This is a genomic window from Blastococcus brunescens (assembly GCF_035320885.1).
Lineage (GTDB): Bacteria > Actinomycetota > Actinomycetes > Mycobacteriales > Geodermatophilaceae > Blastococcus_B > Blastococcus_B brunescens.
This window is the reverse complement of record NZ_CP141261.1, coordinates 4526722-4580265: the sequence shown is the minus strand read 5'-3', so window position 1 is coordinate 4580265 and position 53544 is coordinate 4526722. Positions and strand designations below refer to the sequence as shown.

At 74.0% G+C, this 53544-nt stretch carries 63 protein-coding genes, 14 pseudogenes and 1 riboswitch; of the genes and pseudogenes, 29 read left to right on the top strand and 48 right to left on the bottom strand.

Translation table 11 applies throughout. The features are described 5' to 3' along the window. Window positions 1–84: 84 nt before the first annotated feature. The 6 genes and pseudogenes from U6N30_RS30790 to U6N30_RS34985 form a co-directional block, all read right to left on the bottom strand. Window positions 85–387 carry a hypothetical protein gene (locus tag U6N30_RS30790; protein ID WP_324275271.1) on the bottom strand — a complete coding sequence of 101 codons (303 nt, stop codon included), beginning with the start codon at window positions 385–387 and terminating at the stop codon, window positions 85–87. After that, window positions 366–1019, bottom strand: coding sequence for a hypothetical protein (locus U6N30_RS30785; RefSeq protein ID WP_324275270.1), 654 nt, complete (start codon window positions 1017–1019; stop codon window positions 366–368). Before U6N30_RS30785 ends, U6N30_RS30790 begins: the two co-directional genes overlap by 22 nt. Then, on the bottom strand, window positions 1016–1483 hold the full coding sequence (locus tag U6N30_RS30780; RefSeq protein WP_324275269.1) for a hypothetical protein: 468 nt from the start codon (window positions 1481–1483) through the stop codon (window positions 1016–1018). Before U6N30_RS30780 ends, U6N30_RS30785 begins: the two co-directional genes overlap by 4 nt. Next, complete coding sequence (locus U6N30_RS30775; RefSeq protein WP_324275268.1) at window positions 1480–1809, bottom strand: hypothetical protein; 330 nt, start codon at window positions 1807–1809, stop codon at window positions 1480–1482. Before U6N30_RS30775 ends, U6N30_RS30780 begins: the two co-directional genes overlap by 4 nt. A gap of 108 nt (window positions 1810–1917) precedes the next feature. Beyond that, the gene (locus tag U6N30_RS30770; protein WP_324275267.1) at window positions 1918–2229 is read right to left on the bottom strand and encodes a hypothetical protein; all 312 of its coding nucleotides are present in this window, start codon (window positions 2227–2229) and stop codon (window positions 1918–1920) included. A 14-nt stretch (window positions 2230–2243) separates the two neighbouring features. After that, window positions 2244–2381, bottom strand: a pseudogene (locus tag U6N30_RS34985) (DnaJ family domain-containing protein); the annotation flags it as partial. A 62-nt stretch (window positions 2382–2443) separates the two neighbouring features. Here U6N30_RS34985 and U6N30_RS30765 point away from each other — a divergent pair. Further along, window positions 2444–2968: an NUDIX hydrolase gene (locus tag U6N30_RS30765; RefSeq protein WP_324275266.1), complete on the top strand. Its 525-nt coding sequence runs from the start codon at window positions 2444–2446 to the stop codon at window positions 2966–2968. On the opposite strand, the gene U6N30_RS30760 is transcribed toward U6N30_RS30765, so the two are convergent. After that, a complete protein-coding gene (locus U6N30_RS30760; RefSeq protein WP_324275265.1) occupies window positions 2941–3765 on the bottom strand; it encodes a type 1 glutamine amidotransferase in 825 nt (274 codons plus the stop codon). The genes U6N30_RS30765 and U6N30_RS30760 overlap by 28 nt on opposite strands. A gap of 63 nt (window positions 3766–3828) precedes the next feature. Next, entirely contained in the window at window positions 3829–4983 is a 1155-nt protein-coding gene (locus U6N30_RS30755) for a hypothetical protein (RefSeq protein ID WP_324275264.1), read from the bottom strand. A 214-nt stretch (window positions 4984–5197) separates the two neighbouring features. On the opposite strand from U6N30_RS30755, the gene U6N30_RS30750 reads away from it, so the two are divergent. The 3 genes from U6N30_RS30750 (at window position 5198) to U6N30_RS30740 (ending at window position 8114) form a co-directional block, all read left to right on the top strand. After that, complete coding sequence (locus U6N30_RS30750; RefSeq protein ID WP_324275263.1) at window positions 5198–6208, top strand: ATP-dependent DNA ligase; 1011 nt, start codon at window positions 5198–5200, stop codon at window positions 6206–6208. Window positions 6209–6627: 419 nt separating this feature from the next. Further along, window positions 6628–7566, top strand: a complete 939-nt coding sequence (locus U6N30_RS30745) for a PAS domain-containing protein (RefSeq protein ID WP_324275262.1) — start codon at window positions 6628–6630, stop codon at window positions 7564–7566. Next, entirely contained in the window at window positions 7515–8114 is a 600-nt protein-coding gene (locus U6N30_RS30740; RefSeq protein WP_324275261.1) for a GGDEF domain-containing protein, read from the top strand. Before U6N30_RS30745 ends, U6N30_RS30740 begins: the two co-directional genes overlap by 52 nt. Window positions 8115–8117: 3 nt before the next feature. Here U6N30_RS30740 and U6N30_RS30735 read toward each other — a convergent pair whose 3' ends face one another. The 12 genes and pseudogenes from U6N30_RS30735 to U6N30_RS30695 form a co-directional block, all read right to left on the bottom strand. Then, window positions 8118–8684: a MarR family winged helix-turn-helix transcriptional regulator gene (locus U6N30_RS30735; protein WP_324275260.1), complete on the bottom strand. Its 567-nt coding sequence runs from the start codon at window positions 8682–8684 to the stop codon at window positions 8118–8120. Then, complete coding sequence (locus U6N30_RS30730) at window positions 8681–9022, bottom strand: Rossmann-fold NAD(P)-binding domain-containing protein (RefSeq protein ID WP_324275259.1); 342 nt, start codon at window positions 9020–9022, stop codon at window positions 8681–8683. Before U6N30_RS30730 ends, U6N30_RS30735 begins: the two co-directional genes overlap by 4 nt. Beyond that, on the bottom strand, window positions 8995–9537 hold the full coding sequence (locus U6N30_RS30725; protein WP_324275258.1) for an SDR family oxidoreductase: 543 nt from the start codon (window positions 9535–9537) through the stop codon (window positions 8995–8997). The genes U6N30_RS30730 and U6N30_RS30725 overlap by 28 nt, the downstream gene beginning before the upstream one ends. Before the next feature lie 54 nt (window positions 9538–9591). Then, a complete protein-coding gene (locus U6N30_RS34980; protein ID WP_422678001.1) occupies window positions 9592–9798 on the bottom strand; it encodes an ATP-binding protein in 207 nt (68 codons plus the stop codon). A gap of 290 nt (window positions 9799–10088) precedes the next feature. Continuing rightward, a pseudogene (locus U6N30_RS34975) lies at window positions 10089–10646 on the bottom strand (MEDS domain-containing protein); the annotation flags it as partial. 43 nt (window positions 10647–10689) lie between these two features. Then, entirely contained in the window at window positions 10690–10797 is a 108-nt protein-coding gene (locus U6N30_RS34970; protein ID WP_422678000.1) for a DUF5701 family protein, read from the bottom strand. Beyond that, complete coding sequence (locus U6N30_RS30715) at window positions 10794–11336, bottom strand: DUF5701 family protein (protein WP_324275256.1); 543 nt, start codon at window positions 11334–11336, stop codon at window positions 10794–10796. The genes U6N30_RS34970 and U6N30_RS30715 overlap by 4 nt, the downstream gene beginning before the upstream one ends. A gap of 287 nt (window positions 11337–11623) precedes the next feature. Continuing rightward, window positions 11624–12082: pseudogene (locus U6N30_RS30710) on the bottom strand (DUF6986 family protein); the annotation flags it as partial. A 14-nt stretch (window positions 12083–12096) separates the two neighbouring features. Beyond that, window positions 12097–12375 carry a DUF6986 family protein gene (locus U6N30_RS30705; RefSeq protein WP_324275254.1) on the bottom strand — a complete coding sequence of 93 codons (279 nt, stop codon included), beginning with the start codon at window positions 12373–12375 and terminating at the stop codon, window positions 12097–12099. A gap of 62 nt (window positions 12376–12437) precedes the next feature. Beyond that, window positions 12438–12623, bottom strand: a pseudogene (locus tag U6N30_RS34965) (DUF6986 family protein); the annotation flags it as partial. Then, window positions 12623–13983: pseudogene (locus U6N30_RS30700) on the bottom strand (malate synthase). The pseudogenes U6N30_RS30700 and U6N30_RS34965, both read right to left, overlap by 1 nt. 77 nt (window positions 13984–14060) lie before the next feature. Then, a pseudogene (locus tag U6N30_RS30695) lies at window positions 14061–14192 on the bottom strand (hypothetical protein); the annotation flags it as partial. Window positions 14193–14236: 44 nt separating this feature from the next. Between U6N30_RS30695 and uraD the strand changes: the two are divergent. From uraD to U6N30_RS30675, 4 genes are read left to right on the top strand one after another with little or no spacing between them, the layout of a single operon-like run. Continuing rightward, window positions 14237–14734, top strand: coding sequence for a 2-oxo-4-hydroxy-4-carboxy-5-ureidoimidazoline decarboxylase (gene uraD / locus U6N30_RS30690; RefSeq protein WP_324275253.1), 498 nt, complete (start codon window positions 14237–14239; stop codon window positions 14732–14734). Further along, complete coding sequence (gene uraH / locus U6N30_RS30685; protein WP_324275252.1) at window positions 14731–15048, top strand: hydroxyisourate hydrolase; 318 nt, start codon at window positions 14731–14733, stop codon at window positions 15046–15048. Before uraD ends, uraH begins: the two co-directional genes overlap by 4 nt. A gap of 56 nt (window positions 15049–15104) precedes the next feature. Continuing rightward, on the top strand, window positions 15105–15644 hold the full coding sequence (pucL, locus tag U6N30_RS30680) for a factor-independent urate hydroxylase (protein ID WP_324275251.1): 540 nt from the start codon (window positions 15105–15107) through the stop codon (window positions 15642–15644). Further along, window positions 15605–16018, top strand: coding sequence for a hypothetical protein (locus tag U6N30_RS30675; protein ID WP_324278551.1), 414 nt, complete (start codon window positions 15605–15607; stop codon window positions 16016–16018). The genes pucL and U6N30_RS30675 overlap by 40 nt, the downstream gene beginning before the upstream one ends. Before the next feature lie 2 nt (window positions 16019–16020). Here the strand turns inward: U6N30_RS30675 and U6N30_RS30670 are convergent, their stop codons facing one another. The 10 genes and pseudogenes from U6N30_RS30670 to msrA all read right to left on the bottom strand — a co-directional run bounded on the left by U6N30_RS30670 (window position 16021) and on the right by msrA (window position 22461). Continuing rightward, entirely contained in the window at window positions 16021–16494 is a 474-nt protein-coding gene (locus tag U6N30_RS30670) for a hypothetical protein (protein WP_324275250.1), read from the bottom strand. A gap of 167 nt (window positions 16495–16661) precedes the next feature. Then, the gene (locus U6N30_RS30665; RefSeq protein ID WP_324275249.1) at window positions 16662–16841 is read right to left on the bottom strand and encodes a hypothetical protein; all 180 of its coding nucleotides are present in this window, start codon (window positions 16839–16841) and stop codon (window positions 16662–16664) included. Between the two features lie 62 nt (window positions 16842–16903). Then, window positions 16904–17146, bottom strand: coding sequence for a methyl-accepting chemotaxis protein (locus U6N30_RS30660; protein WP_324275248.1), 243 nt, complete (start codon window positions 17144–17146; stop codon window positions 16904–16906). Continuing rightward, window positions 17134–18369 carry a methyl-accepting chemotaxis protein gene (locus U6N30_RS30655; protein ID WP_324275247.1) on the bottom strand — a complete coding sequence of 412 codons (1236 nt, stop codon included), beginning with the start codon at window positions 18367–18369 and terminating at the stop codon, window positions 17134–17136. Before U6N30_RS30655 ends, U6N30_RS30660 begins: the two co-directional genes overlap by 13 nt. Before the next feature lie 9 nt (window positions 18370–18378). Further along, window positions 18379–19170: a class I SAM-dependent methyltransferase gene (locus tag U6N30_RS30650; protein ID WP_324275246.1), complete on the bottom strand. Its 792-nt coding sequence runs from the start codon at window positions 19168–19170 to the stop codon at window positions 18379–18381. After that, window positions 19056–19451, bottom strand: coding sequence for a hypothetical protein (locus U6N30_RS30645; RefSeq protein WP_324275245.1), 396 nt, complete (start codon window positions 19449–19451; stop codon window positions 19056–19058). The genes U6N30_RS30650 and U6N30_RS30645 overlap by 115 nt, the downstream gene beginning before the upstream one ends. Window positions 19452–19574: 123 nt before the next feature. Beyond that, the gene (locus U6N30_RS30640; protein WP_324275244.1) at window positions 19575–20360 is read right to left on the bottom strand and encodes a class I SAM-dependent methyltransferase; all 786 of its coding nucleotides are present in this window, start codon (window positions 20358–20360) and stop codon (window positions 19575–19577) included. Continuing rightward, on the bottom strand, window positions 20261–20698 hold the full coding sequence (locus tag U6N30_RS30635) for a hypothetical protein (protein ID WP_324275243.1): 438 nt from the start codon (window positions 20696–20698) through the stop codon (window positions 20261–20263). Before U6N30_RS30635 ends, U6N30_RS30640 begins: the two co-directional genes overlap by 100 nt. Beyond that, window positions 20695–21597 carry a haloalkane dehalogenase gene (locus U6N30_RS30630; protein WP_324275242.1) on the bottom strand — a complete coding sequence of 301 codons (903 nt, stop codon included), beginning with the start codon at window positions 21595–21597 and terminating at the stop codon, window positions 20695–20697. Before U6N30_RS30630 ends, U6N30_RS30635 begins: the two co-directional genes overlap by 4 nt. 103 nt (window positions 21598–21700) lie before the next feature. Continuing rightward, window positions 21701–22461, bottom strand: a pseudogene (gene msrA, locus U6N30_RS30625) (peptide-methionine (S)-S-oxide reductase MsrA). A 111-nt stretch (window positions 22462–22572) separates the two neighbouring features. Between msrA and U6N30_RS35895 the strand changes: the two are divergent. The 7 genes from U6N30_RS35895 (at window position 22573) to U6N30_RS30600 (ending at window position 25204) form a co-directional block, all read left to right on the top strand. Beyond that, window positions 22573–22950, top strand: a complete 378-nt coding sequence (locus U6N30_RS35895) for a hypothetical protein (RefSeq protein ID WP_479690566.1) — start codon at window positions 22573–22575, stop codon at window positions 22948–22950. Beyond that, window positions 22938–23354, top strand: coding sequence for a zinc-binding dehydrogenase (locus U6N30_RS35890; protein WP_479690631.1), 417 nt, complete (start codon window positions 22938–22940; stop codon window positions 23352–23354). Before U6N30_RS35895 ends, U6N30_RS35890 begins: the two co-directional genes overlap by 13 nt. Continuing rightward, entirely contained in the window at window positions 23345–23563 is a 219-nt protein-coding gene (locus U6N30_RS35885; protein ID WP_479690565.1) for a hypothetical protein, read from the top strand. The genes U6N30_RS35890 and U6N30_RS35885 overlap by 10 nt, the downstream gene beginning before the upstream one ends. 40 nt (window positions 23564–23603) lie before the next feature. Beyond that, complete coding sequence (locus tag U6N30_RS30615) at window positions 23604–23804, top strand: hypothetical protein (RefSeq protein ID WP_324275241.1); 201 nt, start codon at window positions 23604–23606, stop codon at window positions 23802–23804. A 375-nt stretch (window positions 23805–24179) separates the two neighbouring features. Beyond that, window positions 24180–24488 carry a hypothetical protein gene (locus U6N30_RS30610; protein WP_324275240.1) on the top strand — a complete coding sequence of 103 codons (309 nt, stop codon included), beginning with the start codon at window positions 24180–24182 and terminating at the stop codon, window positions 24486–24488. A 36-nt stretch (window positions 24489–24524) separates the two neighbouring features. After that, complete coding sequence (locus tag U6N30_RS30605; RefSeq protein WP_324275239.1) at window positions 24525–24917, top strand: DUF1622 domain-containing protein; 393 nt, start codon at window positions 24525–24527, stop codon at window positions 24915–24917. Beyond that, complete coding sequence (locus tag U6N30_RS30600) at window positions 24914–25204, top strand: hypothetical protein (RefSeq protein ID WP_324275238.1); 291 nt, start codon at window positions 24914–24916, stop codon at window positions 25202–25204. The genes U6N30_RS30605 and U6N30_RS30600 overlap by 4 nt, the downstream gene beginning before the upstream one ends. A 4-nt stretch (window positions 25205–25208) precedes the next feature. Here U6N30_RS30600 and U6N30_RS30595 read toward each other — a convergent pair whose 3' ends face one another. Together U6N30_RS30595 and U6N30_RS30590 are read right to left on the bottom strand one after the other, a co-directional pair. After that, a complete protein-coding gene (locus U6N30_RS30595; RefSeq protein WP_324275237.1) occupies window positions 25209–25496 on the bottom strand; it encodes a hypothetical protein in 288 nt (95 codons plus the stop codon). Between the two features lie 94 nt (window positions 25497–25590). Beyond that, window positions 25591–26394 carry an SDR family NAD(P)-dependent oxidoreductase gene (locus U6N30_RS30590; protein ID WP_324275236.1) on the bottom strand — a complete coding sequence of 268 codons (804 nt, stop codon included), beginning with the start codon at window positions 26392–26394 and terminating at the stop codon, window positions 25591–25593. Between the two features lie 141 nt (window positions 26395–26535). Here U6N30_RS30590 and U6N30_RS30585 point away from each other — a divergent pair, with 141 nt between their 5' ends. Genes U6N30_RS30585 through U6N30_RS30570 form a run of 4 tightly spaced genes read left to right on the top strand, consistent with a single transcriptional unit; the run spans window position 26536 to window position 29478 of the window. Beyond that, the gene (locus U6N30_RS30585; RefSeq protein ID WP_324275235.1) at window positions 26536–27315 is read left to right on the top strand and encodes a molybdopterin-dependent oxidoreductase; all 780 of its coding nucleotides are present in this window, start codon (window positions 26536–26538) and stop codon (window positions 27313–27315) included. A gap of 5 nt (window positions 27316–27320) precedes the next feature. Continuing rightward, complete coding sequence (locus U6N30_RS30580) at window positions 27321–27572, top strand: hypothetical protein (protein WP_324275234.1); 252 nt, start codon at window positions 27321–27323, stop codon at window positions 27570–27572. Beyond that, a complete protein-coding gene (locus U6N30_RS30575) occupies window positions 27524–28999 on the top strand; it encodes a molybdopterin oxidoreductase family protein (protein WP_324278550.1) in 1476 nt (491 codons plus the stop codon). The genes U6N30_RS30580 and U6N30_RS30575 overlap by 49 nt, the downstream gene beginning before the upstream one ends. Continuing rightward, on the top strand, window positions 28996–29478 hold the full coding sequence (locus U6N30_RS30570; protein WP_324275233.1) for a hypothetical protein: 483 nt from the start codon (window positions 28996–28998) through the stop codon (window positions 29476–29478). The genes U6N30_RS30575 and U6N30_RS30570 overlap by 4 nt, the downstream gene beginning before the upstream one ends. Before the next feature lie 115 nt (window positions 29479–29593). Here U6N30_RS30570 and U6N30_RS30565 read toward each other — a convergent pair whose 3' ends face one another. After that, window positions 29594–30106: a VOC family protein gene (locus tag U6N30_RS30565; RefSeq protein ID WP_324275232.1), complete on the bottom strand. Its 513-nt coding sequence runs from the start codon at window positions 30104–30106 to the stop codon at window positions 29594–29596. 125 nt (window positions 30107–30231) lie between these two features. After that, window positions 30232–30335, top strand: a riboswitch (TPP riboswitch). Between U6N30_RS30565 and U6N30_RS30560 the strand changes: the two are divergent. From U6N30_RS30560 to U6N30_RS30535, 6 genes and pseudogenes are all read left to right on the top strand, one after another. Then, window positions 30334–31464, top strand: a pseudogene (locus U6N30_RS30560) (ECF transporter S component); the annotation flags it as partial. It overlaps the preceding riboswitch by 2 nt. Before the next feature lie 391 nt (window positions 31465–31855). After that, on the top strand, window positions 31856–32425 hold the full coding sequence (locus tag U6N30_RS30555; protein WP_324275231.1) for an ABC transporter ATP-binding protein: 570 nt from the start codon (window positions 31856–31858) through the stop codon (window positions 32423–32425). A gap of 229 nt (window positions 32426–32654) precedes the next feature. Then, a complete protein-coding gene (locus tag U6N30_RS30550) occupies window positions 32655–33182 on the top strand; it encodes an energy-coupling factor transporter transmembrane component T family protein (RefSeq protein ID WP_324275230.1) in 528 nt (175 codons plus the stop codon). A gap of 95 nt (window positions 33183–33277) precedes the next feature. After that, window positions 33278–33519, top strand: a pseudogene (locus tag U6N30_RS34955) (DUF1697 domain-containing protein); the annotation flags it as partial. A 38-nt stretch (window positions 33520–33557) separates the two neighbouring features. Further along, window positions 33558–33773 (top strand): hypothetical protein, encoded by a 216-nt coding sequence (locus U6N30_RS30540; RefSeq protein WP_324275228.1) that lies wholly within the window; start codon window positions 33558–33560, stop codon window positions 33771–33773. A gap of 196 nt (window positions 33774–33969) precedes the next feature. Beyond that, complete coding sequence (locus U6N30_RS30535) at window positions 33970–34323, top strand: ATP-binding protein (protein ID WP_324275227.1); 354 nt, start codon at window positions 33970–33972, stop codon at window positions 34321–34323. 3 nt (window positions 34324–34326) lie between these two features. On the opposite strand, the pseudogene U6N30_RS30530 reads toward U6N30_RS30535, so the two are convergent. The 3 genes and pseudogenes from U6N30_RS30530 to U6N30_RS30520 form a co-directional block, all read right to left on the bottom strand. Then, window positions 34327–35999, bottom strand: a pseudogene (locus U6N30_RS30530) (SpoIIE family protein phosphatase). Further along, window positions 35996–36850 (bottom strand): PAS domain-containing protein, encoded by an 855-nt coding sequence (locus tag U6N30_RS30525; RefSeq protein ID WP_324275226.1) that lies wholly within the window; start codon window positions 36848–36850, stop codon window positions 35996–35998. The pseudogene U6N30_RS30530 and the gene U6N30_RS30525 overlap by 4 nt, the downstream one beginning before the upstream one ends. A gap of 1070 nt (window positions 36851–37920) precedes the next feature. Beyond that, window positions 37921–38631, bottom strand: a complete 711-nt coding sequence (locus U6N30_RS30520) for a hypothetical protein (RefSeq protein ID WP_324275225.1) — start codon at window positions 38629–38631, stop codon at window positions 37921–37923. 726 nt (window positions 38632–39357) lie between these two features. Between U6N30_RS30520 and U6N30_RS30515 the strand changes: the two genes are divergently transcribed. Both U6N30_RS30515 and U6N30_RS30510 read left to right on the top strand, forming a co-directional pair. Further along, window positions 39358–39696: a nucleoside hydrolase gene (locus U6N30_RS30515; protein ID WP_324278549.1), complete on the top strand. Its 339-nt coding sequence runs from the start codon at window positions 39358–39360 to the stop codon at window positions 39694–39696. Further along, window positions 39609–40298 (top strand): nucleoside hydrolase, encoded by a 690-nt coding sequence (locus U6N30_RS30510; protein WP_324278548.1) that lies wholly within the window; start codon window positions 39609–39611, stop codon window positions 40296–40298. The genes U6N30_RS30515 and U6N30_RS30510 overlap by 88 nt, the downstream gene beginning before the upstream one ends. Here the strand turns inward: U6N30_RS30510 and U6N30_RS30505 are convergent. Beyond that, the gene (locus U6N30_RS30505) at window positions 40295–40975 is read right to left on the bottom strand and encodes a GAF and ANTAR domain-containing protein (RefSeq protein ID WP_324275224.1); all 681 of its coding nucleotides are present in this window, start codon (window positions 40973–40975) and stop codon (window positions 40295–40297) included. The genes U6N30_RS30510 and U6N30_RS30505 overlap by 4 nt on opposite strands. Before the next feature lie 135 nt (window positions 40976–41110). Between U6N30_RS30505 and U6N30_RS30500 the strand changes: the two genes are divergently transcribed. Beyond that, on the top strand, window positions 41111–42721 hold the full coding sequence (locus U6N30_RS30500; protein ID WP_324278547.1) for an ATP-binding protein: 1611 nt from the start codon (window positions 41111–41113) through the stop codon (window positions 42719–42721). A gap of 77 nt (window positions 42722–42798) precedes the next feature. On the opposite strand, the pseudogene U6N30_RS35880 reads toward U6N30_RS30500, so the two are convergent. Together U6N30_RS35880 and U6N30_RS30495 are read right to left on the bottom strand one after the other, a co-directional pair. Beyond that, a pseudogene (locus U6N30_RS35880) lies at window positions 42799–43080 on the bottom strand (P-loop NTPase family protein); the annotation flags it as partial. A 306-nt stretch (window positions 43081–43386) separates the two neighbouring features. Further along, window positions 43387–45780, bottom strand: coding sequence for a PilZ domain-containing protein (locus U6N30_RS30495; RefSeq protein WP_324275223.1), 2394 nt, complete (start codon window positions 45778–45780; stop codon window positions 43387–43389). A 239-nt stretch (window positions 45781–46019) separates the two neighbouring features. Here U6N30_RS30495 and U6N30_RS30490 point away from each other — a divergent pair, with 239 nt between their 5' ends. Further along, window positions 46020–46448 carry a YdeI/OmpD-associated family protein gene (locus tag U6N30_RS30490; protein ID WP_324275222.1) on the top strand — a complete coding sequence of 143 codons (429 nt, stop codon included), beginning with the start codon at window positions 46020–46022 and terminating at the stop codon, window positions 46446–46448. Window positions 46449–46525: 77 nt separating this feature from the next. Here U6N30_RS30490 and U6N30_RS30485 read toward each other — a convergent pair whose 3' ends face one another. The 9 genes and pseudogenes from U6N30_RS30485 to U6N30_RS30445 form a co-directional block, all read right to left on the bottom strand. After that, a complete protein-coding gene (locus U6N30_RS30485; protein WP_324275221.1) occupies window positions 46526–47260 on the bottom strand; it encodes an NYN domain-containing protein in 735 nt (244 codons plus the stop codon). A gap of 295 nt (window positions 47261–47555) precedes the next feature. Beyond that, window positions 47556–48757, bottom strand: a pseudogene (locus tag U6N30_RS30480) (putative bifunctional diguanylate cyclase/phosphodiesterase); the annotation flags it as partial. 158 nt (window positions 48758–48915) lie between these two features. After that, the gene (locus U6N30_RS30475) at window positions 48916–49452 is read right to left on the bottom strand and encodes a PAS domain-containing protein (protein ID WP_324275220.1); all 537 of its coding nucleotides are present in this window, start codon (window positions 49450–49452) and stop codon (window positions 48916–48918) included. 170 nt (window positions 49453–49622) lie between these two features. Further along, a pseudogene (locus U6N30_RS30470) lies at window positions 49623–50362 on the bottom strand (acyl-CoA dehydrogenase family protein). Further along, window positions 50359–50628: pseudogene (locus U6N30_RS30465) on the bottom strand (acyl-CoA dehydrogenase family protein); the annotation flags it as partial. The pseudogenes U6N30_RS30465 and U6N30_RS30470, both read right to left, overlap by 4 nt. Beyond that, window positions 50619–51260: a hypothetical protein gene (locus U6N30_RS30460; RefSeq protein ID WP_324275219.1), complete on the bottom strand. Its 642-nt coding sequence runs from the start codon at window positions 51258–51260 to the stop codon at window positions 50619–50621. The gene U6N30_RS30460 and the pseudogene U6N30_RS30465, both read right to left, overlap by 10 nt. Before the next feature lie 52 nt (window positions 51261–51312). Beyond that, entirely contained in the window at window positions 51313–51681 is a 369-nt protein-coding gene (locus U6N30_RS30455; RefSeq protein ID WP_324275218.1) for a type II toxin-antitoxin system death-on-curing family toxin, read from the bottom strand. Then, a complete protein-coding gene (locus tag U6N30_RS30450) occupies window positions 51669–51806 on the bottom strand; it encodes a hypothetical protein (protein ID WP_324275217.1) in 138 nt (45 codons plus the stop codon). The genes U6N30_RS30455 and U6N30_RS30450 overlap by 13 nt, the downstream gene beginning before the upstream one ends. A gap of 120 nt (window positions 51807–51926) precedes the next feature. Further along, window positions 51927–52808, bottom strand: a complete 882-nt coding sequence (locus U6N30_RS30445) for a hypothetical protein (RefSeq protein ID WP_324275216.1) — start codon at window positions 52806–52808, stop codon at window positions 51927–51929. Window positions 52809–53544 lie beyond the last annotated feature (736 nt).

Sequence of the window (53544 nt, the reverse complement as noted above, 5' to 3'; positions counted from 1 at the left end):
GGGTTTCCTCGTCCGCGTGCCGGCCGCCGCCTGAGGAGGTACCCGGGGGCGGGAGCCGGGGGACACGGATCCCACGGCTCCCGCTCAGCACGCGGGGCGCGGCTCACCGGGTGGGCCGAACTCCAGCCGGACGGTCGTGCTGCGCGGGATGAGGACGGCGGTGCCATCGGCCCGGTCCCAGGTCGCCGGCAGCAGCAGGTACTGGTTGCCCGCCTGCCGGACCAGCCGCAGGCCGTCGTAGCGGAAGCGGTAGGCGGCGTCCGGATCGGCGCAGCGGACCTCGGTCACGCCGTCGACAGCCAGGCTCAGGCTCTCGGCGCTGTACAGCACGGCCTCGGGCTGCGCCGGCAGCGCCCGGTGCAGCGTCACCGCTCCGCCCCACCCCACGCCGAACGCGTAGCCCTGGGCAGCCCAGAACAGCCCGATGCTGACGAGCAGGAAGGCCGCACCCCACTCCGCCAGTCCGGTGGCGGCGGAGCGCCGTCGCCCTCCGGCGGCGCCGGCAGCGAGTGGCGGATCAACCGCACGGCGTAGACGAGGAGCACCACGCCCAGCGCCAGGAAGACACCGCCGGTCGCCGAATTCGCGCCGAAGAGCCGTCCTTCGCCGAACAGGTCGAGGAACGCCAGGGTCAGCAGCACCACGCCGGCGGCGCCCGCCACCGGCCCCAGCACCCGAACCGCACGCTCGCGGGCCCCGCCCGGCACGCGGGTCAGCAGGAGCCGGTGGAGCCACAGGGCGACCAGGGCGAGCAGGCACGTGACGGAGACGGGCACGAACAGCCCGTCGACGCCGCCGAACAGGTAGTCGTTGGTCGTCAGGTCCAGGACCGTCGAGTTGACGCGGAAGTAGCGGTAGTAGCCAGAGCTGCGGCTGCGCCCGAAGTAGAAGAGCAGCCCGGTCAGCAGCGACGTCGGCGCCACGATGCCGCCGACGACCTTGAGCAGCCGGGGCAGCGCATCACCGGCCTCGAGGTCCTCGTGCCCGGCTGCGGCGCCGGGGCTCTCCCCGCTGGTCACCCCTGCGACTGGTCGGCGCCGTCGCCGTCCGTGCCCTCGCCGTCCGTGCCCTCGCCGTCCGTGCCCTCGCCGTCCGTGCCCTCGCCGTCCGTGCCCTCGCCGTCCGTGCCCTCGCCGTCGGTGCCCTCGGTCCCGTCGTCCGGGGAGTCCTCCGTCCCGTCGCCGGTGGAGTCGTCGGTCCCGTGATCGTCGGGATTCGTTTCGCCGGTGTCCGTGCCGTCGGACTCCTCGGCATCCGGGTCGGTGCAGTCCACGTGCGCCGTCACCGTGGCGCCCTCCGGGAACACGCCACCGCGGGCCGGCGGGTCGTAGCGGATGTCGGACTGCTCCCGGATGAGGCACTCGTCCACGCCGCCGAGGTCGTCGGGGTCGCCGGCGGTGACCACCGGGTCCGCGAGCGTGCACAGGCCCTGCTCCACGCAGACGGACTGGGCGCTGCCGTTCCGCAGCGTCCCGAACGTCACGCCGGCCTCCTCGAAGACGGCCACGTCACCGGGCCCTCCGGGGTTGCCCTGGCCCTGGACATCCCCGTCGTTGCCGTCGGGATCGCTGCCCGGTCCGCCGGGGAACCGTCGTCCTGGTCGCCGCCGTCCTGGTCGCCGCCGTCCTGGTCGCCGCCGTCCTGGTCGGTTCCTCCGGAGGTCGCCGACCCGTCGTCGGTCTCCTGCTCCACGGAGACCCCGGCCCCGGTGGCCCTCTCGTCGACGCCGACGTCACCACCTCCGCACGCCGGAAGGAGCCCCGCCGCGAGCACGGCGATCAGGAGACGAGCGGACGGGTGGCGGGTCATGGCGACCTCCTGCGGCCCTGGGCCGAGAGCGCTCACGGTTCTCGTGACCGGCCGCATGGTCAAGAGACCCGTGAGCGCCGCCCGGATACGACCTCACGCCATCAGGGGTCACGTCCTCCGGCGGAACGCTCCGAACAGTCGACGACGCGGTTGTGCCGGAGGCAGCGCCTCGACGGTCGGCGGTACGGGCGGGCGGGCCTGACGCCAGCCGGCCACGAGCGCCTCGACGTCGGCCAGGCCGGGAACCGGGGACCAGCGGCTCTCCTGCGGACGCCGCCAGAACGCCCGCACCCGGTCGTTGAAGTCCTCGGCCAGCGCACGCACCTGCTCCTCCGTGGCCAGCCGAGCCACCCGCGCGGGCAACTCGTCGCGCTCGCGGCGCAGCCCGAGCCCCGGTGGGAGCATCGCCGCGGTCTCCACCCCTCGCGCCGGGCCTTGGCCACCGCCCAGTCGTAGGCGGTCTCGTCGCGCTCCAGACCTCGGAGCGGCTTGCCGGCTCCGGCCAGGTGGTCGAACTCTCCCCGGGCGATGCTCTGCGAGATCTGGTGGTCGACCCAGGTCTCGAACGACATCCCGGGCGGCTTGCGCTCGGTCATCGCCGTCCATGGTGCCAGCCGTCTGCCAGGCTCGCGGCATGCGGACCACGAGCAGCCGAGAGGTCTACCGGAACCCCTGGACGCGCGTCCGCGAGGACGAGATCGAGCTCCCCGACGGATCGACCAGCGTGTACGGCGTGGTCGAGCGGCCGGACTTCGCCCTCGTCCTGCCCGCGGACCGGGACGGCTTCTGGCTGGTCGAGCAGTACCGGCACCCGATAGGCAGGCGCAGCTGGGAGTTCCCGCAGGGCACCTGGAGCCACGGCGCCGACGGCAGCCCGGAGGCCCTGGCCCGCGCAGAGCTCGCGGAGGAGACCGGCCTCCGCGCCGGCCGGCTGGACCACCTCGGCCGGCTCGACCTGGCTCCCGGCCTGATGACCCAGCGGTTCGACGTCTGGCTGGCCGAGGATCTCACGCCCGGGCCCACCGCACGCGAGGCCTCGGAGGCCGACATGCGCACGGCGCACGTGCCGGAGACCGAGCTCCGCGGAATGATCGCCGCGGGCCGGTTCACCGACGCCCCGTCCCTGGCGGCCTACAGCCTGCTCCTCCTGGCCGGGTGACCGGGGACGTCGCGCCGGCGTCCCCCGTCGAGCACGCCCTCAGGACCGCCGGCCCGGCCCTCACCGCTGGCCAGGAACCGCCGGACCGGAGTGACGATCAGGTCCTGGACGGGCGCCGTGCTCCAGTCGGCGGCCCGCTGCCGCACCCGGCCGCGCACGTCGTCGGGTCGCAGCCCGAACTCGTCCAGCAGCCCGGCGTTGTGGTCGACCAGCCGATCGACGTCGTCGACGGTGAGCTCCGGATGGAACTGCATGGCCAGCACGTGCCCGCCGACGGTGAAGGCCTGCACCCCCGAGTGGTCCCCGGTGAGCACGAGCTCGGCGTCCGGACGCCGGGCCACGGACTCCGCCAGGATCTCGTAGTAGTGGAACTGCGGGACGGCCGCGTAGGACGCCCAGCCCGGGCCGGTGGAGAAGACCGGTCCGAGACCGACCTCCAGCCCCCGGGGCGACGGCGCGGTGGCCCCGGGCCCGAACAGCCTCTCGGCCAGCAGCTGCGAGCCGAGACAGACCCCGATCACGAGGGCATCGCCCTGCGCGGCCAGGCGCAGGGGCTCCTCGAGGGCGTTCCGTACCGCGGTCAGCCAGGGGACGCCGCTCGTGGCGAGCGTGGTGCCGCCGGAGAGCACGTGCACCGGCGCGGACAGCTCGGCGTCGCTCGGCGGGCGCTCGTCCTGGACGACCTGCTCCACGCGCAGCCCCGCCTCGGCGAGTCGCTCGACGAGCCGGGTGCCGTAGTCGATGCCCTCGTGGGGCCGGCCGTCGAGCGTCCACACCACCACGTCCGGCGTGTTCACCGGCGCACCCCTTCACGGCGTAGACCATCAGGCCGCAGAACACCACGGCGACCACTGACAGGGTCACCCATGCCTCGGCGAGGACGAGGGAGCGGGCCTCCCCGCGACGCTGAGGATCGACATGGAGGCGACCGCGAACAGGAGGATCTCCAGTCTGCGGGCGACCGTGGCGCTCTGTTCCCGGTCCAGCCTGCCCACCCGGCTGTCGAGCAGCCCCAGCAGGGTGCGCGAGCGACCGGACAGGCGGTCGACCTGCCAGGCCTGCAGCAGCTCCTCGCGCATCACCAGGAACTCGTGCCGGTAGACGAAGCTCGGTGAGCGCAGGTCCTCGTACTCGACCTGCACCGCCTCCTGCAGCCGCAGCAACGCCTGCCGGTCGCAGGTCACCGCCGCATCGCGCAGATTGGCGTCGACCGCGTCGCACACCCGCTCGAAGCGCCGGAACATGGTCGAGCACAGGGAGACCAGGACGGAGATCTCCCACAACCGCCCGGCACCGGCACCGGAGGAGACGACGAGCGAGAAGCCGTAGCCGAGGAAGGCGAACTCGCCGCTCTTCGGGGAGTGGTTGGGCAGGACGCCCGCGTCCGGCGGGTAGACGAGCGCGCGCAGCACGTCGTCGCGACCGGTATCGGCCACGCCGGCGTGCGCCGTGCCGCCGTACATGAGGTGGAAGTACGGCACGTCCAGCGAGTCGTCGGGTGCGCAGTCCAGGCAGGCCTCGTGGAGCTCGCGGATCAGCGGCAGCAGGGCCCGCCGGATCGCGTCGCAGGTGCTGTCGCGCACGGTCGCCCCGAAGGCGGCGAGCACGTCGCCGGTGTCCCAGCCCCGTTCCACCTCCAGGATCACGCGCAGGCTCGCCTGACCCGCGGCCAGCACGATCGCCTCGCAGGACAGCACCCGGAAGCCGCCCGGGTCCACCGTGGAGGGCAGAGCTCCGCCGAGGGCCGCCTGCACGTCGGCCAGCGGCCCCGGGCGGGCGCACAGCAGGTCCACGATCTGGTCCTGCTCGGCGTCGACGTAGGTCAGGGAGCCGCGCAGCGCGCCCACCACGTGCCGGGTCGGGGCCACGTCCCACATCGTCAGGGCGTCGTGCCGGACGGTGGTCACCGACGACTGGTCGGTGCCGGTCAACGGGCGGGTCAGGTCGATCGGCGCCAGCAGCACCAGGTGCGCGTCCCCGACCAGCGAGCTCCGACCGCGGTCCCCGTCCACCATTCCCGGCACGCTAGGCGACGACCGCCATGTCCGGCGTCGGCGGCACGAGCTCCGCGAAGCACGGGGACCGAGTGGCAGGAGTGGCGTCGTCGCCCTGTGTCCGGCGCCCGCCGCCCGTCCCGGCCGACCACGTCCGGTCACGACCGGCCCCCGATCGGGTGTGACCTGCGTCGTCGGTGGTGCATCGGGGCCGGTCAGCGGCCAGTCTGTCCGGGTGCCCCTGTCCGTCCCCGGCCTGCCCGGGCTGCCGCCCGAGCTGTCCGGGCCGGTGGCGGTCGAACTGGCCAAGCCGGTGTCCACCATCCCGGCGGCGCACGCCCTCCCGGGCGGCTGCCTCTACGAGCCGAAGTGGGACGGCTACCGGCTCGTCGTCGTCCGCAGCGGCAGCACGACCCGGGTGTGGTCGAAGCAGGGGCGCGATCTGACCGACCGGTTCCCCGACGTCGCGGCCGCCGCCGTCGCCCAGGTCCCCGCGGGCACCGTCCTCGACGGCGAGGTGGTGGTCTGGAACGGCTCGCGGCTGGACTTCGGGCTGCTCCAGCGGCGGATGGTCACCGCGCCCGGCCGGATCGCTCCCCTGGTCGCGGCCCACCCCGCGTCCTACGTGGCCTTCGACCTGCTGGCTGCCGGCGGCGCCGACCTCCGCAGCTGGAAGCTCACCCGCCGCCGCGCTGCGCTGGAAGACCTCGCCGCCCGCTGGGCACCGCCCATGCAGCTGTCGCCGGCCACGAGCGACCCCGCCGAGGCACGCACCTGGTTCGAGGACTACCGGCCCGCCGGCATCGAGGGCCTGGTCGCCAAGGGGCCGGCACCCGCTACGCCCCGGGACGGCGGGAGTGGCTCAAGGTCAAGTCGTGGGAGACCACCGAGGTCCTCGCCGGCGGGGTCATCGGCCCGATCGGCGCCCCGAGCCAGCTGGTCGCCGGCCGGTACCGGGACGGCGAACTCGTCGTCGTCGGGCGCACCAGCCCCTGAACCCGCGGCAGTCGGCCGAACTGGCCGCCGTCCTGACTCCGGCACCCGACGACCACCCGTGGCCGGCGCGCATCGGCACCGGAGCCTTCGGGGGCGGCCGGCTGTCGGTCGCCCTCACCCGCGTCGCACCGACCGCCGTCGTCGAGGTGAGCGCCGACGCGGCGCTGCAGGCCGGCGTGTTCCGGCACCCCTGCGTTTCGTACGGATCCGTCCCGATCTCCGACCGGACGACATCCCCACCCTTTCCTGAGAAAGCGCAGGTCAGGCACCTCCTCCGGTGGGGTGAGTTCGTCAAGGTCCGCCGTCCCGGTGCCGATGGGGGTGCGTGAGCGCTTCCGCCGTCCCGACCGCCCGTGCCGCGTGGCAGCACGCCGTGCTGGCCGTGCTGGTCGTGGTCGCGGTGGTCAACGTGCCGCTGGGTCCGTGGCGGCCGGCGGCCGAGATCGCGCTCTTCGCTCTCGGCCTGGCCGCCGTGCGGGTCGCCGTACGCCGGCACCGGACGCCACTGGTCGGCGCCTGGCGCGGGCTGGGCCTGGGCCTGGCGTTCTTCGCGCTCAGCTGCGCCGCCGAGGTGCTCGAGCTGGCCGGGATCCTCGCCGGCCCGTTCGGGACGGTGGAGACCGCCTTCGACATCGCCGCCTACGCGGCTCTGGTCGTCGGGGCTCTCGGGTGGTGCTCGGCGGCCGCCGCCGCCGCAACTGGGTGTCCTGGAGCGACACCGCGACGCTGCTGCTCTCCGCAGGCCTGGCCGTCCTCGCCGTCAGCGGTGACGGGCGGTCGGTCTCTGGCGACCTGGTCGAGGTGGGCATCGGCACCCCGCTGCTCACCACCGTCCTGCTCATCGTCTGCGTCCCGCTGGCCATGTCCCGCGGTGAGCGCTCGGTCGCCACCATGGCGCTGCTGGCCGCCGCCGTGGTCACCGTGGCCGGCTACGGCGGACGCATGCTGGTCGAGACCTCGCTGCGCGAGACCCCCGTGCTCGACCCGCTGCCCCTGCTCGCGGTCGCGGCGCTCGTCCTCGCCGGCCGTCATCCCTCCGTGGCGGCGATGGGCCGCCGGCCGGAGTCCGACCAGGACGCGGCCGCGACCCGGATCCTGGGCCTCGGCGCCACCCTGCTCATCAGCCCGGCCCTGCTGCTCCTGTGGACCATGGGGCACGGCGGCGTCGGCTACATCCTCGGCGGCGGCAGCGCGCTGCTCACCGGCATGGCCCTGTGGCGGCTGACCGCACTGAACCGCGAGCGGGAGAAGACCCGGGCCGCGCTGGTCGCCAGCGAGGCGCGTCTCCAGCTGCTGCTGGAGAACGCCGCCGACGTCATCGCCATCGTCGATGCCTCCGGCGCCATCGCCTACATGAGCCCCGCTGTCCTGTCGCTGCTCGGCCGCCCGCCCGCCGACTACCTGGGCCGCGACGCCATCAGCCTCGCCGACCCCGGGACCAGCCCCGGCTCCGGGCAGCCGTCGCCGCGGCCGGCAGCCCCGACGCCATCGACGCCGGTGTCGTCGACACCGACATCCGCGTGGAGCACAGCTCCGGCGGCACCCGATGGGTGGAGATGCGGATCAGCGGCCGGGTGGATGCCGTCGGGATCAAGGGCTGGGTGGTGAACCTGCGCGAGGTCACCGACCGCAAGCTGTTCGAGGACGAGCTGCGCCGTCAGGCCCAGACCGACCCGCTCACCGGCTTGCTGAACCGGACGGCGTTCTCCGAGCGCCTGGCGGCGGCCACCGGCTCCATCGACCCCGCAGCCGCGCCGGCCGTGCTCTTCGTCGACATCGACGACTTCAAGACCGTCAACGACTCGCTCGGCCACGCGGCCGGCGACGACCTGCTGATGACCGTCGCCTCCCGGCTGACCGCCGACGTGCGGGCCGACGACGTCGTCGCCCGCCTCGGAGGTGACGAGTTCGCCGTGCTGCTCACCGACGCCGACGGCGAGCGGCTGCGCGAGGTGGCCGACCGGCTGCTCACCTCGCTGCGGGCGCCCATGGCCCTGGCCGGCACCCGGCTGTCGGTCACCGCGAGCATCGGTGGGGCGCTGGGCGCGCCCGGCGACACCGCCGAGCGCCTGCTGCACGCCGCCGACACCGCCATGTACACCGCCAAGCGCTCCGGCAAGGACTCCCGAGCGCTGCTCGGCGCCGCCCAGGGCTGACCTCTACGGCTCCTGCGGCACCCGGCCCCGCGCCACGAGCAGCCGGCGCAGCAGCCCGGCCAGCAGCTCCCGGTCGCCCTCGGACAGCCCGTCCAGCAGCTCCCGCTCGGTCTCCAGGTGATCGGGCAGCGCCGCGTCGAGCGCCGACCGCCCGGCCGCGGTGAGCGTCACCACCACGGCCCGCCCGTCGGCCTCGCTCCGCTCCCGGGTGATCAGCCCCTTCTCCTCCAGCCGGTCCAGGCGCTGCGTGATCGCGCCCGACGTCACCAGCGCCGTGCGCATCAGCGCCGTCGGGGTGAGCTGGTACGGCTGCCCGGCCCGCCGCAGCGCCGCCAGGACGTCGAAGGACGGCGCATCGAGGCCGTACCGGGCGAACGTCGCCCGCTGGGCTAGGAAGACCTCCCGCTGGAGCTGGGTGATCCGGCCGATGATCCCCATCGGCGAGCAGTCGAGATCCGGCCGCTCCCGCGCCCACTGGGCCAGGATCAGGTCGACCGCGTCCGCCGGACCGCCCAGCGGCGCCGAGTCCTGCACGCCCTCCACACGCGCCGAGTCCTGCACGTCGCTCACCGTAGTTCTTCCGCCCCGCCGGGCAGATCCAGCGCCGCGAGGTGCTCGGCGAACGTGCGGGCCGGGCGCCCGAGCAGCGCCTCCAGCACACGCGGGCTGCCGGTGAACCCGTGCGCCCGGTAGTGGTCGAACATCAGCCGCGCGCAGTGCGCCGCGTAGTCCTCCCGGGGAGGAACCGGCGCGTCCGGGACGTCGTCGACGGCCCGCACCTCCCGGCCGATCCGGGCGCTGAGCAGCTCGGCGATCCGCGGGGCGCTCAGCGGCTCCGGTCCGACCGCCTCGAACGTGCCGCCGTCCAGCCCGTCCTGGGTCAGGAGCACCACCGCCGCGTCGGCCACGTCCCGGACGTCGACCAGCGACTGGGCCCGCTCGATCCCCACGGGCTGCGCAGGAGGCCGCTGACGGCCGCCTCCGCCAGCGAGCCGTCCAGGTTGTCCGCGTAGGCGCAGGGCTGGAGCACGCGCCAGCGCAGCCCGCTGGCGTCCAGTGCCTCCTCGACCCGGTCCTTCGCGGCGTGGTGCGGCATCGCCCGAGCCTGCGGGCGCAGCACCGAGTGGTAGACCACCCGTCCGACACCGGCCCGCCGCGCCGCCCCGAGGAGTGCGGTCGCGCCCGCCGTCTCCCGCGGGTCGAAGTTGGGCCAGATGAGGTACAGCGCGTCGGCCCCGGCCAGCGCGGGCTCCACCGCGGAAGCGTCGGTCAGGTCCGTCGCGACGACGTCGGCGCTCAGCGCGGTCAGCTCCGGGTGGTCCCGGCTGCCGCCGACCAGCGCCCGGACCCGCAGCCCTCGCGACCACAGCCCACGGACGACGGCGCCGCCGGTCGGTCCACCAGCCGCCGTCACCACGATCACGCAGATACCTCAGCAGTGAGACATCTGCCCGTCAAGGAGCCACTCGCGCGGGGATCAGCGGATGCGCGAGCTCAAGCGGACGCTGAGCCCGGCCGGGCCGGGCAGCACGTCCACGTGGTCCCAGAGCTTCCGGGCCAGCCACAGCCCCATGCCGCCACGCGACAGGTCCTGGCCGTGCGCGGGGACGAATCCGCTGAACGGGTCGCCGTAGGAGGTGCCGTGGTCGGAGATGACGCAAACGATCTGCGTCCCGTTCCCCACACCCGGGCCGACACCGGCCGGACCCCGTGGCGGAAGGCATTGGCCGCGATCTCGCTGGCCGCCAGGTGCAGGTCCTCCTGCTTGTCGCGGTCGGGCACCAGCGAGGCGATCACCGCACCCAGCTGATGACGCAGGCCGGCCAGCGTGCGCGCGTCCTCCACGGTGCAGACCGGGGCGCCGTCCTCGACCGGCGCTCGTGGCAGCGGCAGGGACGGAACGTAGGAGCCCGGTTCCTGGAAACCCGGGTTGGCGTGCTGACCGGTGCCGTCGACGAGTGTCGGATGCGTCGCCCTGGCGCTGTCCACGACGGACGGGTCGAGGCGGCGCCGGTCGTACACGCAGACGATGTCCATGGGCTCGCCGCCCAGCAGCCGGTTGGTCACGGCGTCGAAGCGCTGGCCCTCGCGCCAGTCGGCCGGGTCGTCGCCGAAGTCCACCTCCGACAGGACCCGCAGCCGGCCGGTGGCCGACTTCTTCGCCCGCTCCACGTACCGCGCGCACATGGTGAGGGCGTCGGGAGCTCGGGATCCCAGCAGGTTCAGTCGGGGCTCCGACTCGACCGCGGCGGCCCGTGCGCCCAGCTCGCGGGTGAGCAGCTCCACGGTGTCCGGCGGACACGCGAGCGCGACGAGGTCACCGGCCCGGAGACCGGCGTCGAGGAACGGCAGCGCGACGTCCAGCAGCTCGGCCTGGCTGGCGACGAGCGCCCCGGCGTGCACGCCACTCACCGGCTTCCTCCCGCCGGCCCGAGGGCCAAGGGAGGCGGGGAGGAGCGGTGCGTCGCTGAGCGGTCCACCTGCCCCCGCCGTACGTCCGGACCGGTCGACGCCGGTCGAGTGAGCGTCCATTCTGTGCCATGCGGCACGGCGAATCGCAACCGGGGCGTCACCATCAGACCGCGTGGGGTTCGCCCCGACGACCGGCGCAGGACGCCGTCCCCAGCCAGGAGTGCGGCGCGCCCTGGTAGCACCAGCCCAGCCGAGGCCGCCGAGCGCTCACCCAGAAGGCCGGGACCCGCTTGTCGGCTGCCCGGGAACCCCGACGGAGAAGCAGTTCCGGCTGCGGAGGACACCGGGGTCGGAGATCAGCAGGGCCAGTCCCTCGGCGATGGTCAGCGGTGTGCGACCGGCCTCGGCCAGCCGGGGCAGGACGTCCCCCGGCGGCTGGTCGAACGTGTCGGCGCCGAGATCGACGTCGAGCAGCAGGTAGGGGCCCGCCGGGACGTCCAGCTCCGGCAGCGGCCGGAACGCGGCGACGTCCTCCTCGGCCATCGTGGTGAACCCGGCCCCACCCACCATGTGCACCGTCTCCAGCACCGGGACGACGGGCAGCGCGGGGAACACGACGGCGAACGGGATCCGCTCGCCGTCACCCGGCACGGGAGGCAGCAGGTCGCGCAGGGGCTCGGCGCAGGCCCGGAAGCAGGACTCGGCCAGCTCCATCGCCTCGGGCAGGCCGGTCATGACGAGGGCGTCGACCTGCCGGTCGAACTCGAGTTCGGCCTCGGTGGGGCAGGCAGCCACGGGCATCGCGGTCATCGCAAGAAACCTCTCGGGCGAGCCTCGCCGAGCATCGTCAGCGGGCCGTGCGACTCTCGGCGGCCACTCCGGCTCCCCTGGCCGCCGGCCAGACAGCCTAGCGAGGTCTGCCTGCTCCGGCCCACCGGCCGCGCGGATGTCGTCCGCGTCGACGGCACCGCAGTCCAGGCCGCGCAGCACGACCGTCGCCAGGGCACGAGCCGTGGCGGGCTCGTCGAGCACCCCCGCCCGATCCGGTCGAGGTAGCCGGCCAGCCGGCCGGCCGCCGCCGGGAGCGCCGCGCGGAAGAACGCGTAGGTGGCCGCGTACCGGGTGACCAACTGCGCGGGGTGGAGGTCCCAGCCCTGGTAGAAACCACGTTCCAGCGCCCGGCGCACCAGCCCGGCGTGCAACCGCCAGGCGGCGTGCACCTGGTCGCGGGACCCGACCGGCAGCACGTTGGTCGAGCCGTCCACGGCCCGGGCGCCGGTGCCTGCGACGGCGACCTGCATGAGCTGCTTCGCGAGGTCGGCGGCCGGGTGGTCCGACGCCTGGTGGGCTGCGGCGATCCCGAGGGCGGCACTGTAGTCGTAGGTGCCGTAGTGCAGACCGGTCAGCCGGTGCCCGGCCGCGTGGACGATCCGGCCGAGGGTGACCCCGCCGTCCGGCGCGAGCACCGCCTGCGGCGTCTCGACCTGCAGTTCCAGGTCGACGGTGACACCGTGCGCGTCCTCCAGGGCGTCGAGCACGGGGAGGAAGGCGCGCACCTGCTCGACGTCGGTCACCTTCGGCAGCGTGACCACCACGCGAGCGGGGCCGCCCCGCCGAGAGCCCCCAGGAAGAGGTCGAGCGAGCGGACACCACGTCGCCGGGTGGGTCCCTCCAACGACTTGGCACGGATCCCGACCGACGGCGCGGCCGTGCCCGCGGTGCGGTCGGCCGCCACCGTCGCCGCGGCGCGCAGCACGTCGCCGTCCTCGGCGTCCGGGCCACCGCGGTAGCCGTCCTCGACGTCGACCCGCAGGTCCTCGACCGGCTCGCCGGCCAGCTTGGCCCGCACGCGGGGAGCACCTGCTCGACGAGCGCGGGGTCCAGCCCCAGGTCGGGCAGGCCGTGCTCGTCGAGGGCGGCCAGCGCGGCCCTGCCCCACTCCCCCGCCACCCCGGGGACGACGGCGTCGGCGGGGACGTAGCAGGTGTGCACCGGCTGCTTCTCCGGCCGCTCGCCGGGATAGGCGGCCAGCCGGGCGTCGTCGACGGGGGCGAGCCGCCGGTCCAGCTCGGCGTAGATCTCTCCCGGCAGCGCCATCAGAGGACGAGCTCGTAGCCGGGGAGGGTCAGGAAGTCGGGGAAGTCGTCGGCCAGTGCCACCTGCTCGAACAGCTGGCGGGCGTCGTCGAGCCGGTCGAGCTCGCCGATGGCGGTGACCTCCTCCTCGATCACCCGGCGCACGAGCTCGCCGGTGACCGTCTCCCCGTCTCCAGCTCGACGCCGACGTTGATCCACTGCCAGACCTGCGAGCGGCTGATCTCCGCGGTCGCGGCGTCCTCCATCAGGCCGTGGATGCCCACGGCGCCGTTGCCGGCCAGCCAGGCGGCCAGGTAGCGGATCGCGATCTCCACGTTGGCCCGGAGCCCGGCCATCGTCCGCTCGCCCGGCACCCCGGCGACGTCGAGCAGCTGCTCGGGGGTGACGTGGACGTCGTCCCGGAGCCGGTCGAGCTGGTTGGGGCGGTCGCCGAGCACCTCGTCGAAGACCTGGCGGCAGACGCCGACCAGGTCGGGGTGGGCGACCCAGGAGCCGTCGAAGCCGTCGCCGGCCTCGCGGGTCTTGTCGTCGCGGACCTTGGCCAGCGCCCGCTCGTTCGCCTCGGCGTCGCGACGGCTGGGGATCGCGGCGGCCATGCCGCCGATGGCCAGGGCACCTCGCCGGTGGCAGACGGCGACCAGCTGCTCGGTGTAGGCGCGCATCATCGGCGCGGTCATGGTCACCGCGGCCCGGTCGGGGAGGACGAACTCGGGACCGGCGTCGCGGAAGACCTTGATGACGCTGAACAGGTAGTCCCACCGGCCGGCGTTGAGGGCGGCGGCGTGGTTCCCGAGCTCGTGCAGCATCTCCTCCATCTCGAACGCCGCCGGGATGGTCTCGATCAGCATCGTGGCCCGGATGGAGCCGGCCGGGAGGCCCAGCACCTGCTCGGCGTGGTCGAAGACGAGCGCCCACAGCCGGGCCTCGAGGTGCCCCTCCAGCTTCGGCAGGTAGAAGTAGGGGCCGCTGCCGCGGTCGAGCTGCTCCTGCGCGTTGTGGAAGAGGTAGAGCCCGGCGTCGACCAGGGCGCCGACCGACGGCTGACCGTCGACCAGCAGGTGCCGCTCGGGCAGGTGCCACCCCGGGGGCGGGGCACGATCGTCGGCAGCTCGCCGTCCTCCCGGAGCCGGTACTCCCTGCCCTCCGGGCCGGTGAACGACAGCGTCCGGCGGACGGCGTCCTTGAGCACGACCTGCCCGCCGACGACGTTGCGCCAGTGCGGGGTGTTGGCGTCCTCGAGGTCGGCCAGCCAGACGTCCGCCCCGCAGTTGAGCGCGTTGATCGCCATCTTCGGCTCGGTCGGGCCGGTGATCTCGACCCGGCGGTCGACCAGGCCGGGTGGCGGTGGCGGCACCCGCCACTCGCCGGTGCGCACGGCCTCGGTCTCCGGCCGGAAGTCGATCCGGCGAGCGGCGGCGATCTCGGCGCGGCGGGTGGCCCGGGCGGCCAGGAGCGCATCCCGGTGGGCGCCGAAGCGGGTCTGCAGGTCGGCGACGAAGGCGAGCGCCTCCGGAGTCAGGATCTCCTCGGCCCGCTCGACGGCCGGGCCCTCCACACGCACGTCAGCCATCTCGCGCACCTTCCCTCGACCGGCGGAGCTGGCATCCTCTCACCGTGGCCACCCTCGACGACTTCAACGACGAGCCCGCCGACCAGGCCGTCCAGGCGCTCCGGGCCTGCAACGCCGCCCCGCGCTTCGCCGCCGAGCTCGTGGCCGGCCGCCCCTTCCCGGACGCCGAGACCCTGGTCGGCCGCGCGGAGGAGGTCGCCCGGTCCCTCCCCTGGGAGGAGGTGCTGATCGCGCTGGCCGCCCATCCCCGGATCGGTGACCGCGTGGAGGGCGGGTCCACCGAGGCGATGTCCTCGCGCACCGAGCAGAGCTCGATGACCGGCGCCGACGACGCCACCCGCGAGGCCCTCCTGGACGGGAACCGGCGCTACGAGGAGCGGTTCGACCACGTGTTCCTGATCCGTGCCTCCGGGCGCAGCCCGCAGGAGATGCTGGCCGAGCTCGAGCGCCGGCTGGGCAACGAGGAGGAGGCCGAGCGCGCCGAGGTCACCGAGCAGCTCGCCCAGATCACCGCGCTGCGGGTGCGGGGGCTGGTGTCGTGAGCGTCAGCACGCATGTGCTCGACTCGGTGCTCGGCCGCCCGGCGGCCGGGATCGCCGTCCGGCTGCTCGCCGGTGACGACCTGATCGCTGCGGGCGTGACCGACCGCGACGGGCGATGCCGCCTCACCGACGACGCCACCGCGCTGGGCACGCACCGCCTGGTCTTCGCGACCGGGCAGTGGTTCGCCGAGCAGGACCGCGAGGCGTTCTACCCGGAGGTGACGCTCACCTTCTCCGTCGTGGAGCCGGCCGACCACCACCACGTGCCGCTGCTGCTCGCGCCGTACGCCTACTCCACCTACCGCGGCAGCTGACGTCCCACCTGTTCCACGGGAAACATCCGCGCGACGAAGCGCAGGAAGGTGCAGGCATGGCGATCGTGCTCGGCCCCAACCAGTACGGGAAGGCGGAGGTCCGCGTCGTGGCGGTCGACCGCAGCTCGCCGCGGCACACGCTCGTGGACCTGAACGTCAGCTCGAGCCTGCGCGGCGACTTCGCGGCCGCGCACACGACCGGCGACAACGCCCACGTGCTCACGACGGACGCGCAGAAGAACACCGTCTTCGCCCTCGCCCGCGACGGCGTCGGCACGCCCGAGGAGTTCGGCCTGCGGCTGGCCCGGCACTTCGCCGGCGCCTACGACTGGATCACCGGAGCCCGCGTGGCGGTGGAGTCCTACGGCTGGGAGCGGATCGCCGTCGGCGGGACCGACCACGACCACGCGTTCCGCAGGTCCGGCGCCGAGGTGCGGACGGCGGTGGTCACCGTGGACGGGTCCGAGGCCCACGTGCTGGCGGGGCTGACCGACCTCGTCGTCCTGAAGACCACCGGCTCGGAGTTCCGGGGCTTCCCCGCGACCGCTACACCACCCTGGCCGAGACGACCGACCGGATCCTGGCGACGGCGGTGACCGCGCGCTGGCGCTACACCGGCAAGGACAGCCGGGACGGCATCGACTTCGACACCAGGTTCTCCGGCGTCCGGACGACGCTGCTGGAGACCTTCGCGACGACGCACTCGCTGGCGCTGCAGCAGTCGCTGTACGCGATGGGCGAGGCGGTCCTCGAGCGTTATCCCGAGATCGCCGAGATCCGGATGTCGATGCCGAACAAGCACCACAACCTGGCGGACCTCTCGGCGTACGGCCTGGAGAACACCCCCGACGGCGGCGCCGTGGTCTACCACGCCGACGACCGGCCCTACGGGCTGATCGAGGGGTCCGTGCAGCGCGACGACGTTCCGCCGGCCGAGGTCGCCTGGCAGGGGACGCCCGGGTTCTGCTGAGCTCAGCCGGCCTCGACGCCGATGCCGCCGAGGACGACCACGGCGTGGATGCGCAGGTCCGCGGCGTGCTCGTCATGGGTGCGCTGCGGGGCGCCGTCCGTGCCGATCCCGCCGACGCCACGGAACCGCCACCACACCCGCCAGTCGGCCGGCACACGGACCGCCAGACCGGCCATGCCCATGCGCACCGTCAGGTCGATGCCGTGCTCAGGCAGCGGGAGTGCGGTCAGGTCGATCTCACCGCCGGCCATCGCCAGGTCGACCCGCAGCCGGGACAGCTCGGGGTTCGTCGGGCGCAGTTCCAGGCCGTTGTGGGTGAGCACCCGCCGGATGCTGGTGCTGCTCTCGTCGCCCTCGTTCCTGCGGCGCGCGGTGAGCCACCCCGCCAGCGCCACGACCGCCTGGAAGGCGAACCACCCGACGAGCCAGGGGCGGAGTCTGCGGATTGCGGGGGCGGGCGAGCGCGACGTCCTCATGCACCGAGCCTCCCCCGGGCCGGGCGGACAGCCAGCGCTGAGATCGCCCTGATCGCGGTCCCGGAGCCTCGCGGCCCGTCGCAGGGGCCGCTCACGACGCCGGACATGACGGTGGCGGCGGTGGGAAGCCCCCACCGCCGCCGCGTCTCAGGCCGCTCCGGCCGTCGTCAGTACCGGAACTTCGCGACCGAGCTGTGGAGCGAGGTCGCCATGCGGGCGACCTCGTCGATGGCGGCCTGCGCGTCGTTCATCGCGCGGGTCGTGGAACTGGTGGCCGTGGCGACCGCGTCGATGTTGTCGGCGATCTGGCCGGCCGAGAGCGCCGCCTCGGCGACGTTGCGGTTCATCTCCGTCGTCGTCGCGGTCTGCTCCTCGACGGCGGCTGCGATGGTGCCCTGCGAGTCGTTGATCAGACCGATGATCGAGGAGATCTCGCCGATCGCCTGGACCGCCCCTCGGTGTCGTTCTGGATGGCCAGCACCCGCGCCGTGATGTCCTGCGTCGCCTTCGCCGTCTCCTGGGCCAGTTCCTTGACCTCGTTGGCGACGACGGCGAAGCCCTTGCCCGCCTCGCCGGCACGCGCCGCTTCGATGGTGGCGTTGAGCGCCAGCAGGTTGGTCTGCTCCGCGATGCTCGTGATCACCTTGACCACGCTGGCGATCTCCAGCGAGGACTCCCCAGCTTGGCGACGGTCGCCGTCGTGCTGTCCGCGGCGTGGACCGCCTGGGCAGCCACCCGGGCCACCTCGCTGGCGTTCTGCGCGATCTCGCGGATCGAGGCGCCCATCTGCTCGGAGCCGGCCGACACCGTCTGCACGTTGGTCGAGACCTGGCCCGCGGCAGTGGCGACGATGCCGCTCTGCACCGACGACTCGTCGGCCAGGCGGGCCATGTCCTGCGCGCTGGCCGACAGCTGCTCGGTGGCCGAAGCGAGGGTGGTGGAACTGTCGCCGATCGCCGCCATGACGCTGCGCATGGTGCTCATGGAAGCCTCGAGCGAGGCGGCCATCTGCCCGACCTCGTCCTTGCTCGTGACGTCGGTGGTACCGCACAGGTCGCCGTCGGCGAGGCCGGCCAGGACGTCACGGACCTTGTTCAGCGGGCGCACGACCGAGCGGGTGACGATCCACCCGAACAGGGCGAGCACGAGAACACCGGCGCCCGCGACGGCCAGCGCGAGGGTGACCGCGGTGCCCCGCTGATCCTCGGAGTGCGCGGCGGCCTGCTCGCCGAACGCGGCCACCGCGTCGCCCAGCTTGGGCAGCTCCTCCTCCAGAACGGCGAAGTCCGCGGCGAACTGCGGGTAGGCCGCAGCGGCAGCAGCGGGAGCCGATGCGGCGGTGGTGACGATCTGCTCCGCGGAAGCGAGGTATGCCTCGACTGCGGGAGTGGCCGTCTCCACGGCCGCGTTGACCTCGGGGCTGAAGTCGTCGGCAACCGTCTCGGCGAGGATGTCGCGGAAGAACTGGTCGTGCTCGGCCAGGTCGGCGACCGCACCCTCGTACAGCTCACCCTGGCCGCCGCTCACCAGCGCCTGGAGCACGTCGCCACGGACGGCGTCGTGCATCATGTCGGCGAGCAGGACGTCCTCTGTGCCCTCGGCGCTGGCCAGGAGCTCGTCGGCGGTCTCACCGGTCCCGTTCAGCGCCTGCACCGTGATGACGGCGAAGATCCCCAGCGCCGCGGCACCCGAGGTGACCAGGGCCGCCAGCTTCACGCCGAGCGGACGATCGGACCAGAACGAGCGCGCCATCGAACTCTCCAGGGACGGTGCCATCCGGCGGAACTCCGCCGTTGCCGCGTTCTTCGGCTCGTCGCTGGAGCGACTACAGCGGAAAACCTGAAAGTTCAGGTTTTTCTCGTTCGGCGAGCTCACGGCCTGCTCTCACGCGTGCACCAGCCGGTAGAAGCGGAAGAAGTCGTGCCCCACGGGCAGCACCTCGATGCCGTCGAAGCCCGCCTCCCGCGCATAGCCGGCGAGGGTCGCCGGACGCATGACCGTGCCGGTGCCGACCGACGGCGTCGAGGAACGGCCGTCGGGCAGGCAGCAGGTGAGGCTGTAGCCGTACATCAGCCGCTCGACCTCGTCCCCGGGGGCGGTGAAGGTCTCCGCCACCCGTTCGTCCACCACGAGCACCGTGCCGCCGGGCCGCACCATCCGTCGCATCGCGGCCAGCACGGCGACCGGGTCGGGCAGGTCGTGCACGCACTCGAACGCGGCGACCAGGTCGAAGGACTGGGCGTCGGCCACGGTGCCGACGTCGGCGACGCCGAACCGCACGCGGTCGCCCACCCCTGCGGCGGCCGCGTTCCGGCGGGCCGCCTCGACCGACGGGGCGTCGACGTCGAACCCGTCGACCCGGGCAGCGGGGTAGCCGGTCGCGATCCCGATGGACGACCAGCCGAAGCCGCAGCCCACATCGGCCACCCGGCCGCCGCCCCGCAGCGCCGCGTCGACCTCGGGCATCGCGGGCAGCACCTCGGTGATCAGGGGGCCGGCGAAGAAGGGCCGGTTGGCCGCCGCCTGCGCCTCCCGCGCGTCGGGGCCCATCTCGGCCCAGCTCAGCCCTGCCCCGCTGCGGTACACCGCCGCCAGCCGTGGGACGTTCCGGGTGAACGCCATCGCCGCGTGGGCCAGTGGGGCGGCGAACGCCGGGTCGAGCTCGTCGACCAGCACCCGTCGGTGCTCCGCGGGAAGGAGTAGCGCCGCTCGTCCGGGGCGGACGTGACGTCCTCCACCGCGAGGTAGCCGGCCACCGCCTGCTGCTCGAGCCATTCGCGGGCGTACCGGGCGTCCGTGCCGGTGCGGTCGGCGAGCTCCGGCGCGCTCGCGGTGGCGTCGGCGAGCGCGCGGTACCAGCCGAGCCGGACGCCGAGGTCCACGGCGGCGGCCTCGAAGGCGCCGATCACGGCGGCGAGCAGGCGCTCGCCGAGATCACCGCCCGGGGACGGCTGCACGGGAGCGCCCCGCTGCTCCGGGGGCGCGCAGGTGACGGAACGGTCCGGACCGGGTCTGCCTGGGTCATGCCCCGTCACCGTGGCCCGGCCCCCACCGCAGGGCAAGAGAGCCCAGCGCGCTGCTCAGCGGCGGGTGGAGACCGTGACCGTGAACTTCGGCGTCTGCTCGACGACCCGGGTGGGGCCCACGACCCGCGCGAGCGCCGGCTTGTACCGCAGCGCGCTGTTGTAGACCGTCCACAGCTCGCCGCCGGGACGCAGCACGCGGCCCGCCGCCGCGAAGAGCCGGTCGGCCGCCGTGGTCACCACCGCGGCGCCGACGTGGAACGGCGGATTGCAGACGACGAGGTCGACGCTCGCGCCGGGGAAGGAGTCCGCCGCGTCGTCCCGGACGACCCGGATCCGGTCCACGACCCCGTTCGCCTCCGCCGTCGCCCGGGCCGAGGCCACCGCCGCCGCCGACTGGTCGGCGGCGAGCACCTCCAGCGACGGGCGCGCCCGCGCCAGGAGGACGGCCAGCACGGCCGTGCCGCAGCCCAGGTCCAGCGCTGTGGCGGCGTCGGGGGCCATCTGGTCCAGGGCGCCCAGCAGGGTCCTGGTGCCGACGTCGATCTTCGTCCCGGCGAACGCCGCCCCGTGCGCGCAGAGGGTCAGGCCGAGGTCGGGGTGCTCCTGACGGCGCGGGAACGACGACGCTCCGGGCTTCGGCCCGCGCGCCACCAGCACCCGCGACTTCTGGCGGGCCAGCGTGGCCGAGACGTCGGCGAAGGAGTCGCCCAGCACGTCGTTCATCGTGCGGGTCATGTGCTTCACGCGGCCGCCGACGAGCACGGTGACGTCGGGTGCGGCCACGGCCGCCACCGACTCGGCGATCTCGCGCAGCGCGTCCAGCGACTTGGGCGCCTGCACCAGCACCACCCGCGCGCCCGCCGCGACCTCGGCCAGGGGAGGGAACGGTAGGTGCCGGTCAGGCCGGTGCGCTCGGCGTTGCGGGCCAGCGCCCGCTCGCCGACCAGCAGGTCCTGGGACACCCGGACGTCGGAGACGCCGTGCAGAGCCACCGCGCCGAGGGTGAGCGCGCCGTAAGCGTCGTCCACGACGGCCACCTCGCCGGGCCCGCAGAGCGCCAGGGAGGCGGCCGCCTCGTCCAGCAGCAGCCGGTCGGTCGCGTCGACGGCGACCAGCTCCGGCGCCTCGACGTCGGGGGCGCGCCGGAGCCGGCCGAAGAGCTCGTCGGGGGCCGTCACCGCGGGGTGGCGGTGACCAGGTCGGCGACGACGCGGGCCAGCTCGGGACCGACGTCCTCCTGGAGGAAATGCCCGCCCCCGGCCAGCGTGGTGTGGGGCATGCTCTGCGCGCCGGGAACCAGCTTCTGGAACACCCTGTCGCCACCGCCGGTGATGGGGTCGCCGTCGGAGAACGCGGTCAGGAAGGGCTTGTCCCAGCGAGTCAGGACCTCCCAGGCCGCACGGTTGGCCGCCGCGGCCGGGTCGTCGGGCGACGTGGGGACCAGCGCCGGGAAGACCCGGGCGCCGGCCGTGTACGAGTCGTCGGGGAAGGGCGCGTCGTAGGCGGCGACGACGTCGTCCGGCAGCCGGGTGAGCGTTCCGTTCTGCACGATCCGGCCGATGTGGAGCTGCGGGCTCTGCTGGGAGAACGTCTGCCAGGCGAGGAACGCCTCGCTCATCTCCTGGTCACCGGTGGGCAGGCCGGTGTTGGCGACGACGACACGGGCGAACCGGTCGGGGTGCTCGGCGAGCAGTCGCAGCCCGATCAGACCACCCCAGTCCTGGCCGACGAGGGTCGCGTCGCGGAGGTCGAGCCGGTCGAACAGCGTCTCGCGCATCCACCCGACATGGCCGGCGTAGCTGTAGTCCTCGCGCCCGGCCGGCTTGTCGGACCGGCCGAAGCCCACGAGGTCGGGGGCGACGACGCGCAGGCCCGCGTCGACGAGCACCGGGATCATCCGGCGGTACAGGAACGACCAGGACGGCTCGCCGTGCAGCAGCAGGACCGTCTCGCCGTCCCGCGGCCCCTCGTCGACGTAGGCGACCCGCAGGCCGCCGTCGATCTCGACGTACCGGGGGTCGTAGGGGAAGTCCGGCAGGTCGGCGAAGCGGTCGTCGGGCGTCCGGAGGATCTCCATGCTTCCGCACTCCTCGTGTGCTCCAGGCATAGGTACCTATACATGCGGATTCGGGGTCAGAACGTACGTATAGGTACCTATGCCTCGGTGAGGCGGGGCGGTTCTAGACGCCGGGCAGACCCACCGGGCAGGAGACGCCGGTCGAGTGCACTGGGCAGTAGCCGTTGGGCACCTTGTAGAGGTACTGCTGGTGGTAGTCCTCGGCGTAGAAGAAGTCGCCCAGCGGAGCGATCTCGGTGGTGATCTCGCCGTAGCCGGCGGCCTTCAGTCGCTCCTGGTAGGCCTCGCGGGTGGCGACCGCGGCCTTCTCCTGCTCGGGGACTGCGTGTAGATCGCCGAGCGGTACTGCGTGCCGATGTCGTTGCCCTGCCGCATGCCCTGGGTCGGGTCGTGGTCCTCCCAGAACACCTTGAGCAGCTGCTCGTAGGAGATGACCGACGGGTCGTAGGCGACGAGGACCACCTCCGTGTGCCCGGTGCGTGCCGAGCAGACCTCCTCGTAGGTGGGGTTCGGCGTGTGACCACCGGCGTAGCCCGCGGCGGTGGAGTAGATGCCGGGGGTCTCCCAGAAGACCTTCTCCACGCCCCAGAAGCAGCCGGCGCCGAACACGGCGGTCTGCACGCCCTCGGGGAAGGGCGGCTGGATGCGGTTGCCGTTGACGGCGTGCACCTCGGGCACGTGCGGGAGGGGTCGGGGCGGCCGGGCAGCGCGTCCTCGGCCGAGACCGCCTGCGTCTTCATCCGGGAGAACAACATGCTCCGAGCGTAGGCCCGCCCTGCAACCGGACCGCGCCCGACCGACCACCCGTGGAGCGCCCTGACCTGGGCGCTGTCCGCCGGCCGAACCAGGCGAACTCGTGGTCATCGGGGACTGATCGCCACGAGTTCGCCTGCTTCGCGCCTTCAGTCGAGTGGGCTGCGACGGCGGCTCGCAGGTGGGGAGGCAGGATCGGGCGATGCCCGTGACGACGCGTGAATGGCAGCTGGCGGCCCGGCCGCACGGCGAGCCGACCCCGAGGACTTCCGGCTCGTGGAACTGGAGCACCCCGACCCGGCCGAGGGGCAGATCGTCGTCCGGATGCTGGCGATGTCGGTGGACCCGTACATGCGCGGCCGGATGAACGCCGGGAAGTCCTACGCCGCCGCCTGGGAGGTCGGCGAGACGATGAAGGGCGGCGCCGTCGGCCGGGTGGTCGACTCGCGCTCCCCGCCGTCCCCGAGGGCGCGCTGGTGCTGGCCGACGCCGCCTGGCGCGACGTCGCCGTCCTCGACGCCCAGCGCGTGCGGGTGCTCCCGGAGCTCCCGGGAATCCCGCCCAGCTACCACCTGGGCGTGCTCGGCATGCCGGGGCTGACGGCCTGGGCCGGGCTCTTCCGGCTCGCGGACTTCCGGGCGGGCGACACGGTCTTCGTGTCCGGCGCGGCAGGGGCGGTGGGCAGCCTGGTGGGGCAGTTCGCCCGGCTCCGCGGCGCCTCCGCGGTCGTCGGGAGCGCCGGCACGCCGGACAAGGTGCGCTGGCTGACCGAGGAGGTCGGCTTCACCGCGGCGTTCGACTACCACGACGGCCCGGTCGCGAAGCAGCTGCGGGCCGCGGCTCCCGATGGGATCGACGTCTTCTTCGACAACGTGGGCGGAGAGCACCTCGAGGCCGCCATCGGCGCCATGAAGGAGTTCGGGCGGGCCGCCCTGTGCGGCGCGATCTCGGGCTACAACGCCGTCGAGCCGCAGCCCGGCCCCGGAACATGTTCATGCTCGTGACCAAGAAGCTCAGCCTGCGCGGCTTCATCGTCGGCGACCACGCGGATCTGCACGAGGAGTTCATGGCCACGGTGCCGCAGCTGGTGACGTCCGGCGAGCTCGTGGTCCGCGAGACGGTCCGCGAGGGCCTCGACGACGCCGTCCCCGCGTTCCTCGACCTCCTGCGCGGCGGCAACACCGGGAAGATGGTCGTGCGGCTGGCCCACTGACGCGGGGTTCCCGGGGGCGTGATGCGGGCAGAGTCCGATCATGTGGCTCTTCTTCACCCGCCGGCTGCGCATGTGGCTGATCTTGACCGTCGTCGTCCCACTCACCACCGGCCTGCTGCGCCGCGTCGGCCGGGCGCTGGAGCGACGCCGCGGCCCGTCGGCGGTGAGCAACGCGCTGCTCAAGGCCGGCGACCTCGGTGACCGCGCACGATCGACCCTCCGCGGCGGACGACGGCGGTGACCGAACCGCGCCTGGAGGTTCGACCCGCCGAGGGGCGACCAGCGCCGTCGCCCTGTTCTGCCACGGCGGCACCATCGCCAGCCTCGAGCCGCCGAAGGAACGCGCGCTCTCCCTGGCCCGGATGCGTGCCGTCGAGCAGTTCGTGTCCGCGTCGGCGGCCGCCCGGGGGCTCACGACCTGCCTGCTCAGGTACCGGGTCGCGGGCTGGAACGGCATCGCGGCCGACGCGCACGCCGACGTCCGGTGGGCCCTGGACCGGATCCGCGCCGAGCACGGTGACGTGCCCATCGTGCTCGTGGGCCACTCCATGGGCGGCCGAGCCGCGCTCCGGTCCGGCGGCGACCCGCAGGTCCGCGCGGTCTGCGCGCTCGCCCCGTGGACGCCCCCGGGGAGCCGGTTGCCCACCTCCGCGACGCGACGGTGGCGATCCTGCACGGGCGGGGTGACCGCTGGGTCCCGGCCGCGCTGTCGGCGGAGTTCGCCCACCGGGCACGGGCGGCCGGCGCGCGCGTCGCCCGGTTCACCGTCGCCGGTGGCCACAGCATGCTCCGGCGCGCACCCGTCTGGCACACGTTCGCGCGGGACGTCGTCCTCGCCGGGGCCGGCCTCGCGCCGATGCGGTCCGATCTCGGCGCGGCCCTCGACCGCCCCGCCCCCGAGGGGCTGGCCGTCCCGCTGTCCTGAGTGTGCGGCTGCGCGGCCCCGGGGTAGGGCGCCCCGGTGGAGGAGCTGCTCGCCGAGGTCGTCAACGTCCTGGTCGTCGTCGTCGAGGCCTGCGGTGCCGCGGTCATCATCGTCGGGGCCGTGTGGGCCTTCGCCCGCTTCGTCTGGGTCGGGGTCCGGCACCGCACGACGGCCGCCTTCGTCCCCGTCCGGCTCACCCTCGGCCGGTTCCTGGCGCTGGGCCTGGAGTTCCAGCTGGCCAGCGACGTGCTGCGGACCGCGGTCGCACCCAGCTGGGAGGAGCTGGGCCAGCTCGCCGCCGTGGCCGCGATCCGGACGGCGCTGAACTACTTCCTGTCGAAGGAGATCGCCGAGGAGCGCCGGCAGATCGCCGACGAGCAGGACCAGGTCGACGTCACCTCGCACGACCGGCACGGGGGCACCGTGTGAGCGTCCTCGCCGAGGTCACCCGGGTGGCGGCGCTGGGCGCCGGTGCCGCCGCCCTGGTGGCCGGGGCCCTGGCCCTGGCGGTGACCCGCCGCCCGCTGCCGGCGCTGGCAGTCCTGCTGGACATGCTCCTGGCCGCGGGGCTGCTCCGCCTGCTCGGTGAGCCGGACTGGCCGGCGATCCTCACCGCGGCGACGCTCGTGGCGCTCCGCCGACTGCTCTCCGCGGCTCTGCGGTCCGGCGTCCGGGCCCGGACGGCCGCCGCCGTTCAGGAGAAGAGCGCGCTGTAGCCGTTCAACGCCGGCTGCCCGCCGAGATGGGCGCAGAGCACGGTCGAGGACCGATCGATCTCCCCGCGGCCGACCAGGTCGATGGTCGCGGCCATCGACCTCCCCTCGTGGACGGGTCGGTGACCATGCCCTCGGTGCGGGCGGCCAGCTCCATCGCCGCGATGGTCGCCTGGTCGGCGATGCCGTAGCGGCCGGCGTGGTACCGCTCGTCGAGCGCCACGTCGTCGGGGGTCAGCTCGCGCCGCACCCGATCGGCTGCGCGGTCCGCTGCCGCCTGTGTGGAACCGGTCACCGAGCAGACCACGACGGCGTCGGAGGTTGCCGGCCGGCCGCGTCCGACAGGTCCCGGCCCGTCACTCCCCATGCCCCCATCGCGCCGGAGCGGCTCAGCCCTCCGCGGAACCGGGCCGGGTCATCGGCTTGTGCGACTTGCCGGCGATCGCATCGGGCAGGACGGCGGAGAGCTTGCCCATGAGCTTGCTCGACACCGAGCCGGCGAAGACCGACGCCTCGCCCTTCATCAGGCCCTCGTAGCCCTGCCGCGCCACGAGGGCGGGGTCGTCCTTGTTCTCCATCGCGCCGAGCTTCGTGTCGGTGAGATCGCCGCGGTCGAAGAACTCGGTGTCGGTCGGGCCGGGCAGCAGCGCCGTCACCGTCACCCCCGTGTCGGTGAGCTCCTCCCGCAGGCCGAGGGCGAAGAACTGCACGAAGGCCTTGGACGCCGCGTAGACGGTCTGGAAGGGCTCCGGTGCCTGCGACGCGACCGAGGAGGTGAAGAGGATCCGGCCCTCGCCGCGGGCGACCATGTCCTTGACGATGCCCTTGGCCAGGTGGACGGTCGACCGGCAGTTCAGATCGACGATCTCGAGCTCGCGGTCGAGCTCGGTGTCCACGAAGGCGCCCCCGACGCCGACCCCGGCGTTCAGCGCAGCGGCGTCGAGGGGCCGGCCCGCACCGCGCACCGCGGCGGCCAGCCGGTCGACGTCCTCGGGCTTGGTCAGGTCGACGCTCACCGGGGCCACGGTCGCGCCCATCCCGCGGAGCTCCTCGACGGCGTCGTCGAGCTCGACGTCCTCGGCCGCGACGATCAGGTCGAAGCCGTTCTCGGCGAACTGCTTGGCCAGCTCGCGGCCGATGCCGCTGGAGGCGCCGGTGACGAGGGCGAGCGGGCGGGCGACAGGCAGGGCCACGGAGTCTCCTCGGGGGTTCGGTCGGTGTCCTGTCCTTGCCCCGCCGGGCACGTCCTGATGCGTGTCCGGTGAACCTGCGGATAGGGAGCGATGAGGCCAGACTGGCGATCAGTTGCAGGACGGCAACAGTTGGGAGACGTCATGGGCAAGGTCGATCGGATCGCCGAACCGTGGGGCAGCCGCACCCCGTACGGACCGGGCGAGACCTGGCCGACCCGGGTGGACTCCTACCTGGCCGACGGACTCACCGAGGACGACGTCGACCGCTGGGCCCAGTCCGCGACGATCCTGCACTCCAACGGCGACGCCCTGGACATCGCGGTGAAGGACGACCGCATCGTCGGGGTCCGCGGCCGCGAGGTCGACCGGGTCAACCACGGCCGGCTCGGACCGAAAGACCTCTTCGGCTGGCAGGCCAACCACTCCCCCGACCGGCTGACGAAGCCACTGATCCGGCGCAAGGGCAAGCTCGTCGAGACCGACTGGGACACCGCGATGGACGCCGTGGCGGGCCGGGCCAAGGAGTTGCTCGAGGAGCAGGGGCCCAGCGCGATCAGCTTCTACACGACCGGGCAGCTGTTCCTCGAGGAGTACTACACCCTCGGTCTGATCGCCCACGGCGGCATCGGCACCAACCACGTCGACGGCAACACCCGGCTGTGCACCGCGACCGCGGCGGCGGCGCTCAAGGAGACGTTCAGCTGCGACGGTCAGCCCGGCTCCTACACCGACATCGACCACGCCGACGTCATCGCGCTCTACGGGCACAACATGGCCGAGACGCAGACGGTGCTCTGGACGCGCGTGCTCGACCGGCTGGCCGGTCCCAACCCGCCGAAGGTGATCTGCGTCGACCCGCGGAGACCCCGGTCGCCCGCGCGGCCACCGTGCACCTCGCCCCGCGGCCGGGCACGAACGTGATGCTGATGAACGCGCTGCTGCACGAGATCATCGAGAACGGCTGGATCGACCGGGAGTACATCGAGGCGCACACCGTCGGCTTCGCCGAGCTCGAGAAGCAGATGACCGGCTACACCCCGAGGTGGCCGCGGAGGTCTGCGACGTCCCGGCGGAGCAGATCCGGGAGGCGGCGCGCATCCTCGGCCAGGCGGAACGGCTGCTGTCGACGGTGCTGCAGGGCTTCTACCAGGCGCACCAGGCCTCGGCCGCCGCCGTGAGCGTCAACAACATCAACGTCATCCGCGGCATGCTCGGCAAGCCGGGCTGCGGGATCCTGCAGATGAACGGGCAGCCGACGGCGCAGAACACGCGGGAAGCGGGGGCCGACGGCGACCTCCCGGCCTTCCGCAACTGGGAGAACGACGAGCACATCGCCGACCTCGCGCGGGTCTGGAACATCGACCCGATGCAGATCCCGCACTACTCGCCGCCGACGCACATCATGCAGCAGCTGCGCTACGTCGAAGAGGGCTCGATCCGCTTCATGTACGTCACCGCGACCAACCCGGCGGTCTCGCTGCCCGAGCTCGCGCGGATCCGTGCGTTGCTCGCCCAGGACCGGTTGTTCCTCGTCGTCCAGGACATCTTCCTGACCGAGACCGCCCAACTGGCCGACGTCGTCCTGCCCGCGGCCACCTGGGGCGAGAAGACCGGCACCTTCACCAACGTCGACCGCACCGTGCACCTCTCGGAGAAGGCGGTGGAGCCGCCGGGTGAGGCGAGGTCGGACCTGGACATCCTCCTCGACTTCGCGCACCGGATGGGGCTGGAGGACAAGGACGGCGCCCCGCTGGTGAAGTGGACCGACGCCGAGGGCGCCTTCGAGGGCTGGAAGGAGTGCAGCCGCGGCCGGCCGTGCGACTACACCGGCCTGTCCTACGACAAGTTGCGCGGTGGCAGCGGCATCCAGTGGCCGTGCAACGACGAGCACCCCGACGGCACCGAACGCATCTACGCGGACGGGCAGTTCTGGGCGCAGCCGGACTACTGCGAGAGCTACGGCCGGGACATGATCACCGGCGCCCCGGTCGAGGAGACCGAGTACAAGGCGCTCAACCCGATGGGCAAGGCGGTGCTCAAGGCGGCCGAGTACATCGGCCCGCACGAGCTGCCGAGCCAGGACTTCCCGTTCCAGCTGATGACCGGACGCACGCTGTACCACTTCCACACCCGCACGAAGACCGGGCGGGCACCGCAGCTGAACGCCGCCGCACCGGAGGTCTGGGTGGAGATGGCGGCCGGCGACGCCGCCGACCGCGGGTTCGTCGAGGGCGACCTGCTCAGGATCACGACACCGCGCGGCCGGGTGGAGGCCCGGCTCCGGGTCAGCGGCATCCGCCCGGGAGCGCTCTTCCTGCCGTTCCACTACGGCTACTGGGACACCGAGAACGGCTCCCGGCCGAAGAAGAAGCACGACGGCCGGGCGGCCAACGAGCTCACCCCGACCGACTGGGACCCGGTGTCGAAGCAACCGATCTTCAAGACCGCGGCGGCGGCGGTGGAGCGGATCTCCAAGGCGAAGGGCCAGGTCTCCGCCGCCCCGACGACGACGGGCTCCGCCCCGGTGACCGGTTCGGTGCCGCCCACGACGGGTGGCGCCGCCGCCCTGGCCGAGGAACTGGTGACGACGGGAGATCGGCGATGAAGCTCGACATGGCCATCGAGGAACTGCACCGCTCGGAGAACCACCTGGTCACCGTGCTGACGTCCATGTCGGACAAGCACAAGGCCGACCACGAGGTCTTCTACGTCACCCGCGACATGGCGAAGTGGTCGCGGGAGCACGTGGCCGACCTCGCCCGGATCGGGCGGGACTTCGGCCTGGACCTGAATCCCGAGGCGTCGGAGGAGCCCGGTGTGCTCTCCGCCGTGAAGCAGCGCGCCTCGGTCCTCACCGGACGGCGGTCGACGCCGGGGCTGCTGCTCCTGGCCGACCTGCGGCACCTGTACCGGGAGGCGGCGGGCACCTCGGTGGACTGGGAACTGCTCGCGCAAGGTGCCCAGGGCGCCAAGGAGCAGGAACTGCTCGACATCGCCGAGCGCTGCCACCCTGAGTCGCTGCGGATCACCCGCTGGGCGAACGCCTACCTCAAGGTCACGTCGCCGCAGGTGCTCGCCAGCTGACCCGACCTCGCCGTCCTCCTGTTGATCAGGTTCCCTGATCGTTTGCGGTCCTCCCTCACCGTCGACCGTGCGGGAGGACCCGGAACGATCAGGGAACCTGATCATTGTCGCGGGGTCAGGCCGGCACGGAGACCCCCACCCCGCCGCGGGTGTGCGCGCCGTAGCGCTCGATCTCGCGCTCGAGGTCCAGCGGAGCGGTCATGGCCGACCCGTCGGTGACCTCCGGGGTGATCAGGTCGGCCGGAAGCAGCCAGGAGACCTCGAACTCGATGCCGTCGGGGTCCTGGGCGTAGAGCGCCTTCGTGGTGGCGTGGTCGGAGGCGCCGACCAGTGCGCCGGCCCGCAGGAGCGCGTCGCGGATCCGCGCGAGCTCGGCGAGCGTGTCCACCTCCCAGGCCAGGTGGTAGAGGCCGACCGTGCGGCGGCCGGCCTCGGAGGCGCCCGCGCCGGCGCCGATCTGGAACAGGCCGAGGTCGTGGTCGTTGGTCGAGCCCTCGGCCTGGAGGAAGACCGCTGCCCCGGGGATCTCGGTCTTCGCCCGGAAGCCGAGCACGTCGCGGTAGAAGGCGTGGCTGCGCTCGACGTCGCGGACGTAGAGGACGGCGTGGTTGAGGCGCTGGACGGGCATGGCGGATCTCCTCGGGAGGGGTGGCGCAGTCACTGTCCTCCAACGTGCATGAACGTTCAAGTATTTCCTCGACCCCTCTCGCCCCCGTCCTCAGGATCGGGTCTAGGGTCGACTGCACAACCGAACACACGCAGCAGGGGAGCGCCACGGCGCTGAGAGTGCGGGCAACCGCAGACCCTCGAACCTGATCCGGGTCATGCCGGCGCAGGGAGTCTGGAGGAAAAGTCATGGCCGATCAGGCCGTCCGTCCGTCGTCCGCCGATGCCGGGTACGACAAGCCCGTCCGCTGGCGCACCGTCGACATCGTCGTCACCGCCGTCCTCGGCGTCGCCTTCGGTGTCGTCTTCTGGGGCTGGAACCTCGTCGCCGAGGTGGCCTCCACCCCGCTCGACTTCTTCCCACCGATCAAGGGCCTGCTCAACGGGGTCTTCCTGATGCCCGGCGTGGTCGCCGGGCTGATGGTGCGCCGCCCGGGCGCATCGATCTTCGCCTCGACCCTCGCCGCCGCGGTCAGCCTCCTGCTCGGCTCGCCGTACGGCGGGATCATCGTGGTCTACGGCCTGGTGCAGGGCGCCGGCGCCGAGCTGGGCTTCCTGCTCACCCGCTACCGCAGCTTCGGCTGGGGACGGCGATCCTCGCCGCGGTCACCGCCGGCCTGTCGACGTCGATCCTCGACCTCAGCCTGTACTACCCGGTGTCGGGCGAGTACCCGTTCTGGGCGTTCACCCTCCCGTACACCCTGGCCACAGTGCTCTCCAGCGTGCTGCTGGCCGGCGTCCTGGGACTGCAGCTGGTCCGCGCGATGGCCCGGACCGGGGCACTGGGCTCCTTCGCCTCGGGCCGCACCCGCGCCTGAGCGCCCGGTGACCACCACGTCGGGGTCCCGGTCGAGCCATCCGCCCATCCCGGCCGCGGCCGGCCCCGTGCGCCTCGTCGCGCGGGGTCTGGGCGTCCGCCACCCGTCGCGGCGGGCCTGGGCGCTGACCGGTGTCGACCTCGTCGTCGAGCCCGGGGAACGGATCCTGCTCACCGGCGCCTCCGGTGCGGGGAAGTCGACGCTGCTGGCGGCGCTCGCCGGCATCCTCGACGCCGAGGGCACGGAGGTGGCCGGTGAGCTGACGGTGGACGGCGCCCCGCCGCGGGCCGCGAGGGGGCGGCTGGGCCTGCTGGCCCAGGACCCCGACAGCCAACTCGTCATGACCCGGGCCGGCGACGACGTCGCCTTCGGGCTCGAGAACGCCGGCCTCCCGCCGGAGGAGATCTGGCCCCGCGTCGACGCGGCCCTGCACGCGGTCGGCTTCCCCTACGGCCGCGACCGGCCCACCCAGGCCCTCTCCGGCGGGGAGAAGCAGCGGCTGGTGCTGGCCGGCGCCCTGGCCCGCCGGCCCGGACTGCTGCTGCTGGACGAGCCGACCGCCCAGCTCGACCCCGACGGCGCGGCCCTGGTCCGGTCGGCGGTCGCCCGCGCGACCGCCGACCGCGCCGCCACCGTCGTCGTCGTCGACCACGACGCGTTGCCGTGGCTCACCCTGGTGGACCGGGTGGTCGAGGTCGTCCCGGGCGGACTCGTGGAGCACCCGGCCGGCTGGCGTCCGGTTCCCCGCACGGCCGGTCTGCGCCTACCCCTCCGGCCGCGCCGGACGGCTCGCCCCTGCTGTCCGCGCGGGCGGTCGGCTTCACCTACCGGGGCAGCCCCTCCCGGCCCTCCCGCCGACGACGACGGCGCTCCGGGCGGGCCGGGCGCTGGCGGTGACCGGCCCCAACGGAGCGGGCAAGTCCACGCTCGCGCTGCTGCTGGCCGGCCTCCGGGCGCCGACCACCGGCCGGCTGACGGCGTCGACCGAGCTGACCGGCGCCGTGCGCAGCACCTCCGACGAGCCGCACCGATGGCGCGCGGGTGAGCTGGTGAGCCGGATCGGCACGGTGTTCCAGCACCCCGAGCAGCAGTTCCTCACCGGGCGGCTCCACGACGAGCTGGCGCTGGGCCCGCTCCGCTCCGGCGGGCAGGCCGCCGCGGCCCGCGCCACCGCCGAGGAGCTGCTCGAGCGGCTGGGCCTCACCGCGTTCGCCGACGCCAACCCGTACACCCTCTCCGGTGGCCAGCAGCGCCGGCTCTCGGTGGCCACCGCGCTGGCCACCGCGCCGCGGGTGCTGGTGCTCGACGAGCCGACGTTCGGCCAGGACGCCGCCACCTGGCGGGAGCTCGTGACGCTGCTCGCCGAGCAGCGGGCGGCCGGCTGCGCGGTCGCCGTCGTGACGCACGACGTGGACCTGGTGGCCGTCCTCGCCGACGACCGGCTGGCCCTGGGGCCGGCATGACCGCGTCCCTGTCGCTGGGGCCGGTGCCGGACGCGCGGCTGGGCCGGATCAACCCGGTCGCCCAGCTCAGCGCGATGGTCGTCGTCACGCTCGTGCTGCTCACCAGCCTGGACGTCGTCACGCCGGCGGTCGTGGTGGCCGCCGAGCTGTGCCTGCTGCCCGCCGCCGGGCTCACCGACCCCGGGACCTGTGGCGGCGCACTTGGCCGCTCGTCATCGGCGCCACGTCCGTGGGCCTGGTCAACGTGCTGCTCTCGAACGAGGCGACCCTCGTCACCGGGGTGGGGCTCGGGCTGCGCGTCGTCGGGCTCGCGCTTCCCGGCGTCCTCCTCGTGGCCTCCACCGATCCGGTCCGGCTGGCCGACGCACTCACGATCCACTGGCGCGTGTCCACCCGCTTCGCCTTCGGTGCCCTCGCTGCTCTCCGGCTGGCCCCGCTGCTGGTCGCGGAGTTCGAGTCGGTCCGGCTCGCGCGGCGGACCCGCGGGGTCGAGGCGGGACGCAATCCCGTCGCCCAGGCCCGCCTGCTCGGGGGCATCGCCTTCACGCTCCTCGTCGGAGCGGTCCGCCGCGGTTCCCGCCTGGCGACGGCGATGGACGCCCGCGGCTTCGACTCGGGGGTTCCACGGACCAATGCACGGGGATCACGCCTGCATCCCCGCGACGCCGGGTTCGTCACCGGTGCGGTGGTGGTCTGCGCTCTCGCGGTCACCCTGAGCGTGCTCACCGGGGCCTGGTCGCCGATCTTCGTCGGCTGACCTGCCATGGGCGCTACGGTGCGCCCGTGAGCCGCTCCACCCGCTACGTGGCGCTGCTGCGCGCCATCAACCTGGGCCGAGCACGGCAGGTCGGCATGCCGCGGCTACGTGAGCTGCTCACGTCCCGGGGTACACCGGCGTCCGCACCCACCTGCGCAGCGGCAACGTCGTCCTCGACAGTGCCCTGCCGGAGCCGGAGCTGGCGGCGGACCTGGCGGAGGTGATCGAGACGGAGTTCGGGTTCGCTGTCCCGGTCGTCGTCCGCACCGGGGCGGAACTGGCGGCCGTCGTGGCCGGCGACCCCTTCGCGACGGTCGCGACGGATCCGGCCCGCTACCTGGTCACGTTCCTGGCCGAGAGGCCCGCCCCGATCGCGTGGACGCGCTGCCGCCGGCCGAGGGTGGCGGCGACTACCTCGTGCGGGGACGGGAGCTCTACCTCTGGCTGCCCGACGGCATCCAGGAGACCCCGCTCGCCTCCTGGCGGTGGGACGTCCTCGTGGGCGTGCCCGGCACCGCGAGGAACTGGCGGACCGTCAGCGCCCTCGCGGGCATGGCCGCCGAGCACGACGCCCCCACCCCCAAGAGGTGACAGATGTCGCAAAAGGTTTGGCGGGACCGGCGACCGTGCATACGCAGTCGTTGGCCTCGACCACCAGGGCCGCACGAACGCAAGGGGACCAGCGCGTGACAGGGCAGGCGGCCGGGCCGGTCTGGCCGTCGGCATCCCCGCCCCCGCGGACGCGGCGCTGTCCTGGGACCTCGACGAGATCGCCGAACTGCCGCGCGTGCGGGCCCAGTTGCGCCGGCACACCCTGGTGCACCCGATGGTCCGCCCCTCCGCGGACCCGGACACCGCGGCGGACCTCCGTGACCAGCTCGTCCTGGCGCTCGACGAGATGGCGTCCAACGCCCTGCGCCACGGCGGCGGCGGCGTGCGGGCCGCAGTGCGGCTGACCCCCGATGCCTACCTGATCGAGGTCTCCGACGGCGCGGCCGAGGCGCCGCCGTCCCCGGCCGTGGGGCGCGACCCCAGCGAGGGCGGGCTCGGCCTCTACCTGATCGCCGAGATGTCCACCGCGCACGGCTGGTACGTCAGCGACGGCGCCAAGTACGTGTGGGCGCTGCTGCCCCGCGCCTGACCGTCAGCCGGCCGACCCCGGCCGCGGCCGGATCAGGTCGGGCGCCCGTCGGGGCCCCGCTTCCTCGGGCCGGGGGCGGTCCTCGCGGTGCAGCCGGATGGCCACCAGCGCCACGTCGTCCTGCAGCCCCTCGGGGCGCAGCCGCTCGATGACCTCGTCGCACAGCACGGCCAGCGGGCGGTCGGCCAGCTCGACCAACGCCGACCGCAGCCGGGCCATGCCCTCGTCGAGCGGGAGGTCCCGGCCCTCGACGAGCCCGTCGGTGTAGAGCAGCAGGGTGGCACCACGCCGGACGGTCACCACCGCATCGGTGCGGACGGCCGTCGGGTCGACACCGAGCATCAACTGCGCCCGCCGCTGGGACAGGTCCTCGATCCGGCCGTCCTCGTGCAGCAGCAGCGGCGGGGGTGCCCGGCGTTGGACCAGCGCAGCCGGGTGAGCCCGGCAGCGTGCTCCTCGGGTGTCTGCGCCACACGGGCGATGGCCGCGGTGGCCATCGTCCCCATCCCGAGGCCCTGGATTGCAGCGTCCAGCTCGCTCAGGACGGCGGCCGGCCCCGGCCCGTCCCGGTAGGCGATGCCGCGCAGCATCCCGCGGAGCTGGCCCATCGCGGCCGCCGCCTCCGTGTCGTGCCCGACGACGTCGCCGATGACCAGGACGGTGGCACCGGACGGCTGCAGGAACGCGTCGTACCAGTCCCCGCCGACCTCGGCGGCCTGCACCGCCGGCAGGTACCGCACCACGATCTCGGCGTGGTCGGGCTGCGGCGGCGCGGTGAGGAGACTGCGCTGGAGTCCCTCGGCGAGGCGGCGTTGCTGCTGGTACAGCCGGGCATTGTCGAGAGCCAGCGCCACCCGCTCGGCGACGTCCCGGGCGGTCGCGACGTCGTCGTCGTCGGCCTGCTCGCGGTCGGCCGAGCGGTAGATGCTCAACGCGCCCAGCGTCCGGCCCCGGGCGGCCATCGGCAGCGTGACCGCCGACCGCGGCGCCAGCCGGGAGAACGTGTCCCGCACCTCACCGGCCGGCAGCGTCCGGCCGACCGCCTCCTCCACGTCCGGCACCCGCACCAGCTGCCCGGAGGCCAGCGCGCGCATGATCGGCGCGCTCGGTGACAGGGCGGCCAGCCGCAGGTCGGCGTACCGGATGACGACCGGGCGCAGGTCCGGGTCGACGTGCCAGCTGCCCACGTCGCGCATGCGGCCGTCCTCGTCGACGAGGCTGACGATGGCCCAGTCGCCGAGGACCGGGACCACCGCCCGGGCGAGGCGCGCCAGTGCGGCCTGCTCGCCGTCCCTGCCGGTGAGCGTCGCCGACATCGCCGCGGTGACGTCCGCGACCAACGACAGCCGGGCTGCGCTCAGCCGGGCCCGGTCCTCGGCACGCCGGCGTTCGGTGACGTCGAGGAAGTAGACCGACAGACCGTCCGGCCCCGGCCAGGCCCGTACCTCGTACCAGGCCTGGAACGGCGGGTAGAAGGACTCGAAGATCCTTTCCTCGCGGGTCTCCGCTGCTGCCCGGTAGCTCTCCCCGAAGGCACTGTCCTCTGTACCCGGGAAGGCGTCCCAGAGCGACCGGCCGAGCAGCTCGTCGCGCGACCGGTCCAGGACCCGTTCGGCCTCCGCGTTCACGTAGGAGAAGCGCCACTCGCGGTCGACGGCGAAGAAGGCCGCGTTCATCGCCTCGAGGACCCGAGACACACGAGCGTCCCCGTGCCGCTGGCTGGTGGTGTCATAGCCCGCGCCGAGCAGCCGCACGGCCACTCCGTGGTCATCGGCGAGCGCTCGCCCCGGGCCTGGACCCAGCGCGTCTCCCCTGACGGCAGGATGACCCGGAACTCGGCCTGGTACTGCCCGACCGTCTCGATGGCCGACTGGAGCGCATCCATCGTCCGGCCGACGTCGTCGGGATGGCAGCGGGCCCGGAACGAGTCGATCGACTCCTCGAACGTCGCCCGGTCGTAGCCGAAGATCTCCACCAGGCGGTCGTCCCAGACCAGCCGACCGGTGACCAGGTCCCAGTCGAAGCTGCCGATCTCGGCGGCGTCGATGGCCAGTTCGAACCGCAGCCGGTGCGCCTCGAACTCCCGGCCGAGGGCGGAGAGCTCGAGCTCGGAGGCGACCGAGTCGGCCAACTGACGCAGGAGCGCGGTCTCGCTCGGGGTCCAGGTCCGGGGCAGGCGGCTGAACACGGTCAGCGCGCCCACCGGTGAACCGTCGAAGACCACCAGCGGCACTCCGACGAGCGCCCCGACCCGGCCGTCGGCCAACGCCGGCAGCCCACCGAGGGTGGGTTCGCGCCGGGTGTCGGGCACCACCAACGGGTCCGGGCCGAGCTCCAGCACGGTCGCGCCGAGGGACTCGACCAGGGGGACCTGGCGGCCCAGAGCGCCCGCGGGCAGGCCCTCCCCGCTCATCACCGTCTCGACGTCGCCGACCAGGGTCACGGTCGCCGCGTCGGCGTCCAGCAGGCGGGCGGCCAGGCCGGTCAGACGCTGGAGGGCCCGGGAGCCCAGGGCCGTGGGCTCCAACCGCCGTACCGCGGCGGACCGCGCCCCTGGGAGCCTGGGTCCGGCTCGGGGGCGCTCACGTCAGGTTCCTTCCACACAGGCCGGCCGGGCACACACGGACCCGGTGTCCGTCCCGGCGTCGGGTGCCAGCATCCCGGGCGGTGGATCGCCGGTCGGCGGCGGGGGTCGGAAGTCCTGGCCGGGGCGGGCGCCTCCGGGGGCTTCCGGGAGGCACCCGCCCGTCGGCGGGGGCGGCGGACCGTGGTGCGTCCACCGGCGCGAGGTCACGGGCCAGGCGACGTCGTCCAGCATCGCGCACCGGGAGCTGCCGGGCCGCGGATCGATCCTCGCGAGCCGTCCGCTCCAGGCCTGGGTCCAGGCGCTCCTGGCCCAGTTCCGTTCCGGTCAGAGACCCGCGGGCGAGAGCCCGTCGGGTACCGGGGGAGCTGGGGAAGTCGTCTCGGCGACGGAACCGGGGAGCCGGCCGGCGACGCCGCACACGTCTGCGCCTCCCTGGAGGGTCCGCGCGCTGCTCGGAGGCAGTCGGCGGTGGGTCGAGGCGAGAACCGTCGTGCGGAGAAGTCGATCGGCCACCGGAGTGCAGCGGTCGGCCGGGGCCGGCGACCCGCACACGTCTGCGCCTCCCTGGAGGGTCCGCGCGCTGCTCGGAGGCAGTCGGCGGTGGGTCGAGGCGAGAACCGTCGTGCGGAGAAGTCGGTCGGCGGCCGGAGGTGCACCGTCGGAGGCGAGCCAGGCAGCGGCCGGGGTCGGCCTGCTGAGTCGGTCGTGCTCGGGGACCGAGGGCGGCCGTCCCGACCACCCGGGGAAGGGGGCGGTCGGTGCCGGCGTGCTCGGGGTGGAGCGGAGGACGGCGTCCAGCGGCTGGCTGCCGTGGTCGCGTACTGCTGCGGATGCGGGCACCCGGTCCTTACGGGAACGAGCTCCAGGCGGAGCCCGGGGACCGGGAACGCCGCGCCGGCAGGGGCGAACCCCTGACCGGGCAGGAAACCGGGTCTCCCCGCGCGCGGGTCAGGCCGGTCGACGCCGGTGATCCGCGTGAGTGGGACGGCCAGCCGGTGGCCCGGGAGCGTTCAGGCGGTCCGCACGGTCTTACGCCGGGGACGGCCACTGCTCCGCGGGGACCGGCGGAGTTCCTCGCGGGCCGGCCGACGACGCCGGATCGCGGGGAAGCAGCGCCGCAGCGGGGAAGGCGCCGCGGGCTGGATCAGGGGGTGCTGGGCATCTCGCGCAGCACCACGGGGGATCGACGTTCTGCCGCGTCGGCCGGGCGGGCCCGCCCCAGGCGAGGTGCTCGCCCGCGGGACCGGCGCCCCAGAGGGCCGCGCGGCGGACGAGGGCGCGCAGCCGCCCGGGGCGGCGGGCGGCCGGTGCCGCAGCGTGCGCGGCCACCCGCCACGCGAGGTGTTCGCCGCGGGGACCGGCCCCCACATCGCGGCGCGCCGGAACACGTCGGACAGCCGGGTGACCGGCATCCGCTCGGGCTCGGGCAGCACGAGCACCCGGGGCAGCGGGCGGCGGGCCATCGGCGCCGGCTGCACGGAGCGCAGCGGCACGGTGCGCACCGCACCCGCGCGCGCACCGGAGGACCGGTGTGCCGATGCCCGGCGCACCTGGGGGCGGCGGACCGGTCCGGCCGCCTCGGCGCGGTCGAGGACGTCGATCAGGCCGGCGAGGCCGTGTGCCTGACCGTGTGGCCGACCGTGCCCCTGCCCGTGACGCTGCGGCCGGGCGGATGAGGAGCCGGCGGGCATGCGGGCCGCGGTTGCGCTCTCGCTGCTCATGTCGCCTCCTCCACGTCGTGTCCGCAGCCAGGGGAAGGTGCTGCGGACAAGGAGAAACCTAGGGACCACCGAGCCGTTTCCCCGCCATTCCCGACACCCGCTCGAGTGCGCGTGACCTAACCGTTGCGCAGCATTTCCGTACCGGTCGATGACCCTTTTCTCGCGGCAGGAACTTGTCGACAAGAGGCGCTTTCTGAGCGTGGAATTGCGCGACCGGGGAGCCGGTCACTCCGGGGGACGAGCGCCGCGCCCGCGTGTCGGAGGCATCCCCGTAGTGGCGTCCTCTGATTGCCCGGCCGGTGTCTCCGTCGCCTCCGGCGTCCTCGCCGCCGCGCTGCTGGCCGACTACTCCTTCGTCGGCTCCGAGACGTCGGCGAACATGGCCGAGGCGGTGCGCGACGTGCGCCGGGTCCACCCCGGGCGCTGTCGGCGCGCTGCCGGTCGCCGGGGCCGGCTACGTGCTGGTGGGCCTGGCCGTGTCGGTCGTCGGCGAACCGGCCGAGCTGGCCGAGTCGTCGGGGCTGCTCCTGGTGTTCCTCAGCACCAACACCGCGGTCCTCGTGCTCCGCCGCGACCGGGTGGAAGCCGACCACTTCCGTGCCCCGGTGATCCCCCGGTGCTGGCCATCGCATCGTGCGGACTGCGGCTCTGGCAGCAGGAGGGCCGGTCCTGGCTGTTCGCGGGCATCCTGCTCGCGGTCGGCTGCGGCGCTGGCAGGATCCCACGGTGCCCATCCCCTTGGTGATCGACACCGATCCCGGCATCGACGACGCCCTCGCGATCCTGCTGGCCCTGGCCAGCCCGGAGGTCGACCTGCGACTGGTGACCACGGTGCACGGCAACGTCGAGCTGGCGCAGACCACCGAGAACGCGCTGCGCGTCCTGCATCTGGCCGGCCGCTCGGACGTCCCGGTGGCCGCCGGGGCGGCCGGGTCCCTGGTGCACCCGCAGCCCGAGCGGGCCGGCCACGTGCACGGATCGGCCGGCCTGGGCGGGGTGGAGCTGCCCCCTCCCCGGCGTCGGTCGACCCGCGGCCCGCCGTCGTCGCGCTGGCAGAGCTGCTGACGTCCTCGCCGGGACCGGTCACCGTCGCCGCCGTCGGGCCGCTGACCAACCTCGCGCTGCTGCTGCGCGTCTTCCCGGATGCCGCCGCACGGATCGGCCGGCTGGTGATCATGGGCGGCTCCGCTGCGCGCGGTGGCAACGTGACCTCGGCCGCCGAGTTCAACGTGTGGGCCGACGCCGAGGCCGCCCAGGCCGTCCTCACGTCCACCCTGCCCACCGTGCTGGTCGGCCTCGACGTCACCCTGCCCACGGTGCTCGACGAGGACGGCATCGCCCGGTTCGCCGCCGCCGGCCCGATCGGCGCGCAGGCCGCCGCGATCCTGCGGCAGTACCTCGACCACGCACGGACCGCCTACGGGACGACCGGCGTGGTGGTGCACGACGCCCTCGCCGTCACCGAGGCGATCCACCCGGGCACCCTGGGCACGGTGCGCCGCGACGTGGTCGTCGACACCGGGCTCGGGTTCGGCCGGGGGCAGACGCTGGTCGACCGGCGCACGGTGTCGGCGGCGCCCACCGCGGTCGACGTCGCCGAACGGGTGGACAGCGCCGCCGCGGTGGAGTTCCTCGTGTCCCGGCTGGCCGCGCTGGACGGCCGCTAGCGCTGCTGGGTGCCGTCGACGATGCCCTGGGCGATGTCGCGCAGCTTGCGGTTGTAACGCTGAGAGGCCTCGCGGAGGATCTCGAACGCCTGCTCGGCGTCCACGTGCCGCTGGGCCATCAGCACACCCTTGGCCTGCTCGATGACCGCACGGGAATCCATCGCGATGCGCATGTTGCGGGCCTGCTCACCCAGTTGCCAGTGCGCGTCGGCGTTGGCGACCACCACGGCCACGACCTCGGCGACCTCCAGCCCCGCCGCGAGACTCTCCGGGGTCGCGAACGCGGCCGGCTTCGTCGAGTAGTTGTTCAGCGCGCCGATGGAGCTGCCCTGGTACGGGAGCGGCACGGACAGCGAGCTGAGCACACCCGTCGAGGCCTGCACGTTCGCGACGTAGTCGGGCCAGCGGGTCTCGGTCCGCATGTCGTCGATGCGCAGCAGGACGCCACCGCGACCGGCGTCCATGCACGGTCCGTAGCCCTTCTCGTACTGGAGCTCGTCGGCCGCGAGGGCCATCTCGCCGTTGTAGGCGGCCGTGAAGCCCTTGTCGTTGCGCAGCAACGTGATCGAGGTGGCCTCCGCCCCCGGGATGCCCGTCGCGGCGATGCGGGTCACGTCGGCGAGGACCTCGTCGAGAGTCCGGTTCGCGAGCACCACCCGGCTCAGCTCGCGCAGCATCGTCTCCACGGGCCACAGTGTGCCTGGTAGGAGGTCGATCTCCGCCCCCGGTGCGCGCTGGATCACCATCGGTCAGGATGGACCCGGCCAGGCAAGGCCCAGGTGCGTCCTGGGCCCGTGACGCGAGGGGAGGCGATGGCCGGGGACATGGCCGACGAGCCGACCCATGACGCCGCGCCGGCCTCCTGGCCCTGCGCTCCGGTGCCGTCGGTCCCGGGCGACGTCTGGCACTGGCAGCTCGAGGCGATGCACGTCGTCTCCCGCGTCCGCAGCGACCTCCGGGCCCGCATCGCGCACCCGTCGGTCTCCTCCGCCTCCACCGAGGACGCGCGGGACGGGCTGCTGCTCGTCTTCGAGGAGCTCGCCTCCAACGCCCTCCGCCACGGCGGGGGCGACGTGCGTGCCCTCGTGGTGGCCGGTCCCGGTGGCTGGCTGCTGGACCTCAGCGACGAGGCGCCGGACAGCCCTCCCGTTCCCGCCGTCGACCGTGACCCGGCGCTGGGTGGGATGGGCCTGCACCTGGTCGCGCAGCTGTCCACGGCGTTCGGCTGGGAGAAGCGGCCCGGCCGCAAGCACGTGTGGGCCCGCCTGCCCTCGGGCCGCGAGGAGGCGCTCGAGCGCCGGCGCAGCCAGCTGCCCGAGCCGCGCTCCCCGAGATCCGCCGGGACTAAGGCCGGCGGGCGGTCTCGACCGCCGCCCGGAAGCGGGCCGCGTCCTCGCGGACCGCCGTCATCGGCGCCATCAGTTCCTCCTCCGCCACGGCGTCGATCGCGGTCCGCAGCCTGCGCTCGGCGGCCCGGGCGCGGCGCCGCGCCCGCAGCCGCACCACCGGCCGGGACAGCAGTGCCAGCAGGAGTCCGGCCAGCAACCCCCGCCCGCGAGCAGCGTCGGCAGGGGCAGCCCTCGACCCGCGGCAGCGGCACCACGTCGTCGAGCTGGACGAACCCGAGGACCACCAGCGCCAGCAACCAGAGCACGCCCGCGAGGGCCACGAGCGCGAGCACCCACTGCAGGCCGCCCACCGCGCGCTGCCACAGCGGCACCCGGTCGGGTCCGAGGTCGGTGCCGCCCACCGCTCGGTCCAGCCGGTCGGCCAGGTCGGCCTCGGACACCTCCACCGTCCGTCGGAGGTCGTCCCGCCATGCCTGCGGCAGCCCCTCCCCACGACGTCCCGGGCCCGCCGGACCGCCGTCGCCACACCGGCCAACTCCACGGGACCGGCCGGGGCCAGGGACGTCCGGGCCCGTTCGTCGCCCAGGTGCAGCCGGTCGAGCGGATCCGGGCGCAGCTTCCGGACCCAGCGCACGAGCGGCCAGCCGGTCCGCGCGACACCGGCACGCACCGTGGAGCGCTCGACCGCGGTGGTCACCGCGGGGACGCCCGCGGCGTCGGCGAGCGCATCGCCGAGATCGCCGACCAGGTCCGCGCGTTCCCGGCGCCCCAGCGCCGCGGAGTCGCTCCCGGCATGCGCACCGAGGGCGGCAGCCACGCCGCGCACGTCGGCCGCCAGCCGGTCGGTGGCCGCCCGGCGCGCGGCCACCCGGGAGGCCAGCTCCCCGCGGAGCTCGGCCACCCCGCCCCCGTCCGGCCGGAGGCGGCCAGCACAGGGACGGTGCCGAGCCCTCACGGTCGAGCAGGGAGCGCAGGTCGGCCAGGCACTCACTCGCCGCGGCGGCGTCCAGCCGGTCGATCTGGTTGAGGACGACCAGCAGCACTCCCGCGTGCCCGGCCAGCGGGGCCAGGTAGCGGTCGTGGACGGCGGCGTCGGCGTACTTCTCCGGGTCCAGGACCCACACGAGGACGTCGACCAGCCCGACGAGGCGGTCGACCTCCAGCCGGTGCTCGAGCCGGACGCTGTCGTGGTCGGGCAGGTCGAGCAGGACCAGGCCGTCGAGCGACGGCTCGGGCGCGTGCCGGTGCCGGCGGGGGACCTCGAGCCAGTCGAGCAGGCGATCGGCCTCCCCGACCCGCCCGTCCTCGCCCCAGGTCGTGGCGTGCGCGACGCCGGTGGTGGGCCGCCGGACCCCGGGTGTGCTGACCTCGCCGCCCGACAGCGCGTTGAACAGGGTCGACTTGCCGCTGCCCGTCGCCCCGGCGAGCGCCACCACCGTCGCGTCGCCGAGCGCCGCGCGGGCCCCGGCCTTGGCCAGCAGCGCCCGCGCCTGGGCCACCTCGGGGACCTCGAGCCGGCCGTCGGCCACCTCGACCGCCTCGCGCAGCGCCGCCAGCCGGTCGGTTAGCGGCAGTTCCCGACGACTCACGAGCCCTCCTCGCTGGCGCTCGTCGGCCGCGTTCGCGGGGCTGCTGTGCCCATGCGTGAGCTCGCAAGCTCGCTCACGAGCCCTCCTCGCTGGCGCTCGTCGGCCGCGTTCGCGGGGCTGCTGTGCCCATGCGTGAGCTCGCACGCTCGCTCACGAGGCGCTCCGGCGGGCGGCGGCGAGCTCCGCCACGGTCGCCCGGAGGGCTGCGGCGGTTCCCGGTGCGGGCGCGGCCTCGGCCACCCGGTCGTCGAAGCGGGCCTGCTCGTAGCGCAGCAGGCCGTCCACCCGGCGCTGCAGGTCCTCCCGCGCCCGGTTCGCCAGCGACCGGACGGCGGCATCGCCGAACACCGCCTCGAGCACGCGCTGGCCGACGACCGTCGTCCCGCCGGCCACCGCGACCTCGCCGCCCAGCAAGCCGCCGGTCTGCGCGAAGACGGCGATCATGACGATCCCACCCGCCCCGTTGATGCCCCACGACAGGAGTCGCGCCCGGGTCCGCTTGTCCCCGCCCTCGTCGCGGACGAGGTCCAGCACCGTGCCCTGCCAGTCCCGGACCTGTGCGGCCGCGGCCTCCGGGAAGTCCGGCGACACCTGCTCGAGCTCCCGCTCGTCGTCGCCCAGGAGCTGCGCGCCGGCCGGCAGTCCACGCCAGGTGGACACGGTCCGCTCCGCCGCGCGATCGGCCTCCGCGCGGAGCAGCCGCTCGACACTGCTCTCCAGAGCCTCCTGCAATCCGTCGGCCGGGGTGGGACGCCCGGTGAGGCCGCTGACCACCCGGTCGCGCAGCCGGCTGACCTGCCCCTGGAGGGCGCGCATCCACTCCCCGGTGCCCACGAACTCCTGCCACCGGGCGAGCACCTCGCCGCGCAGCAGCGTGCCGCTGCGCACGCCCTCGTCGATACCGTCGTAGGCAGCGGTGTAGGCGGCCGCCGCGGCGGCGCGGAGCGCCTCGCCGGCCGCCACCTGCTCGTCGACAGCGGCGGCGATGCCGTCGACCCGCTGCACGAGGCTGTCGAGCGCGCCGGTCAGGGTCTGGCGGACGACGGCGGCGCGGGCCTCCTGGTCGGCGGCGAGCTCGTGCAACCAGGCGCGCAGCGGCGCCACCTGGTCCTCCGGGACCCGGCCGTCCACCAGCGGGCGCTCCTCCACCACGAAGAGGCGGGCGCCGGTCAGGCCGGCCCGCTGCAGCATCCCGGCCAGGTCGGCGGCCACCTCGGCCGCCGCCTCGGGCGGTACCCGGTCGAGGACGACGGCGAGCGCGGTGCCGCGCTCCTGCGCCGTCCGCAGCAGGTCCCAGGGCACCGCGTCGGCGTAGCGGGCCGCGGTGGTGACGAAGACCCAGAGGTCGGCCGCCGCGAGGAGCTGACCGGCCAGCTCTCGATTGGACTCCACCACCGAGTCGACGTCCGGGGCGTCGAGCAGCGCCAGCCCAGCGGGGACGTCGTCGCGGACGACGAGCTGCACGGTGCCCGGCCCACCGGCGCCGCCGGTCACGCGCGCCAGTCCGGGCAGGACGCGGTCGCCGTCGAACGCGGCCACGTCGGCCCGCGCGCAGACCAGGACCGGCGCCCGCGTGGTGGGCCGGAGCACTCCGGCGGTGGTCACCGGAGCGCCGATCAGGCTGTTGACCAGCGTGGACTTCCCGGCACCGGTGGAGCCGCCGACGACGGTCAGCAACGGCGCGTCGAGGTCACCGAGCCGGGGGAGCAGGTAGTCGTCGATCTGGTCGCGCACGGCTCGGGAGGCACGCGCGGCGGCGTCGTGGGCCGGTGTGGCGAGCCCGAGGGCGCCGCGGCCAACTGGTCCCGCAGCGCGGCCAGGGCGTCGGGCAGCCGGAGCGGAGGGGCGGTCACGGAGAGGATCTGCCCCGCACGGGGCCCGGCTACCCCGCAGACCGGGCGGCGAGTCGTCGGCCTTCCTGGCCCGCTCCTCGCGGAGCGCCTGGAAGACCCGTTTGCGGACCCGGTCCTGGTCCCGCTCCTGGATGTCGAGGAACCGGATCGACATGACCCACCGGGCGCCGCGGGCCTGGGTGCGGACGACCTCCGCCTTGGTCTTCGTGACGCCGTCCTCGAGGGTGATGGTCAGGTCGAGCTTGGCACCGGCCTCCGGCGGGGCACCGAGTCCTTCGAACTCCGCCCGCAGCCCGGCCTCGCTCAGGTCGATCGACGTGCCGGTGAGCTCGAGCGCCCCGTAGCCGGCCACGACCGGCACGTTCACCCGCCCGCGGACGGCCTTGCGACGCTGGCTGATCTCGGCCGGTCCGGTGGCGCGCATCCGCCATCGGACGACGGCCCCGGTCTCCACGTCGGTGATCTCCGCGGGCAGGGCGCGCTGCGCGTCCTCCGTCTTCCAGAAGACCTCGACGACGTCGCCGACCGTGACGACCACCTGCTCGACGAACTCGCCGACCGAGGGGCGCACCGAGATGAACTCGTTCTGGACGACCTCGACCCGCGAGCTGACCGACACTCCTCGGCCGGAGAGCGTGATCTCGGCCTCCGTCTGCTCTTCCGGGTGGTCAATCCCAGGAACGCTCGTCATGGGTCCTCTCCGATCGGTACTGCAGGGGCGCCGGGCCGGTTCGCCCGCTCGCCACACCGCGGGGGACGGTAGCCCGCGTGTTCCGCGGCTACCACGCCGCCCGGCATCGACGCGCCGCAGGACGCAACCATCCCACCTCACGGTGCCGCGCCTGGCGAAACCCTGCACGCCACGCAGGTGGAGGTGGCCTGCGCCGCGGCCGCCGGGCAGACTGCCGTCCCGTGCGATTCCGGACGACAGTGGAACTGGGCGGGAAGACCGCCACCGGCCTGGAGGTCCCGACGGAGGTGGTGGACGCCCTCGGCGCCGGGAAGAAGCCGCCGGTCGTGGTGACCCTGAGCGGGCACAGCTACCGCAGCACCGTCGCCGTCATGGGTGGCCGGTACCTGCTGCCGTTGAGCGCGGAGAACCGTGCCGCCGCCGGCGTCGCCGCAGGCGAGGACGTCGAGGTCGGCGTCGAACTGGACACCGAGCCGCGCGAGGTGACCGTCCCCGAGGACCTGGCGGCCGCCCTCGCCCGCGAGGAGGCCGCCCGGGAGGCGTTCGAGCAGCTGTCCTACAGCAACCGCCGGCGCCACGTCATGGCGATCGAGGACGCGAAGACGCCCGAGACCCGGCAGCGGAGGATCACCAGGGCAGTGGAGACCCTGCGCGAGGGACGCCGCTAGGGCAGGACGACGAGATCGTGGTCCTGAGTGGTCCCAGCGGGGGCGCGGGCGGACCTGCCCGTCGGGGGTGCCCCCGGTCAGCGGTCCCGGCGGGCGGTGAAGCTGCTGACGAAGTCCCGGAGGCTCCGCGTCGGCCGCAGCCAGGCGCCGTCCGGCGGCAGAGCATCGAGACGGACCCGGTCCAGCGGCTCGACGAAGGCCCCCGGGACGTCCTCGATGTCGATGAACTCCAGGAGCTCGGAACTGATGGCGTAGCCGGCGACCTCGCTGAAGGCGACCACGACCACCTGGGTGCCCTCGCGGACCAGCCGCTCCAGGGGCTCGGCGAAGTTCCGGCCGTCGCCGGAGAACACGACCAGCCGCCGCAGCCGGTGGCTGTGCGCCCGCACCGCGATGTGGTCGAGCATGTCCTGGTCGATGTCGTCGTCGGGCTGCGACTTCGGCCGTGCGAAGACCGAGTACCCGAAGCCGCGCAGTGCTTCCACCCAGCGCTGCAGCGTCCCCGGCTGCGGCGGGATGTTGGCGAACACGCAGGCCTCGACGTCGGCAGCGCCCGGCGCGGTCGCGTCGCCGGCGCCTTCGACGAACCAGGCCGCGATGGCGTCGAAGCGGGGCCGCGAGGCCGCGGTCGGCCGGGCGCCGATCACCGTCGACAGCGTCATGTCGATGTTGGGGGCGTCCCAGATCAAGAGGTCCAGAGCCGGCTGCGGACGTTCCTCGGCCACCGCTGCGGCGGGCCGTGTCGCGGGCCCGTCGGACAGGGGCTCCTCGTCGGTCAGGGTCGCGAGTTCGGCGTCGAGACTGTCGGGCACGCGTGCAGTCTGCCGCGCCGACCGCCCACCCGTGCGCGCCGGGACGGCGGCGGGCACCTCGGGCGGCACCTCCGGCGGCCGAGGTGGTCCGCCCGGAGCGGTCGCCCGGCGGTTGGCGCGGCGGCCGATCACCCGATCTGCGGGACCGCGGATCCCGCGACCGCGAGTGCGCACAGGTCTCCGCCGGCCGCCTGGACGGACCGCACGAAGCGGGGATCTCCTCGGCCGGCATGGCTTGACCCAGCAGCCAGCCCTGGGCGAGGTCGCAGCCTGCCTCCCGCACCATCCGCAGGTGCTCGGGCGTCTCGACGCCCTCCGCGACCGACTTGATGCCGAGGGTGCGGGTCAGCTCCACGATGGCCGCGAGGACCGCTCCGGTCTCACCCGCCACGGCCCGCTCGGCCGCGTTCAGCAGGGACCGGTCGATCTTGAGCGTGCCGATCGGCAGGGAGAACAGCTGGGCGAGGGACGACCAGCCGGTCCCGAAGTCGTCGATCGCCACCCGCACCCCGAAGCTCCGCAGCACGGTGAGCTGGTCCTCGGCGCGGGTCGGGTCCTCGGCGATGCTGGTCTCGGTCAGCTCCAGGACCAGCTGGTCCGGTGGCAGCCCGAGTCCCGCAGGGCCACCCGGACGTCCCTGACCAGCGTCTCGGCGGAGAAGTGCCGGGCGCTCACGTTGACCGACATGCGCAGCGGAAGCCCCTGCGCCGCCCACTCGGCCGCCTTGCGGGTCGTCTCCCGGAGGAGCCAGCGGGTGATCGGGATGACCTGACCGGTCTCCTCGGCGACGGACAGGAAGGAGTCGGGCGGGAGCAGGCCGCGTTCGGGGTGCTGCCAGCGGACCAGCGCCTCCACGCCGTCCACCTCGCCGGTGTCCAGCCGGACGACCGGCTGGTAGTGGACGACGAGCTGGTCGATCGCGTCCCCGCGCAGTCGGGTGGCGACCTCCAACCGCCAGCGGGCCGCCTCGCGGAGACCCGGGGAGAACAGGTGGACCCGGTCGCGTCCGGAGCTCTTCGCCGCGAACATCGCGGCGTCGGCGTCGCTGAGCAGCTGGTGCGGGTCGCGCACGTCGGAGCGGGACACCGCCACGCCGATGCTCGCCGACAACGGCACCGAGATGCCCGACGCCGTGAAGGGCGCCGTGAACGTGGTCTGCAGTCGGAAGGCCAGGGCCGCGGCCTCCGCCTGGTCGCACTCCCGGGCGAGGACGACGAACTGGTCCGCGCCGAGCCGGCCCACGGCGTCGCCGGGTCGCACCTGATCCGCCAGCCGGCCGCCCACCTCGCGCAGCAGCCGATCGCCGAGCTGGTGACCGAGCGAGTCGTTGACGGTCTTGAACCCGTCGAGGTCCAGGACGAGCAGCGCGGTGCCCGGGGCGTCCGGGGAACCCAGCGCCAGGGCGTCGGCGATCATGTCCAGCAGGGTCGCCCTGTTGGGCAGGCCGGTCAGCTCGTCGTGACCCGCCCGCCAGGCGAGGGCCTGCTCGCCCCGCACCCGCTCGGTGACATCGGTGTGCGTCACCACGATCCGCCGCGATTCCTGGACGCGCACCGCCTGCAGCCGGAACCAGCTGGCGGACGGACCGAGCTGGGCGGAGTACTCGTACTCGAAGGATCCCGGCGAACTCTCCGGCGCCTCGGACTGGAGGCGGGTCACCGCGGCGACGATGGCCGCGTGGTCCGCCGGCCGCAGCCCCTGCCGATCGCGTCGAGGTAGCTGTCGCGGACCACCCCTGGCCGGATGCCGGTGCTGCGGAGGAGCTCCCCGTCGGCGTCCCAGGCCCGGTTGGTGATCAGGATGCGGCCGTCCTCGTCGACCAGCACCGTGGCCGAGGGCAGGGCCGCGAGGACGGCGGTCAGCTGGCGCAGCTCCGTGTCGCGCTGCTGCTCGGTCCGGTACCGGGCGTCGACGTCGCGGAAGAAGACCGCGACGCCCTCCGGGTCGGGGAACGCCCGGACCTCGTACCAGCGTTCCTGCGGCTCGTAGTAGTACTCGAACTGACGGGGTCGCCCGTCCGCGAGGACCTCCCGGACGCGCTCCTGGGCGACCGATCCCTTGATCATCGGGAAGTGGTCGACCAGGACCTGCCCGAGCAGCTCGTCGGCGCGGCGTCGCATGAGCGCCTCCGCTGCGGCGTTCAGGTACGTGAACCGCCCCTGCGCGTCCAGGCGGTAGACCGCGTCGGGCACGCCGGCCAGCACGTCGGGGCGCCCGGGTCGGGCCCCGTCGTCGCCTGGATGCACGCTGCCCCGCCTCGCCCGTTCGTCGTCCGCATCAGGCGGAAATTTCGGTACGGACCCCTCCGGCAGTGCCGTCGTCCCCCGTGAATGACATCGAGAGTAGTTGCTCGGACCGGCGATCAGATAGCCGTGACGGCAGCCCGTTCGACGATCGCGCCGGCCGCTGCGCCGGACGGGAGCATCCCGAGCGCAGCCCCGCCACGTTCCTGCAGGCGAGAGGCGCAGAAGGCGTCTGCGACCGCCGTCGGCGCATGCCGGAGGAGCAACGAGCCCTGCAGGCACAGCGCCAGCAGGCCGGCGATCCGCCGCGCCCGGAACGGCAGCTGGTCCCGATCCCCGAGCTCGGCGTGCAAGCGTTTCACCGCCTCGTCGAACCGCTCGTCCACTCCCCGGGCCAGCTCGATCTCCGCGCTCACCGCGGCCAGCGTGTCCGATGACCGCCCCATGGCGCGCAGCACGTCGAGCGCGATCACGTTGCCCGAGCCCTCCCAGATGGAATTCAGCGGCGCCTGACGGTAGAGCCGCGGCAGACCCGATTCCTCCACGTACCCGTTGCCGCCGAGCGCCTCCATCGCCTCGGCCACGACCCCGGGCGTCCGCTTGCACACCCAGAACTTCGCCGCGGCGCCGGCCAGCCGCAGGAACGCCGACTCCCCGCGTCGACGGCGGCGGCCAGCCGGATGGCCAGGGCGGTCGCCGCCTCGCTCTCCACGGCCAGGTCCGCCAGCACGTTCTGCATCAGCGGCTGGTCGACCAGCAGGGCGCCGAAGGCCCGCCGGTGGCGGGCGTGGTGGATCGACTGGGTGAGCGCGGCCCGCACTGTGGCGGCCGAACCCAGCACGCAGTCGAGGCGGGTCATGTTGACCATCTCGATGATCGCCGGCACCCCCGGCCGGGCTCACCCACCAGCCAGCCCGTCGTCCCGTCGAACTCCACCTCGCTGGAGGCGTTGGACCGGTCGCCGAGCTTGTCCTTGAGACGTTGCACGTGGAACACGTTCCGGCTGCCGTCCGGCAGGATCCGCGGGACGACGAAGCAGGAGACGCCTTCCTCGAGCTGCGCGAGCACCAGGAACAGGTCGCTCATCGGGGCCGAGGTGAACCACTTGTGGCCGGTCAACCGGTAGGCGCCGTCGGCCTGGGGGACGGCGCGGGTGGTGTTGGCCCGGACGTCCGAGCCCCCTGCTTCTCCGTCATCCCCATGCCCGCGATCAGCCCCCGCTTGCCCGACGGCTCGACCAGGCCGAACTGGTAGGCGGTAGCGGTGAGCCCCGGCTCGAAGCGGGCCGCGAGCTCAGGTGTGCGGCGCAACGCCGGGACGGCGGCGTAGGTCATGGTGATCGGGCAGCCGTGCCCCATCTCGTTCTGGGTCCAGCCGAAGTAGCCGACGGCGCGGCGGACGTGCGCGTGGTGGGCCGGGGCGGTGGGGTGCGCGGACTGCTGGGCCCATGGTGCGCCGGCCAGGCCGTTCTCGACCGATGTGCGCATCAGCTCGTGCCAGTAGGGGTGGAACTCGACCTCGTCCACGCGGTGGCCGTAGCGGTCGTGGGTCCTGAGCCTCGGCGGGTTCTCGTTGGCGGCCCGGCCCCACTCCTGGGCCTGCTCGCTGCCGGCCAGTCGACCGAGGTCGGCGAGCGAGTCCAGCGTCGCTGCGTCCGCGTGGCGCACGCACGCCTCGGCCAGCGCCGTGTCGCCGGCGATCGGGTCGTGCCCGACCAGCGGCGGAACCTGGTTGGTCACCTCGTGCGTGTGCCCCATGATCGACACCGTACGGGGCGGCGTGGGCCGGCGGGGACGCGTCGGCGGGGCGTCAGGCAGGGGCGCCGAGCCGGTCGGCGATCGACTCGACCGACTCCACCCGACCGGTCAGCACGTCGGTGACGAGAGCGACGGCCTGCTCCTCGGTGAGGCTCGAGGGCCGTTCGTTGCGGGCGAGGTACACCGCGGTCGCGAGCCAGGCGAACGGCCGGTTGCCGCGCACCAATGGGGCCGTCGTGGCGAGCGAGTGCAGCAACGCCGCGGCGCGCTCCTCCACACCGGCGTAGACATCACGGCCGAGCGCGCGGGCCTCCACGCGGGCGAGCGCGGCGCTGAGCAGTCCGAGGTCCCGGACGCGCACGTCCGCCCCCGCGGCCCGCCGGGCGACCGCGAGGAGGTCCTCGAGACTCAGTCCTGCCATCGGCTCAGATCCGCGACGGCACCGGCGTACCGATCGGACTCCGCGTCGATCAGCACCCCGATCGGCACCTCGGGCTCGTGCGCCCGGATGTAGGACTCCACGGCACGGCGGGCGACGTCCTGCATCGAGGCGCCCTCAGCCCGCGCACGACGCCGTAACGCTTCGGTCTGCGCTTCGTTGAGCCGAAGTGTCATCGCCATGCCGGGTCGCCCCCGAACGTCGTAACGGTTCGTCCACGAGTGGTATCAGCGTGATACCACGAACGATAACGGCTCGATTTCGGTGACTCTCCGCAATCCCCCGATCAGGTGTAGCGCTGTGACACGCCGCATAGCGAATCGGTGGCGCGAGACCCGGTAGCCCAGCGGACGGACTCGTCCATAACGTCCGCCGCATGACCGGGACCACCGCGACCAGGAACGGCCTCGTGCCGTCTCCTGCCCGCTGGTCCTGGCTCCGTCGCATGACGGCCGCGTGTTTCCTGGGAGCCTGCGCCTACGCCTGCATCGCGGTATCGACCGACATCGCCGCCGCCGCCGAAGAACCGGTGGCCTCGGCGGCGCACGCCGAATCAGCGCCTGATCAGGGCACATCGTCCGCATCGAGCGCCACGGGCGATTCCGGGGCCGCGACGACGACTCCCCGGCGACGACCACGAGCCCGCCGCCCACGGAGGCGGAACCCGCGCCGACCACGACCACGACGACGTCCGCGAACGCCGCCGAGGCCCAGGCGACGGCCCAGCCGGTGGCCGCTGAGAGCACCAGCCAGTCGACGACCACGAGCACCACCACCACGAGGTCGACCAGCACCACCACGTCGTCCGGCACGACGTCCACGACCTCGACCACCAGCACGTCGACGACCAGCGGTTCCGCGACATCGCAGACGGTGACGACCACGTCGACGACGGACAAGGCGGACGTCGCCACGACCACCACGACCACCACGACGACCGACGGCACGACCACCGACGGCACGACCACCGACGGCACGACCACCGACGGCACGACCACCGACGGCACGACCGCCGACGGCACGACGACGGACTGCGCCGCCTCCGGCGCCCGGTCCGGCACCGGCACGACCGCGAGCGACGTCAGCTCCGCGCCGGCCGGTCCCTGCACCCCCGACGACCACGGAGCCCACGCCGCCCGTCGCCCCGACGACCGCCACCGGCGTCGTCTGCGCGACTGCTCCCGCCACCACCGCGACCGTCGCGGCGGCGCCGGCCACTCCCGCAGCCACGACCGCCTCGCAGCCCTCGGACTCCCCGGAGCCGGTCGCGAAGCGGGCCCTGGCTCCGGCCACTCCGGCCCTGCCCGCAGCGCCATCCGACCTGCTGGCCCAGCAGGTGATCACCCTCGCCGGCGAGGCGCCTGAGCACGCCCCGGTCGCGCCGCAGGTTCCCGTTCCCGCGCCGACCGCGCCGACCGCGCCGGCCACCTCCGCCGGTGGCGCCGGCTGCGGCAGCCAGAGCGCCGGCCAGGGCTCCGCGAAGGCGGGCTCCGCATCTGCGGCCGCCGTCCTGGGCTCGCCCTTCGAGATCTCCCTCGCAGTGAACGACGCGACGCCCACGGCGTCGGCAGCGGGGTCGCTCGCCACCGCGGCGAACGACCCTCCGACCGACCGGACTGACGCCGCCGCTTCCGCGGCCTGCATCGGTCCCCAGGTGTGCCACGGGGGCACATCACCGACCAAGTGCAGTCGCCCCGCTCGTTCCACCACCCATTCACCCAGCGCGTCATTTCCTACCCAACGGTGGCGCGCACACCCACGAAGGACACGCAAAGATGAATCGGAATCTGCGCAACGGCCTGGCCGTCGCCGGTATGGCCGGGGAATCCTCTTCCTCGGCCAGGC

Excerpts from the sequence above, each read along its gene's own strand:
- U6N30_RS35885 (WP_479690565.1), top strand. The coding sequence starts at position 23,345 with ATGCTCGTGACCAAGAAGCTCAGCCTGCGCGGCTTCATCGTCGGCGAC.
- U6N30_RS30570 (WP_324275233.1), top strand. The coding sequence starts at position 28,996 with ATGAAGCTCGACATGGCCATCGAGGAACTGCACCGCTCGGAGAACCAC.
- U6N30_RS30615 (WP_324275241.1), top strand. The coding sequence starts at position 23,604 with ATGTGGCTCTTCTTCACCCGCCGGCTGCGCATGTGGCTGATCTTGACC.
- U6N30_RS30585 (WP_324275235.1), top strand. The coding sequence starts at position 26,536 with ATGGGCAAGGTCGATCGGATCGCCGAACCGTGGGGCAGCCGCACCCCG.
- U6N30_RS35895 (WP_479690566.1), top strand. The coding sequence starts at position 22,573 with ATGGCAGCTGGCGGCCCGGCCGCACGGCGAGCCGACCCCGAGGACTTC.
- U6N30_RS30740 (WP_324275261.1), top strand. The coding sequence starts at position 7,515 with ATGCGGATCAGCGGCCGGGTGGATGCCGTCGGGATCAAGGGCTGGGTG.
- U6N30_RS30455 (WP_324275218.1), bottom strand. The coding sequence starts at position 51,681 with ATGGCAGGACTGAGTCTCGAGGACCTCCTCGCGGTCGCCCGGCGGGCC.
- U6N30_RS30500 (WP_324278547.1), top strand. The coding sequence starts at position 41,111 with ATGGCCGGGGACATGGCCGACGAGCCGACCCATGACGCCGCGCCGGCC.
- U6N30_RS30580 (WP_324275234.1), top strand. The coding sequence starts at position 27,321 with ATGAACGCGCTGCTGCACGAGATCATCGAGAACGGCTGGATCGACCGG.
- U6N30_RS30775 (WP_324275268.1), bottom strand. The coding sequence starts at position 1,809 with ATGACCCGCCACCCGTCCGCTCGTCTCCTGATCGCCGTGCTCGCGGCG.
- U6N30_RS30565 (WP_324275232.1), bottom strand. The coding sequence starts at position 30,106 with ATGCCCGTCCAGCGCCTCAACCACGCCGTCCTCTACGTCCGCGACGTC.
- U6N30_RS30670 (WP_324275250.1), bottom strand. The coding sequence starts at position 16,494 with ATGAGGACGTCGCGCTCGCCCGCCCCCGCAATCCGCAGACTCCGCCCC.
- U6N30_RS30460 (WP_324275219.1), bottom strand. The coding sequence starts at position 51,260 with ATGGGGCACACGCACGAGGTGACCAACCAGGTTCCGCCGCTGGTCGGG.
- U6N30_RS30765 (WP_324275266.1), top strand. The coding sequence starts at position 2,444 with ATGCGGACCACGAGCAGCCGAGAGGTCTACCGGAACCCCTGGACGCGC.
- U6N30_RS30450 (WP_324275217.1), bottom strand. The coding sequence starts at position 51,806 with ATGCAGGACGTCGCCCGCCGTGCCGTGGAGTCCTACATCCGGGCGCAC.
- U6N30_RS30715 (WP_324275256.1), bottom strand. The coding sequence starts at position 11,336 with ATGACCGCGATGCCCGTGGCTGCCTGCCCCACCGAGGCCGAACTCGAG.
- U6N30_RS30505 (WP_324275224.1), bottom strand. The coding sequence starts at position 40,975 with ATGCTGCGCGAGCTGAGCCGGGTGGTGCTCGCGAACCGGACTCTCGAC.
- U6N30_RS30755 (WP_324275264.1), bottom strand. The coding sequence starts at position 4,983 with ATGGTGGACGGGGACCGCGGTCGGAGCTCGCTGGTCGGGGACGCGCAC.
- U6N30_RS30520 (WP_324275225.1), bottom strand. The coding sequence starts at position 38,631 with ATGAGCAGCGAGAGCGCAACCGCGGCCCGCATGCCCGCCGGCTCCTCA.
- pucL (WP_324275251.1), top strand. The coding sequence starts at position 15,105 with ATGGCGATCGTGCTCGGCCCCAACCAGTACGGGAAGGCGGAGGTCCGC.
- U6N30_RS30495 (WP_324275223.1), bottom strand. The coding sequence starts at position 45,780 with ATGACGAGCGTTCCTGGGATTGACCACCCGGAAGAGCAGACGGAGGCC.
- U6N30_RS30630 (WP_324275242.1), bottom strand. The coding sequence starts at position 21,597 with ATGGAGATCCTCCGGACGCCCGACGACCGCTTCGCCGACCTGCCGGAC.
- U6N30_RS35890 (WP_479690631.1), top strand. The coding sequence starts at position 22,938 with ATGCCGGGGCTGACGGCCTGGGCCGGGCTCTTCCGGCTCGCGGACTTC.
- U6N30_RS30665 (WP_324275249.1), bottom strand. The coding sequence starts at position 16,841 with ATGAACCGCAACGTCGCCGAGGCGGCGCTCTCGGCCGGCCAGATCGCC.